The 57,671-nt window shown below is 48.3% G+C and carries 53 protein-coding genes and 1 other annotated feature (2 of these 54 only partly in view); of the genes, 22 read left to right on the top strand and 31 right to left on the bottom strand.

The window, feature by feature from the left end:
- On the bottom strand, positions 1-633 hold the 5' portion of the coding sequence (gene tal, locus HGT71_RS03715) for a transaldolase (RefSeq protein WP_048911469.1). The gene continues 321 nt to the left of window position 1, outside the view; 633 of the gene's 954 nt are visible here — the first part of the coding sequence; its start codon is at positions 631-633; its stop codon lies off the left edge, out of view.
- A gap of 263 nt (positions 634-896) precedes the next feature.
- Between tal and yaaA the strand changes: the two genes are divergently transcribed.
- The gene (gene yaaA, locus HGT71_RS03720) at positions 897-1,670 is read left to right on the top strand and encodes a peroxide stress protein YaaA (RefSeq protein WP_214216667.1); all 774 of its coding nucleotides are present in this window, start codon (positions 897-899) and stop codon (positions 1,668-1,670) included.
- Between the two features lie 32 nt (positions 1,671-1,702).
- On the opposite strand, the gene thrC is transcribed toward yaaA, so the two are convergent.
- The 4 genes from thrC to HGT71_RS03740 all read right to left on the bottom strand — a co-directional run bounded on the left by thrC (position 1,703) and on the right by HGT71_RS03740 (position 7,444).
- A complete protein-coding gene (gene thrC, locus HGT71_RS03725; RefSeq protein ID WP_214216668.1) occupies positions 1,703-3,001 on the bottom strand; it encodes a threonine synthase in 1,299 nt (432 codons plus the stop codon).
- Between the two features lie 3 nt (positions 3,002-3,004).
- Positions 3,005-3,934 (bottom strand): homoserine kinase, encoded by a 930-nt coding sequence (gene thrB, locus HGT71_RS03730; protein WP_214216669.1) that lies wholly within the window; start codon positions 3,932-3,934, stop codon positions 3,005-3,007.
- Positions 3,935-3,936: 2 nt separating this feature from the next.
- Positions 3,937-6,399, bottom strand: coding sequence for a bifunctional aspartate kinase/homoserine dehydrogenase I (gene thrA / locus HGT71_RS03735; RefSeq protein ID WP_214216670.1), 2,463 nt, complete (start codon positions 6,397-6,399; stop codon positions 3,937-3,939).
- Between the two features lie 26 nt (positions 6,400-6,425).
- Positions 6,426-6,547 (bottom strand) — a sequence feature (Thr leader region).
- A gap of 210 nt (positions 6,548-6,757) precedes the next feature.
- Positions 6,758-7,444 carry a tRNA/rRNA methyltransferase gene (locus HGT71_RS03740; RefSeq protein ID WP_214216671.1) on the bottom strand — a complete coding sequence of 229 codons (687 nt, stop codon included), beginning with the start codon at positions 7,442-7,444 and terminating at the stop codon, positions 6,758-6,760.
- A 554-nt stretch (positions 7,445-7,998) separates the two neighbouring features.
- On the opposite strand from HGT71_RS03740, the gene arcA reads away from it, so the two are divergent.
- Positions 7,999-8,715: a two-component system response regulator ArcA gene (gene arcA, locus HGT71_RS03745; protein WP_048911465.1), complete on the top strand. Its 717-nt coding sequence runs from the start codon at positions 7,999-8,001 to the stop codon at positions 8,713-8,715.
- A 43-nt stretch (positions 8,716-8,758) separates the two neighbouring features.
- On the opposite strand, the gene creA is transcribed toward arcA, so the two are convergent.
- Entirely contained in the window at positions 8,759-9,256 is a 498-nt protein-coding gene (gene creA, locus HGT71_RS03750) for a protein CreA (RefSeq protein WP_214216672.1), read from the bottom strand.
- Positions 9,257-9,462: 206 nt separating this feature from the next.
- On the opposite strand from creA, the gene robA reads away from it, so the two are divergent.
- Entirely contained in the window at positions 9,463-10,329 is an 867-nt protein-coding gene (gene robA / locus HGT71_RS03755; RefSeq protein WP_214216673.1) for an MDR efflux pump AcrAB transcriptional activator RobA, read from the top strand.
- Between the two features lie 33 nt (positions 10,330-10,362).
- Here robA and gpmB read toward each other — a convergent pair whose 3' ends face one another.
- Positions 10,363-11,010, bottom strand: a complete 648-nt coding sequence (gene gpmB, locus HGT71_RS03760; protein WP_214216674.1) for a 2,3-diphosphoglycerate-dependent phosphoglycerate mutase GpmB — start codon at positions 11,008-11,010, stop codon at positions 10,363-10,365.
- Positions 11,011-11,063: 53 nt separating this feature from the next.
- Here gpmB and yjjX point away from each other — a divergent pair, with 53 nt between their 5' ends.
- Positions 11,064-11,591 carry an inosine/xanthosine triphosphatase gene (yjjX, locus tag HGT71_RS03765; RefSeq protein WP_214216675.1) on the top strand — a complete coding sequence of 176 codons (528 nt, stop codon included), beginning with the start codon at positions 11,064-11,066 and terminating at the stop codon, positions 11,589-11,591.
- Here the strand turns inward: yjjX and trpR are convergent.
- Positions 11,536-11,880 (bottom strand): trp operon repressor, encoded by a 345-nt coding sequence (gene trpR, locus HGT71_RS03770; RefSeq protein ID WP_241595219.1) that lies wholly within the window; start codon positions 11,878-11,880, stop codon positions 11,536-11,538. The genes yjjX and trpR overlap by 56 nt on opposite strands.
- A 40-nt stretch (positions 11,881-11,920) precedes the next feature.
- Positions 11,921-13,840 (bottom strand): murein transglycosylase, encoded by a 1,920-nt coding sequence (gene sltY / locus HGT71_RS03775; protein WP_214216677.1) that lies wholly within the window; start codon positions 13,838-13,840, stop codon positions 11,921-11,923.
- 189 nt (positions 13,841-14,029) lie between these two features.
- Between sltY and ettA the strand changes: the two genes are divergently transcribed.
- Positions 14,030-15,697, top strand: a complete 1,668-nt coding sequence (gene ettA, locus HGT71_RS03780) for an energy-dependent translational throttle protein EttA (RefSeq protein WP_214216678.1) — start codon at positions 14,030-14,032, stop codon at positions 15,695-15,697.
- 46 nt (positions 15,698-15,743) lie between these two features.
- On the opposite strand, the gene nadR is transcribed toward ettA, so the two are convergent.
- The 3 genes from nadR to serB are packed head-to-tail and all read right to left on the bottom strand — an operon-like array spanning position 15,744 to position 19,429.
- Complete coding sequence (gene nadR, locus HGT71_RS03785) at positions 15,744-17,009, bottom strand: multifunctional transcriptional regulator/nicotinamide-nucleotide adenylyltransferase/ribosylnicotinamide kinase NadR (RefSeq protein WP_214216679.1); 1,266 nt, start codon at positions 17,007-17,009, stop codon at positions 15,744-15,746.
- A 43-nt stretch (positions 17,010-17,052) separates the two neighbouring features.
- Complete coding sequence (radA, locus tag HGT71_RS03790; RefSeq protein ID WP_214216680.1) at positions 17,053-18,438, bottom strand: DNA repair protein RadA; 1,386 nt, start codon at positions 18,436-18,438, stop codon at positions 17,053-17,055.
- A 13-nt stretch (positions 18,439-18,451) separates the two neighbouring features.
- Entirely contained in the window at positions 18,452-19,429 is a 978-nt protein-coding gene (gene serB, locus HGT71_RS03795) for a phosphoserine phosphatase (RefSeq protein WP_214216681.1), read from the bottom strand.
- A gap of 118 nt (positions 19,430-19,547) precedes the next feature.
- On the opposite strand from serB, the gene HGT71_RS03800 reads away from it, so the two are divergent.
- Positions 19,548-20,195 carry a YtjB family periplasmic protein gene (locus tag HGT71_RS03800; RefSeq protein WP_214216682.1) on the top strand — a complete coding sequence of 216 codons (648 nt, stop codon included), beginning with the start codon at positions 19,548-19,550 and terminating at the stop codon, positions 20,193-20,195.
- A 7-nt stretch (positions 20,196-20,202) separates the two neighbouring features.
- On the opposite strand, the gene yjjG is transcribed toward HGT71_RS03800, so the two are convergent.
- Genes yjjG through HGT71_RS03815 form a run of 3 tightly spaced genes read right to left on the bottom strand, consistent with a single transcriptional unit; the run spans position 20,203 to position 21,724 of the window.
- Complete coding sequence (gene yjjG, locus HGT71_RS03805) at positions 20,203-20,883, bottom strand: pyrimidine 5'-nucleotidase (protein WP_214216683.1); 681 nt, start codon at positions 20,881-20,883, stop codon at positions 20,203-20,205.
- An 18-nt stretch (positions 20,884-20,901) separates the two neighbouring features.
- The gene (gene rimI / locus HGT71_RS03810) at positions 20,902-21,342 is read right to left on the bottom strand and encodes a ribosomal protein S18-alanine N-acetyltransferase (protein ID WP_048911452.1); all 441 of its coding nucleotides are present in this window, start codon (positions 21,340-21,342) and stop codon (positions 20,902-20,904) included.
- Positions 21,326-21,724 carry a DNA polymerase III subunit psi gene (locus HGT71_RS03815; protein ID WP_214216684.1) on the bottom strand — a complete coding sequence of 133 codons (399 nt, stop codon included), beginning with the start codon at positions 21,722-21,724 and terminating at the stop codon, positions 21,326-21,328. The genes rimI and HGT71_RS03815 overlap by 17 nt, the downstream gene beginning before the upstream one ends.
- Before the next feature lie 102 nt (positions 21,725-21,826).
- Between HGT71_RS03815 and rsmC the strand changes: the two genes are divergently transcribed.
- Both rsmC and HGT71_RS03825 read left to right on the top strand, forming a co-directional pair.
- Complete coding sequence (gene rsmC, locus HGT71_RS03820) at positions 21,827-22,855, top strand: 16S rRNA (guanine(1207)-N(2))-methyltransferase RsmC (RefSeq protein ID WP_214216685.1); 1,029 nt, start codon at positions 21,827-21,829, stop codon at positions 22,853-22,855.
- A gap of 184 nt (positions 22,856-23,039) precedes the next feature.
- Complete coding sequence (locus tag HGT71_RS03825) at positions 23,040-23,498, top strand: YbaK/EbsC family protein (protein ID WP_214216686.1); 459 nt, start codon at positions 23,040-23,042, stop codon at positions 23,496-23,498.
- Between the two features lie 2 nt (positions 23,499-23,500).
- On the opposite strand, the gene HGT71_RS03830 is transcribed toward HGT71_RS03825, so the two are convergent.
- The 4 genes from HGT71_RS03830 to gabT all read right to left on the bottom strand — a co-directional run bounded on the left by HGT71_RS03830 (position 23,501) and on the right by gabT (position 28,495).
- Positions 23,501-24,721: an MFS transporter gene (locus HGT71_RS03830; RefSeq protein WP_048911448.1), complete on the bottom strand. Its 1,221-nt coding sequence runs from the start codon at positions 24,719-24,721 to the stop codon at positions 23,501-23,503.
- Positions 24,722-25,085: 364 nt separating this feature from the next.
- Positions 25,086-25,415 (bottom strand): RcnB family protein, encoded by a 330-nt coding sequence (locus HGT71_RS15990; RefSeq protein ID WP_425328666.1) that lies wholly within the window; start codon positions 25,413-25,415, stop codon positions 25,086-25,088.
- Positions 25,416-25,751: 336 nt separating this feature from the next.
- Positions 25,752-27,152, bottom strand: a complete 1,401-nt coding sequence (gene gabP, locus HGT71_RS03840; protein WP_214216688.1) for a GABA permease — start codon at positions 27,150-27,152, stop codon at positions 25,752-25,754.
- An 86-nt stretch (positions 27,153-27,238) separates the two neighbouring features.
- The gene (gabT, locus tag HGT71_RS03845; RefSeq protein WP_214216689.1) at positions 27,239-28,495 is read right to left on the bottom strand and encodes a 4-aminobutyrate--2-oxoglutarate transaminase; all 1,257 of its coding nucleotides are present in this window, start codon (positions 28,493-28,495) and stop codon (positions 27,239-27,241) included.
- Between the two features lie 98 nt (positions 28,496-28,593).
- On the opposite strand from gabT, the gene pdxR reads away from it, so the two are divergent.
- Positions 28,594-30,081, top strand: coding sequence for a MocR-like pyridoxine biosynthesis transcription factor PdxR (pdxR, locus tag HGT71_RS03850; protein WP_214216690.1), 1,488 nt, complete (start codon positions 28,594-28,596; stop codon positions 30,079-30,081).
- Positions 30,082-30,126: 45 nt separating this feature from the next.
- Here pdxR and HGT71_RS03855 read toward each other — a convergent pair whose 3' ends face one another.
- The 3 genes from HGT71_RS03855 to HGT71_RS03865 all read right to left on the bottom strand — a co-directional run bounded on the left by HGT71_RS03855 (position 30,127) and on the right by HGT71_RS03865 (position 35,044).
- The gene (locus HGT71_RS03855; RefSeq protein WP_214216691.1) at positions 30,127-31,500 is read right to left on the bottom strand and encodes an aldehyde dehydrogenase family protein; all 1,374 of its coding nucleotides are present in this window, start codon (positions 31,498-31,500) and stop codon (positions 30,127-30,129) included.
- 116 nt (positions 31,501-31,616) lie between these two features.
- Positions 31,617-32,927 (bottom strand): MFS transporter, encoded by a 1,311-nt coding sequence (locus HGT71_RS03860; protein ID WP_214216692.1) that lies wholly within the window; start codon positions 32,925-32,927, stop codon positions 31,617-31,619.
- An 86-nt stretch (positions 32,928-33,013) separates the two neighbouring features.
- A complete protein-coding gene (locus HGT71_RS03865; RefSeq protein ID WP_048913917.1) occupies positions 33,014-35,044 on the bottom strand; it encodes a choline transporter in 2,031 nt (676 codons plus the stop codon).
- 200 nt (positions 35,045-35,244) lie between these two features.
- On the opposite strand from HGT71_RS03865, the gene betI reads away from it, so the two are divergent.
- The 6 genes from betI to ddlA all read left to right on the top strand — a co-directional run bounded on the left by betI (position 35,245) and on the right by ddlA (position 43,520).
- Entirely contained in the window at positions 35,245-35,838 is a 594-nt protein-coding gene (gene betI, locus HGT71_RS03870; protein ID WP_214216918.1) for a transcriptional regulator BetI, read from the top strand.
- Positions 35,839-35,853: 15 nt separating this feature from the next.
- On the top strand, positions 35,854-37,326 hold the full coding sequence (betB, locus tag HGT71_RS03875) for a betaine-aldehyde dehydrogenase (protein ID WP_048912103.1): 1,473 nt from the start codon (positions 35,854-35,856) through the stop codon (positions 37,324-37,326).
- Positions 37,327-37,349: 23 nt separating this feature from the next.
- Complete coding sequence (gene betA / locus HGT71_RS03880; RefSeq protein WP_214216693.1) at positions 37,350-39,035, top strand: choline dehydrogenase; 1,686 nt, start codon at positions 37,350-37,352, stop codon at positions 39,033-39,035.
- A 234-nt stretch (positions 39,036-39,269) separates the two neighbouring features.
- Positions 39,270-41,594, top strand: a complete 2,325-nt coding sequence (locus tag HGT71_RS03885; protein WP_342355443.1) for a catecholate siderophore receptor Fiu — start codon at positions 39,270-39,272, stop codon at positions 41,592-41,594.
- Positions 41,595-41,651: 57 nt separating this feature from the next.
- Entirely contained in the window at positions 41,652-42,326 is a 675-nt protein-coding gene (locus HGT71_RS03890; RefSeq protein WP_214216694.1) for a Fe2+-dependent dioxygenase, read from the top strand.
- Positions 42,327-42,428: 102 nt separating this feature from the next.
- Positions 42,429-43,520 (top strand): D-alanine--D-alanine ligase, encoded by a 1,092-nt coding sequence (gene ddlA, locus HGT71_RS03895; RefSeq protein ID WP_214216695.1) that lies wholly within the window; start codon positions 42,429-42,431, stop codon positions 43,518-43,520.
- Here ddlA and HGT71_RS03900 read toward each other — a convergent pair.
- From HGT71_RS03900 to HGT71_RS03915, 4 genes are all read right to left on the bottom strand, one after another.
- Positions 43,498-44,928, bottom strand: a complete 1,431-nt coding sequence (locus HGT71_RS03900; RefSeq protein ID WP_214216696.1) for a GGDEF domain-containing protein — start codon at positions 44,926-44,928, stop codon at positions 43,498-43,500. The genes ddlA and HGT71_RS03900 overlap by 23 nt on opposite strands.
- A gap of 131 nt (positions 44,929-45,059) precedes the next feature.
- Positions 45,060-45,869: a 5'-nucleotidase, lipoprotein e(P4) family gene (locus HGT71_RS03905; protein ID WP_214216697.1), complete on the bottom strand. Its 810-nt coding sequence runs from the start codon at positions 45,867-45,869 to the stop codon at positions 45,060-45,062.
- A 28-nt stretch (positions 45,870-45,897) separates the two neighbouring features.
- Positions 45,898-47,013: a 23S rRNA (guanine(1835)-N(2))-methyltransferase RlmG gene (gene rlmG / locus HGT71_RS03910; RefSeq protein ID WP_214216698.1), complete on the bottom strand. Its 1,116-nt coding sequence runs from the start codon at positions 47,011-47,013 to the stop codon at positions 45,898-45,900.
- A gap of 90 nt (positions 47,014-47,103) precedes the next feature.
- Positions 47,104-48,792: a chloride channel protein gene (locus tag HGT71_RS03915; protein ID WP_241595146.1), complete on the bottom strand. Its 1,689-nt coding sequence runs from the start codon at positions 48,790-48,792 to the stop codon at positions 47,104-47,106.
- A 331-nt stretch (positions 48,793-49,123) separates the two neighbouring features.
- Here HGT71_RS03915 and HGT71_RS03920 point away from each other — a divergent pair, with 331 nt between their 5' ends.
- From HGT71_RS03920 to HGT71_RS03950, 7 genes are all read left to right on the top strand, one after another.
- Positions 49,124-50,077 carry a TerC family protein gene (locus HGT71_RS03920; protein WP_214216699.1) on the top strand — a complete coding sequence of 318 codons (954 nt, stop codon included), beginning with the start codon at positions 49,124-49,126 and terminating at the stop codon, positions 50,075-50,077.
- Positions 50,078-50,318: 241 nt separating this feature from the next.
- Positions 50,319-51,548 (top strand): serine/threonine transporter SstT, encoded by a 1,230-nt coding sequence (gene sstT, locus HGT71_RS03925; protein WP_214216700.1) that lies wholly within the window; start codon positions 50,319-50,321, stop codon positions 51,546-51,548.
- A 300-nt stretch (positions 51,549-51,848) separates the two neighbouring features.
- Positions 51,849-52,517 carry a DedA family protein gene (locus tag HGT71_RS03930; RefSeq protein WP_214216701.1) on the top strand — a complete coding sequence of 223 codons (669 nt, stop codon included), beginning with the start codon at positions 51,849-51,851 and terminating at the stop codon, positions 52,515-52,517.
- Complete coding sequence (gene mzrA / locus HGT71_RS03935; protein ID WP_214216702.1) at positions 52,517-52,840, top strand: EnvZ/OmpR regulon moderator MzrA; 324 nt, start codon at positions 52,517-52,519, stop codon at positions 52,838-52,840. Before HGT71_RS03930 ends, mzrA begins: the two co-directional genes overlap by 1 nt.
- A 145-nt stretch (positions 52,841-52,985) precedes the next feature.
- Positions 52,986-53,291, top strand: coding sequence for an ElaB/YgaM/YqjD family protein (locus HGT71_RS03940; RefSeq protein ID WP_048912756.1), 306 nt, complete (start codon positions 52,986-52,988; stop codon positions 53,289-53,291).
- Position 53,292: 1 nt separating this feature from the next.
- On the top strand, positions 53,293-53,691 hold the full coding sequence (locus HGT71_RS03945; protein ID WP_092671852.1) for a phage holin family protein: 399 nt from the start codon (positions 53,293-53,295) through the stop codon (positions 53,689-53,691).
- Positions 53,688-53,969 (top strand): YqjK-like family protein, encoded by a 282-nt coding sequence (locus HGT71_RS03950; protein WP_214216703.1) that lies wholly within the window; start codon positions 53,688-53,690, stop codon positions 53,967-53,969. Before HGT71_RS03945 ends, HGT71_RS03950 begins: the two co-directional genes overlap by 4 nt.
- 20 nt (positions 53,970-53,989) lie before the next feature.
- On the opposite strand, the gene HGT71_RS03955 is transcribed toward HGT71_RS03950, so the two are convergent.
- The 5 genes in view from HGT71_RS03955 to HGT71_RS03975 are tightly spaced (at most 23 nt apart) and all read right to left on the bottom strand, a layout consistent with a single transcriptional unit that may run on beyond the window.
- The gene (locus tag HGT71_RS03955; RefSeq protein ID WP_048912759.1) at positions 53,990-54,898 is read right to left on the bottom strand and encodes a LysR family transcriptional regulator; all 909 of its coding nucleotides are present in this window, start codon (positions 54,896-54,898) and stop codon (positions 53,990-53,992) included.
- Positions 54,899-54,902: 4 nt separating this feature from the next.
- The gene (dolP, locus tag HGT71_RS03960) at positions 54,903-55,475 is read right to left on the bottom strand and encodes a division/outer membrane stress-associated lipid-binding lipoprotein (RefSeq protein ID WP_214216704.1); all 573 of its coding nucleotides are present in this window, start codon (positions 55,473-55,475) and stop codon (positions 54,903-54,905) included.
- A gap of 11 nt (positions 55,476-55,486) precedes the next feature.
- Entirely contained in the window at positions 55,487-56,077 is a 591-nt protein-coding gene (gene diaA / locus HGT71_RS03965; RefSeq protein WP_048912761.1) for a DnaA initiator-associating protein DiaA, read from the bottom strand.
- Positions 56,078-56,100: 23 nt separating this feature from the next.
- On the bottom strand, positions 56,101-56,487 hold the full coding sequence (locus tag HGT71_RS03970) for a YraN family protein (RefSeq protein WP_214216705.1): 387 nt from the start codon (positions 56,485-56,487) through the stop codon (positions 56,101-56,103).
- On the bottom strand, positions 56,445-57,671 hold the 3' portion of the coding sequence (locus tag HGT71_RS03975) for a penicillin-binding protein activator (RefSeq protein WP_214216706.1). 801 nt of this gene lie beyond the right edge of the window; 1,227 of the gene's 2,028 nt are visible here — the last part of the coding sequence; its start codon lies off the right edge, out of view — the gene reads right to left on this strand; the stop codon is at positions 56,445-56,447. The genes HGT71_RS03970 and HGT71_RS03975 overlap by 43 nt, the downstream gene beginning before the upstream one ends.

Genomic DNA, 57,671 nt, shown 5'->3' on the forward strand with positions numbered 1-57,671 from the left:
GTTATAGATCTCAGTAACAGAGACTACACCTGGATCTTCTTGCGGTGCGTACTCTTTCTTATCAGTATTCGCTTTGTACCAGTCTAGGATACGGCCAACGAATGGAGAGATAAGGTAGGCACCCGCTTCAGCACAGGCACGTGCTTGCGCGAAGGAGAATAACAGGGTCAGGTTACAGTTGATGCCTTCTTTTTCTAACTGCTCAGCAGCGCGGATGCCCTGCCAAGTTGACGCCAGCTTAATCAGTACGCGATCATTGCTGATGCCTGCATCGTTGTATAACTTGATCAGGCTACGAGCTTTCGCCAGGCTGGCTTCGGTATCGTAAGAAAGACGTGCATCAACTTCAGTTGAGATACGGCCTGGAACTAATTTGAGGATTTCAAGACCGATGTTCACATTCAGACGGTCTGAAGTCAGAGCAATTTGCTCTTCGCGATCATTACTTTGTTTACGAGCCCACTCGATCGCTTCGTCAATCAGGCGGCGGTACTCAGGAATTTTCGCTGCGTTCAGAATCAATGAAGGGTTAGTCGTTGCATCTTGTGGCTTGTAAAGCTTCATCGCTTCAATATCGCCAGTATCGGCTACAACGGTTGTCAATTTACGCAGTGATGTGAGTTTGTCGGTCATATTTTGCTTCTCTTCTGTTTGACAGTAAGTGTTAAAAGCCTGTTTCGATAATATCACGCGCGCTCAGACACGCAAGCGCAGGGAGAAAGTAAGTCTCGTTATCCGCAGGAATAAACAAGAATGCTCGTTTTGTGAAATAAAATAGTACTCATAATACTTACCATAGCTTGTTCGTATCAGAGCCATTTGTCGATTTGTGCAACTTATTTGTTACACTTGCAGAATATTGTCACCTGACACCGATACAGACTGAGGATCTCATTATGCTAATGCTTATTTCTCCGGCTAAAACCCTGGACTATGAATCGCCGGTTCCGGTTTCAAATTATACCCAGCCAGAGTTGCTTAACGCTTCTCAGCAATTAATCGATATTGCGAAAAAGCTTTCACCCGCTGAGATTGCTTCTCTGATGAAGATTAGCGATAAACTTTCACACTTAAATGCCGACCGCTTTAATCAATGGTCAACCCCCTTTTCCCCCGATAATGCGCGCCAAGCATTATTTGCCTTTAAAGGCGATGTTTATACAGGCCTGCAAGCGGATCAACTCTCGCCTGACGCCATCGATTTTGCACAGCAACATTTAAGAATGCTGTCAGGACTGTACGGGGTATTACGTCCTTTGGATTTGATGCAACCCTATCGATTAGAGATGGGGATAAAACTCGCTAATCCAGCGGGGAAAGACCTCTACGCATTTTGGGGGGAAACCATTACCCAGCAACTCAATCAACATATCGAAGCTCAAAACGAGAAGTGGGTGATCAACTTAGCCTCCGATGAGTATTTCAAAGCGGTTGACCCAACAAAGTTGAAAGCGAAGCTGATTAAGCCTGTTTTCCTTGACGAAAAGAACGGGAAATTTAAGGTGATCAGTTTCTACGCTAAGAAAGCGCGGGGAATGATGTGCCGATTTATTATCGAAAATAAGATTACTCAGCCAGAAAAATTAACTGAATTTGATAAGGAAGGCTATTTTTACGATGCCCAGCGTAGCACGGAAAATGAATGGGTATTTTGCCGTCACGAAGTCTAGTAAAAAGGCGGACTCTCGTCCGCCTTGACCTGTTATGCCTTACTGACGCTCTCTAATAAGATACGACGCAATTCAAGGAATTCCGATCCGATAGTCTTGGATAATAATGGTAAATCCGCACGCTCTGCCAGAGGCTGTGGAAGAGGCAAGGTTTCACCTAAGATTTCTTCGACGCTTTCTTTGAATTTCGCAGGATGTGCCGTACCGAGGAATAAGCCGTACTCCCCTTCCTGAAGCTGTTCGGTCAGCACTTGCCACGCGATAGCGGCATGTGGCTCAGACACATAGCCTTGGCTGGCAAGTGAGCGAACTGCTGCGCGCGTTTGCTCGTCGTTCAGTGCGCCGTAGCCGAGAGAGTTAAGCTGCCAATTTTTACGGCGGAACAGTTCTTCAACCCGTGGCCAGTTATTCGGTTGGCTAACATCCATTGCGTTCGACAAGGTGGCAACCGTTTTATTCGGCGTCCACTGTCCCGATGCTAAGAAGCGCGGCACGGTATCATTGGCATTCGTCGCCGCAATGAAACGTTTAATCGGTAGGCCCATGGCTTTAGCGATTAAGCCCGCCGTTAAGTCACCGAAGTTACCACTTGGCACGGAAATAACGAGTTGGTTACGTTTCTCTTGCGGTAACTGAGCAACGGCTTCGAAGTAATAACACACTTGCGCAAGCAGACGGCTTATATTGATAGAGTTAGCCGAGTTAAGACCAATCGCGTTTTTCAGTTCGACATCGTCAAACGCTTGTTTTACTAAGCTTTGACAAGCATCGAAATCATCTGCCACGGCCAGGGTGGTAATATTCCCACCAAGCGTACAGAACAGTTTCTCTTGCAGAGGACTGATCTTACCTTCTGGGTAAAGGATCACGACATTAATATTTTCCATACCGTAAAAAGCATGGGCCACTGCCGCACCAGTATCACCTGAGGTTGCCGTAAGGATAGTAATTTTTTCCTCAGGCTTTTTCGATAACGCCAAAACCTGTGCCATAAAACGGCCACCGAAGTCTTTAAACGCTAAGGTTGGGCCATGGAATAATTCTAGGCTAGCGACGTTATCAGAAACAGCTTTAACGGGCGCAGGAAAAGCAAAGGCGGCACCTACACGTTGCAACAGTTCTTCTTCAGAAATTTCTTCTCCGATGAGTGCCGATAAAATCTTACTACTACGGGTCACAAAGTCGAGTGTTAGCCACTCTTCGATAACGGTGGAGTCAATTTCAGGCAGTTCATGCGGAAAAAAGAGCCCTTGTTGCGATCCCAATCCCTGCTTGACTGCCTGAGTGAAACTAACCTGCTCATTGTGATCTTTTAGATTGTAGAGTTTCATCATTTATCCCAGTTTACGTGCGCCGGCAGTATCCAGTCGGCAAATATGGACAAAACCTTCATCATTTTGCAGATAATGGTTAACGAGTTGTTCTTTGACTTGCTCTGCTGCCGTTAAGGTATCACAGATAGCGAAAAGTGTTGGTCCCGAACCTGAAATACCACAAGCCAATGCTCCGGCGGCTAATGAGCGTTCACGTGCCTGCGCGAATCCAGGGAGTAGTTGAGTTCTGTAAGGTTCTGCGACGATATCTTGCATCATGGCAATCGCCAGCGTCGCTTGTCGAGAGTGGCAAGCATGAATAAAGCCCCCCAGTAAACGACCATGACGAACGATATCGGCTTTCGCGTAATGCGATGGCAGAATGGCACGAGCCTCTGCGGTAGACACCTTGATACCAGGATAGGCCATGACCCAATACCATTCGTCGAAGGCAGGTACAGATTGTGAAATAATCCCCTGCTCTTCCAACATCAGTTGTAGGCCACCTAAATAGCAAGGGGCAACATTGTCATAATGTACGCTACCGGAGATGCGCCCTTCGAGCTCACCCATCAATAATAATAACTGATGCTCAGAGAGGGGATTCCCGGCAAACTCATTCATGGCGACCAGCGCGGCAACCACTGAGCAGGCGCTAGAACCTAGACCAGAGCCGACTGGCATATTTTTCTCTAAGGTCATCGCTACCGGAATCGTTTTACCCACCGTTTCACAGAAAAGTTTCCAGCACTGGTAAACGATATTTTGCTCAGGATCGCTAGGCAGCTTATTCACAAAGCGTCCTAACGTCGTCAAGGAATAGGTGTCTGCCTGTTCAACCGTCACGCAATCGCCGAGTAACGAACCATCAATCGGTGAAACTGCCGCCCCGAGCACATCAAAGCCGACACTTACGTTACCAATTGAGGCTGGTGCGTAGATTTTTACCATGCTCATACTCCCAACTTCCATGATAGGGTTCTTAATAGATCAGCAAAGACACCAGCCGCCGTAACATCATTTCCTGCACCATAGCCACGAAGAACTAATGGGATTGGCTGATAGTAACGCGTGTAAAAGGCTAAGGCATTTTCGCCATTCTTCACTTTATATAATGGATCGTTGGCATCGACTTCGCTCAAAGCGACTCGGCATTTGCCTGACTCATTAATTGACCCGATAAAACGTAACACTTTTCCATTAGCCTGCGCTTGGGTGTAGCGCGTAATGAAGTGGTCATCGAGCTCAGGTAACTGCTGCATAAAGCTGTCTGCATCCGGCAGATCGAGGAAAGGCTGCGGCAGTACAGGCTCAATCTCGATATCAGAGAGCTCTAAGGATAATCCTGCCTCACGGGCCAAGATGAGTAGTTTACGCGCGACATCCATTCCAGACAGATCATCGCGTGGGTCCGGTTCGGTATAACCTAACTCGCGGGCCAGCCCGGTCGCTTCTGAAAGGCTCATCCCTTCGTCGAGCTTCCCAAAAATAAAGGAGAGCGAACCAGAGAGAATACCATTAAATGCGACAAGTTCATCGCCCGCATTTAACAGGTTTTGTAAGTTCTCAATAACCGGTAATCCCGCACCAACGTTAGTATCGTAAAGGAATTTACGGCGCGATTTCTCTGCAGCCGTACGTAATTCTTGATAGTACTTCCAACTGGACGTGTTGGCTTTCTTATTCGGGGTGACGACGTGGAAACCTTGCTTTAAGAAATCGGCGTAAAGGTCGGCCATCGTCTGGCTCGACGTACAGTCAATAATGACTGGGTTAAGTAAGTAGTACTCTTTCGCCAGTTCAGTCAGATACTCTAGCGAGAAGTGCTGTTCAGCCTCTGGAAGATCTGCCTGCCAAGTGGTCAAGTCAATACCATTAACTTTGGTTAACATTTTACTGGAATTGGCGATACCGCAAACCCGAAGATCGATATGCTTCTTCTTCAACCAGCTTTGTTGGCGTTCTAATTGTTCCAATAATGCTGTCCCTACCCCACCAACACCAATCACGAAGACTTCGAGTACTTGGTCTGTCGCAAATAGCATCTGGTGAACCGCCCGCACACCGGTGGTAGCACTATCATTACTCACGACGGCTGAGATAGAACGTTCCGAAGAGCCTTGCGCTATGGCGACAATATTGATGTTGGCCCGTGCAAGCGCGGAGAAGAATTTAGCAGAGATCCCGCGCAGGGTACGCATGCCATCACCGACAACAGAGATAATGGCTAATTTCTCGGTGACATCGATAGGATCAAGTAACCCTTCTTTGAGCTCCAGCACAAATTCTTCTTCTAAAGCACGACGCGCATGCAACATTTCGGCTTGAGGTACGCAAAAACTAATACTGTATTCGGAAGACGATTGAGTAATAAGCACTACAGAGATGAATTTACGCGACATCACGGCAAACACTCGTGCCGCCATACCCACCATGCCTTTCATACCCGGACCGGATACACTGAACATCGCCATATTATTAAGGTTAGTAATTCCCTTAACTGGGGTTTTATCTTCTCCCCCTTGGGCAGAAATACGGGTGCCAGGCGCTTGAGGGTTAGCCGTGTTCTTGATCACGCAAGGAATTTGGAATTGGGCGATAGGTGAAATGGTGCGTGGGTGGAGAACTTTAGCACCGAAATAGCTAAGCTCCATCGCCTCTTGATAAGACATCGATTTTAATAAACGCGCATCGGGAACTTGGCGAGGATCACAGGTATACACACCGTCCACATCTGTCCAAATTTCACAACAATCGGCACGTAAACAAGCTGCAAGCACTGCCGCCGAGTAATCAGAGCCATTACGCCCCAGCACCACAAGCTCACCCGCTTCATTGCCTGCGGTAAACCCAGCCATCAGGATATAATGAGTCTGAGGGATTTCACGTGCGGCAATACGGCGCGTGGACTCGGCAATATCGACGGTAGATTCTAAATAATGTCCTTGGGCGAGAAGGTTTTCAACCGGGTTGATAACACTCACTGCATGACCGCGCGCGACCAAAAGGGCCTGCATAATAGCGATCGAGAGTTTCTCTCCACGACAAATGATCCCAGCATTAATACTGTCTGGACACTGTTGTAAAAGACTAATCCCTAACAAAACTTGTTCAAGTTGCGCGAACTCTTGTTGCACAACAAACTGCATGACCGCTAAATCAAAAGAAGGTTCTGCGGCAGCCAGCCCATTTAATAATTCGTCAAAAATACGGCGTGCATCCGCGAGGTTTTCACGGGTCTCTTGACCAACAATCGTTTTTTCAATGAGGGCAACTAAGTGATTAGTAATTTTTGCCGGGGCAGACAGAACAGTCGCAACTTGTTCCTGTTGTCCATTACTCTCGATGATCTCAGCTACACGAAGAAAACGTTCAGCATTGGCAACTGAGGTTCCACCAAATTTCAGTACACGCATGGGGCTCTAGCTCCTGAATATAGTTCAAAAAAAAAGCCCGCACCTGAATAGGGTGCGGGCTTTTCTATCTTTCCTGTTATGCGTCAGCCCGCACCATTACCTGTAGTAATGGTGGTAATTGTAATAATGGTGATGTTCAGGCTGGTTGTACGCATTTTTTCTCTATTTGTCTGTCTGTCTTAAAATCTGTCGCTAACAGAAGTAAAGCAAACCGCACGCCAAGTCAACGTATTTATTCCCGAAAGGATACCCTGCGTTTAAGCAGAGATGCTTCAAAATTGCATAGGGTTTAGCTGATGCATGGCAACAGGGGCGAATAACAAGATCAGTCCCTACGATATAGACCATAGACAGAATTTTATTTTGCGAGCTTTTTTTCGATATCTTGGACTAATCGATGCAACATCGCGGTATCTCGCTTTTGAGCAAATCCTAAGCGTTGCTCGATCCACTCCACCATTTTTTGGTCATCACTCACCTCAAGGCTATCCAATAATTGCGAAATTCGTTGGCGCAACGCCAATAACTGCTGTGAGGGCTCGCTCGATGGGCTAACCTGAGGTTCCAGATTCAACGCGGAAAGTTGATAACAAAATACCATTACCGCTTGCCCTAAATTCAGAGAAGGATAATCGACGGCCATAGGGATGCCTGTCAGCAAATCAACACAATCGAGGTCGGCATTACTCAGACCACTCTCTTCACAGCCGAACACCAGCGCAAAACGGCTCATCCATTCACGCTTCTCGCGTAACTGTTCCAAAACCTCTGTCGGCGTGGCGTAATAACGGAATTTAGCGCGGCTACGGGCCGTTGTCGCGATAGAAAAATCAATATCCGCTAAAGCGTCTTGTAACGTTGCAAACGTTTCAGCGTTATCCAAAATCTCTGTCGCCCCATGCGCCGTCCAATGAGCCGCAGGCTCGCGGTGAACTTGGCTATTCACTATTCTTAGTTGCGTGAACCCCATGGTTTTCATGGCGCGAGCGGCTGCTCCTACGTTCTCTGCACGCGCAGGCGCCACTAAAATAATCGGAAAAAACATGCATACACCTTCGGTTCTAAGCGAGCCGCTATCATAGACTGCCCGATTTACCTTGGCTAGTCGCGATGTATTGCCACGGCAAGACGGGAGAATGTTAATTTTTTTCACAAATATCGCCTATGGCGCTAACGCAACAGGAATCGGTACCATGTAAGCAACATCAAGAAATGTGAGGTTTTTTTTAATAACATTTATCAGAAGTGACTGATTCTAATGGTAAAGGAAAACGAAATAGTCATTTTTCATACAACTGTTAACGTGCTACACTTAGGTTTGATATAAGTCAACGAAGCACATTTATTTGCTTCCTGAATGTTATTGACGCTGTTAGCTGAGTGTTAAAGGCGTTAGGATAGGTTAATACCCTATTGGCTGACTAAGCATAAAACTCGAAGATCCAAGTTATTAGCTTATTAATGTAATCGTCCGTGCTAAAAATCAAAATATCGAACCCAGTACGTCATCGCCCAGCATTAATTGATTTAACTTACTCTACACAACATCAGCGCTGTGGCCTTGTATCAATTTCGTTGGCAAATTTTAGGTAGCAAAACATGCAGATCCCACAAATTCTTATCGTCGAAGATGAGTTAGTCACCCGTAATACCCTCAAGAGTATCTTTGAGGCGGAGGGTTATACCGTTTACGAAGCAACCGATGGTGCTGAAATGCATCACGCCTTGACTGAGCACACTGTTAACTTGGTGATTATGGATATCAATCTACCAGGTAAGAACGGTCTACTTCTCGCTCGTGAACTTCGCGAACAACAAAGTGTTGCACTCATGTTCCTGACCGGACGTGATAACGAAGTCGATAAAATTCTTGGGCTAGAGATCGGTGCCGATGATTACATCACCAAACCGTTCAACCCTCGTGAACTGACTATCCGTGCACGGAACCTGTTATCCCGGACAATGAATCTTGCACCAAGCCAAGAAGAACAAAAGCACGTTGAAAACTATCGCTTCAACGGCTGGGTGTTAGATATCAATAGTCGTTCACTGGTTAGCCCTCAAGGCGAGCAATATAAATTGCCACGCAGTGAATTCAGAGCCATGCTTCATTTCTGTGAAAATCCGGGAAAAATTCAGCCACGTGCGGAATTACTTAAGAAAATGACCGGCCGTGATCTGAAACCTCACGACCGCACCGTCGACGTTACGATTCGTCGTATTCGTAAGCATTTCGAATCGACACCGGGTACGCCAGAAATTATCGCGACCATTCACGGTGAAGGCTATCGTTTCTGCGGTGATATCGAAGAGTAACCCCTAGATTAATTAAGCCCAGAGTTTCTGGGCTTTTTTTCGATTAGTGCCAAGGCATAATCGGCACAGCGCTTAGCGCGTTTTTCGGTGAACCTTCGACTACCTTGTCTGAATAGGCGAGGTAGACCAAAGCATTCCTTTTCTGATCATAAAAACGGGTGACCTGTAATTTCTTAAAAATTAACGAGGTTCTTTGTTTAAATACTGTTTCCCCATCGGTCTTACCGGCTTTGATATTTTCTGGAACGTCAATTGGCCCAACTTGATGACAGGAAATGGCGGCATCCGCCGTGTCCTCCGCCAACCCTAGGCTTCCTTTAACCCCCCCAGTCTTAGCTCGGCTTAAGTAACAAGTAACGTTACTGATTTCAGGATCATCAAAGGCCTCAATCACTATTTTATGATTGGCTCCAATTATTTTAAACTTTGTATCCACCGAACCAATTTCCTCACTGTGAGCGAGGTGCGGTATTGCAGCGGCTAATAAAAGTGTAAACGCGCTGAGACGTTTAAAAAAAGAAGCTGAATGATGAATTTTCATAAACCTAAAATACCTCGAATCCCGTTTAATTAAGTAACTTAAAGTGATAATACCCTAAGGTTATTTTTTATAAGTTAAAAATTTTATATGTAAATATTGATATTAATAGGACCAATAATCATAGGCAATAGATTCAGAAAATTGAAATCTAGCGTATAATAGTCCGCCTAAAAGGCTTAACCTGCCAATGGATAAGGGGATTTAATATGGACCAAGCTGGAATTATCAGAGATTTATTGGTGTGGTTAGAAAGTCATTTAGACCAACCTTTATCACTCGATAATGTTGCCCACAAAGCTGGCTATTCAAAATGGCATTTACAGCGGATGTTCAAAAATATTACGGGTCACGCAATCGGTGCTTATATTCGTTCACGACGCCTTTCTAAAGCCGCGGTGGCATTAAGGTTAACGGGTAGGCCTATTTTAGATATTGCCCTGCAGTATCGTTTTGATTCGCAACAAACTTTTACGCGTGCATTTAAAAAGCAATTTAATCAGACCCCTGCAAGCTATCGTAGGGCATTAGATTGGTCATCGTTCGGACTACGCCCTCCCATTCGTATGGGTGCCTTTTCGATGCCGCAACCCACTATGGTGACTCTGCCAGAGACAACTCTTTACGGTCATACGCAAAGTTATACCTGTACGCTTGAGCAGATCTCAAACTTTCGGGCAGAAATGCGTAAACATTTCTGGCAGCTCTTTCTACGAAATGCCAAAGATACTATTCCCGAAATGGTCTATGGCCTGCATCAAGTGCGTAGCAGTACAGAAAAAGAGGATGAGCAAGAAATTCTTTACACCACTGCTATTGCTGACGGCCATTTCGCCAAAAGCCTCGAATCAGTTGAAGAGATTACGTTGGAAGGTGGCGATTATGTGCAATTTAGTTACGATGGGCTAAAAGAAGGGTTACAAGATTTCATTTTAGTGCTGTATAGCACTTGTATGCCAACCTTGAACTTAACGCGTCGTTCAGGGCAGGACATTGAACGTTTTTACACACCACAGGGCTTAACCACCGCAGATATCCGCTGTGATTACCTGATTCCGATTCGAAAAAATGCGTAATCTATATTCTCCCGGCCTACACCGGGAGATGTTCTACGCTTTGAGTTCGTCTAATGCTGGGGCGCTAAGATGAGCAATGTCTCCAGTACTCTCGACAATCCACCCCTCTGCAAGCCAGGAACTCGACTGATAGTCAACTCGAGACACTGAACAGTTACGCAACCGTAGGCGTCTTTCCGCCCATGCGGGTAACCCCAATAATGTGCCGAGCAAGCATCCTAGCGCAATACCGTGGCTAATTAATAGAGGCTTACTACCCGCTGGCAGCGAACGCGTCGCATCAAGCGCGTCTCGCATACGTTGGGCGAGCTCTTCCATACTCTCCCCTTGCGGGATTCGCCCACTTGGGTCGCCATTAAGTAACGATTTTCGCCACTGTTCTTCATCCTGATCGAGACTCGTGAGCACTCTTCCTTCCAGCGTCCCCATGTTGATTTCGCGTAATCGCGAATCGGTCACTACCGGACAACCACAATACTCAGCAATGATAGCGGCGGTATGCTGTGTTCGCCCCAAATCGCTTGCGATAATATGGGTTATGCCAGCATGTTGAAGCCGTAATCCCGTTTGTTTAGCTTGTTGTATCCCCTGCTCAGTGAGCGCGCTATCACTTTGTCCTTGAATACGTTGTTCGGTGTTCCACAACGTTTCTCCATGACGAACCAGCAAAACTTGTTGCATAACCCTTTCCATTATATGATCGAAAACAAATCTATTACCTTTGAGCTACCATTATGTATCATGTTGTCGTAGCAACCCGCAACCCAGCTAAAATCTTAGCCGTCACTGAAGCCTGTAAAGCCGTTTTCCACGATAAACTTATTGACGTTGAAGGCATCGATGTCGCCAGCGGCGTTTCAGCGCAACCGTTGACCGATCGAGAAACCTGGCAAGGCGCAGACAATCGGTTATCCGCCGCGAAGCAAGCCTATCCTAACGCAATGTTATGGGTATCGATTGAAGCGGGTATCGAAAAAAATCAGGCTTTTGCTTGGATCATTGCTGAAAGCCCCACTCAACGCAGCGAATCGCGTTCCGCAAGCTTTATGTTGCCCGACTCCCTCGTCACGGCGTTACAGGAAGGTGCCGAACTCGGCCCGCTCATGTCAACGTTGACCGGTATTGATAATATCAAACATAAAGGAGGCGCGATTGGAGCCATCACTTCAGGCCTGTTAACGCGCTCGTCAGTCTATCAACAAGCGATTATTTTGGCGCTGAGTCCTCTGGTTCACCCTTTCTATGCAGAAGCTGCTCAGTAAGCCAGTGGCGTAATTCAGGAGAGGCCGATTTTAATCCGTTAGATCCACGGGTGATTGTCGCAATCCCAACGCCTAACTGCTCTTTAAGCTGCCGTTGGCTTAACTGGCTTCGAAGCAACTCTTCAATGATACAAAGGCGTGTTGCGTAAGCTTGCCGCTCATCTGACGTAAGCATCAGATTAAGAAGCGCTTCCCCCTGCCCTGAAGAGAAGGCTTTCGCCAGTAATTCGATAAAGCGAGTCCAGTCTAGCTCTGCAAGCGGGGTCTCTTGGTGAATAGTCATCAGCATGGCTTCCGTACTCATTAACGAGTACGAAAGCATAGCATACTCAGTAACGTCGATTCCACTCACTGTCTGCGAAGATTTTATCGGGTGAACCCAATAAATAGTGATAATAAGCGTCGTATGACAGGACGTTTTTTACGTAATTTCTGGTTTCGGAGAAAGGAATCGTTTCAATAAAGGCAACAGGATCCAATCGCCCTTGGCTCGCCGATAACCAACGATTTATCCTACCTGGTCCCGCGTTATAGGCGCCTGCCGCTAAGATTCGATTGTTATCAAATTGGCGGTAAACATAATCTAAATATTGCATACCAATCTGAATATTCATCTCAGGATCAAGCAGTTGACTACTGTTACTGTAGTCGGAGATTTCATACATTTTTACCGTATGAGTAGCCGTTCCCGGCATAATCTGCATTAAACCTGTGGCACCCACTGGCGATTGGATTTTAGGATTCCACGCACTCTCCTGCCTAGAAATTGCCATCGCGAAGGTGGTTGGAATCGCTTTACCGGAAGCATAGCGTTTGAAATAAGTCTGCCAAGCAATCGGGAAGCGCTCTTTAAGACTGTTCCACATTTTCGCCGTAATTGTTGCTTGTACGCTAAGATCCCACCAATCTTGAGAATTCGCATAGCTCGCCAGCATCTGCTGTTGGCTCACACTTTTGCTACGGATTAAACTTGCCCACTCGCTACGCGCGAGGTTATCAAGATTCCAATACATCAGCTCGCGGATCCTCGCTATTTCAGGCCCCTCAGTCACTGAGCTATCGGCTTCGGGCGCTTTATCCACTTGCAATGAATAATCTTCCCCTAAACGCTGTGCCGAGACCATGGCATAAAAGCCGCGTTGGCGCATCAGCTGATGCAGTATCTCGTCGGCCTCGGATTTCCGTCCTCTTTCGAGAAGTAAATCAGCCTGCCAATATTGCCATTCATCTTTCTGTTTCGCTTCGACCGGCAAACGGGCAATCCACGTATTCAAGCCACGGCGATCGTTTTGACTGAGGGCGAGTCGAATGCGTCTTTCAAGTAAGGTTTCGGACTCACTGTCCATCACCACTTCATCACGCCAGCTTTGCTGCTGTGACGTTGTATCGGTCGACATCAATTGCCAGGCGATTGCCTCTTTCAACGCTTGGGTATCAGCCTCGTCCATTTTTTGTGCCGAGGCCAACTGCGGAATCATCGACTGTGCTTGGTCGGTGTTATCACGAGCCAAGCGGTTAAATGCAAGGAGAGTAATTTTGCGGCTAAAATCGGTCGGCGAAACACTTTGAGCAAAAGTTAGAACGCCTTGCGAAGAGCTCTGGAGCGCCCTTAACGCTGTACTCAGCGTATCGTAGTCTGAAGGTAACTGAGCGATAAGCTGATTAGTGAGACGATCATTCCCAGCTTTAAAAGAGAGCAATAGACGCGTGAGAATCTGGTCGGCACTAAAGTCACCACTGTTTTGCCATGCGGTGAAAAGGCGATCACAGCCCGCAGGCAATGAACGGCCCGTCATCCAGATGGATCGCGCCCCTTGCCAAGCAAGACGTTGATGACCCGTAGCATAGTTGGCGTAGTACCAATTACACTTAGCTTGTGCAGTCGGCGGCTCTTGCGGGCTAAAACTGAGTAAACCTTGCCAATCATCACGTCGAGCAAGCTCACTGACAAATTGATTTTTCAGACTCTTGGCCGCCGGTAAGGTAGGATAACGATTAACAAAATTGTTGATGCCCAGCGCCGTATCTTGGCTGAGATCTTGGGAAAGCTGGCGATATTCAAGATAGGGGTAAAGTGGATAATCTTGTAGCGTTGGCATCAATTGTGCCACCACATCCATTTGCTTAGCATCCCAAGCTTGACGTATTTGGCTATAGCGCTGGCGCTGCTCTTGTAATGAGTCGGCAAACGCCGCGCAACTCACGGTGGTAAGACATACTCCTGCTACCCAATGCTTCCAATCTGCCACGTGTTACCCCTTATCGACGCTATAGTGAAGAGTTCATTACGCTAACATGTTTCCAATACTTCGTTTAGCTTTCCTGTTAGTCCCTCCGATTATAGACCTTTCCTCTGAGCTGTTACTGTGAATATGACGTGAAAACAGATACACTTCTCAGCAAATAATAGGTTTAACGATCACTAAGAGGCTTATCTCGTGGCGCAATTCGTATACAGTATGCACCGTGTGGGGAAAGTTGTTCCTCCCAAACGACATATTTTAAAAAATATTTCTCTTAGCTTCTTCCCAGGGGCAAAAATTGGCGTTCTCGGTCTTAATGGCGCGGGTAAATCAACCCTGCTACGCATCATGGCCGGTATCGATAAAGATATTGAGGGTGAAGCAAGACCACAACCCGGTATTAAAATCGGTTATCTGCCGCAAGAGCCGCAATTGAATCCTGAGCATACCGTACGGGAATCCATTGAAGAGGCACTCTCCGAGGTTGTCGGTGCATTAAAGCGTCTGGACGAAGTCTATGCTCTTTACGCCGAGCCTGAGGCCGATTTCGATAAACTGGCTGCAGAACAAGGCCGTTTGGAAGAGATTATTCAAGCGCACGATGGTCACAACCTCAATACTCAACTAGAACGTGCCGCCGATGCATTACGCTTACCCGAATGGGACGCGAAAGTGGCCAATCTTTCTGGAGGGGAACGTCGTCGTGTTGCGCTATGTCGGCTATTGCTTGAAAAGCCAGATATGTTGCTGCTCGATGAGCCAACGAACCACCTAGATGCAGAATCCGTTGCTTGGCTTGAACGCTTCCTGCATGACTTTGAGGGCACTGTCGTCGCGATCACCCACGACCGTTACTTCCTCGATAATGTTGCTGGCTGGATCTTAGAGCTGGACCGCGGCGAAGGTATCCCATGGGAAGGCAACTACTCTTCTTGGTTGGAGCAGAAAGATCAACGCTTAGCACAGGAAGCCTCTGCTGAAGCGGCTCGCCGTAAATCGATCGAAAAAGAGCTGGAATGGGTACGCCAAGGCACTAAAGGCCGCCAATCAAAAGGTAAAGCACGTCTGGCCCGCTTTGACGAGCTGAACAGCGTCGAGTATCAAAAGCGTAATGAAACCAGCGAACTCTTTATCCCGCCTGGAGCACGTTTAGGCGATAAAGTGGTAGAAGTGAATAATCTTACCAAGTCCTATGGTGATCGCGTTCTGATCGATAACCTCTCTTTCTCCATTCCGAAAGGGGCCATTGTCGGGATTATCGGTGCCAACGGTGCAGGTAAATCAACGCTGTTCCGTATGCTATCAGGTCAAGAACAACCAGATTCCGGCGAAATCACCCTAGGTGAAACGGTGAAACTGGCTTCGGTCGAACAATTCCGTGACGCGATGGATAACAGTAAAACCGTTTGGGAAGAAGTGTCCGGTGGTCAAGATATCATGCGTATCGGCAACTTCGAGATGCCAAGCCGCGCATACGTCGGTCGCTTTAACTTTAAAGGAACCGATCAAGGCAAACGCGTCGGTGAGCTGTCTGGTGGTGAACGCGGTCGTTTACATTTAGCAAAATTACTGCAAGTTGGCGGTAACTTATTACTGCTCGATGAACCGACCAATGACCTGGATATCGAGACGCTGCGCGCCTTAGAGAATGCCCTGTTAGAGTTCCCTGGCTGCGCCATGGTGATCTCGCACGACCGTTGGTTCCTCGACCGAATCGCAACCCATATCCTTGATTATCAAGATGAAGGAAATGTGACGTTCTTTGAAGGAAACTTCAGTGAGTACGAAGATTACCGTAAACGCACACTAGGCCATGAAGCGCTTGAACCGAAGCGAATGAAATATAAGAAAATGAGCAAATAATGTTCAATAAAAGAGAGCCGCAGGTCGGCTCTCTTTATTTTAACCGCTATTCGGATAAAAGCCGATCACCGTTCAGTGTCGAAGAGGATTTTAATAAGACTTTTTCGACAAGCTCGATACAGCGTAAAAAACGACTGTCATAATCATCTTCTTTAACCTGTACAAAGGGGATCCCATTCTGCTGCAACAGATCGATCAGCAATAATTGAAACTCTTTTCGATCGACGGAACTGCCTAGACTACGTAGCCCATCGGCAACCCAAGGGACGTTGTTTTCTAACAGAATCACAAGATCGAACCGATACTCTGCGATCAGCGCCTGTACAAAGGGATGAGCCTTACCTTCATACTTGATACAAAATGCTTGAGTTGTCACGAAATCGGTATCGATAAACGCAACTTTGTTAGCATATTTTACTGCAAAATCAATGTACTGCGCTTGGCCTAAAGCAATCTTATCGTAATCAGAATATTGCAACGCTATCTCATCTCCCCCTAATTGCGAGAAGACATAATCACGTCCATATTCCCAAGCACTGGTGGTATTAAAAATATTGGCGAGCTTGTTGACCAAGGTCGACTTACCGCTCGACTCACCGCCGAGTAAAGCAACTTTACGCACAAAGAACGGTTTAACTTCGGTCGGAATATAGTCCCAGTAACGGAACGGATCTTGTCGGATTTGATGACCGCTGATGTTAATAAACGAACGCTTCGCATCCACCACAATCGTTTCGATATTAAGATAGCGTTCGAACATTGCGGCATCGTCTTGCTCACTGGTATAAACCCGTTGCGCATTGATCTGTTTTTCCGCCATAAAGGCGCTGATCTCTTGGCTCCAGATATCCCATCCGTGAGGATAGGGTTCGACGCCTTCCTCATTGAAGGAGTGAATACGAATATTCTTTTGATACTTAAAGGTCTGTAATAGCCAACGGAGTCGATCAGCCGTCGTCGGTTGTTCCGACATGGCACTCTCTTCAAACAATTGCCGGTCACGCGGCTCATCGTGGCCCATAATGATATGCAGTTCATCAACTTGGCTACAGGCGCGCTGAATAAGGTAAATATGGCCGGTATGTAAGGGATAGAACTTACCGAAAATAACGCCAACCACTTTTTGTCGATAGGGGTAGTCTAGCGCCAGAAAATGGTGCAGCGCCTGGAGTTTCGAGGCACTGGGACTTTTTATTTTCTGATTCAATAATTGACTGAGGTAGCCCTTAGTCATGTCACAGGCTTCAGCCACCTGCTGCAGTGTGACACCTTGTTGCTGTATCGCGAGTTTCAAATAATCATAATTTTGCATCACGCCAGTTCCTAAGAGCTTACTACCCTGACTCAGTTAAACGTTAGGTTAATTCATCAAATACCGCTAACGCATCCGCTAATTTTTTGACTGGATAAACCTTCATGCCGCTTGGTGGGTTTTTTGGTGCATTCGCGGCTGGGACAATAGCCCGCGTAAAGCCATGTTTACTGGCTTCCGAGATACGCTCCTGGCCACTGGGTACTGGGCGTATCTCACCTGCCAGCCCCACTTCGCCGAAGATAACTAAGTCTTGCGGCAACGCGCGATCGCGTAAGCTAGATACCATCGCTAAGAGAAGGGCTAAATCGGCACTGGTCTCCGTGACTTTTACCCCACCGACCACATTCACGAATACGTCTTGATCCGCCATCTGTAAACCACCATGGCGGTGCAGCACAGCTAGCAAGATCGCCAGTCGGTTTTGTTCGAGTCCTACCGCCACACGACGAGGGTTGCCCATTAAGGAATGATCGACGAGGGCCTGAATCTCCACCAGCAGAGGGCGGGTACCTTCCCATACCACCATGACAGAGCTCCCCGGTGTTACCTCATCTCCCCGCGAGAGAAAAATAGCTGAGGGATTACTCACTTCCCGCATCCCCTGTTCGGTCATCGCGAACACACCCAGCTCGTTTACCGCCCCAAAGCGGTTTTTATGGCTGCGTAAGGTCCGAAAACGCGAGTCGGTGTCGCCATCCAGGAGCACAGAGCAGTCGATACAGTGTTCCAACACTTTTGGACCGGCCAAGGAACCGTCTTTCGTTACATGACCTACCATCACTATCGCCACATTACGGGTTTTAGCAAAACGCGTTAGATAGGCTGCTGTTTCACGAACTTGCGCAACACTTCCCGGCGACGATTGGACATCCGCCATATGCATTACTTGAATGGAGTCAATCACCATTAATTGCGGCGTTTCGCTTTCAGCAATTTGGCAGATCTCTTCGATACTGGTTTCGGACAGCATGTTCAGATGCGTCGTCGGTAAACCCAGCCGATGCGCGCGCATCGCCACTTGTTGTAACGACTCTTCACCTGTTACATACAGCGTTTTCATCTGTTCAGACAACTTACAGAGCGTCTGCAGCAAGAGTGTCGATTTACCGGCACCTGGACTTCCGCCAATCAGGATGGCACTGCCGGGAACGACACCCCCACCCAGTACCCGATCGAATTCTTTAAAACCCGTTGAAAAACGCGGTAAGGCTTCGAGGCTGATGTCGGAGAGCTTTTGGACCTTACTGCCGCCCGTACTGCCCGCATAACCAGATAAGCGCTCATTTCTCGCGACAGTAGGCGAGGCGGCGAGCCGTACTTCAGTAATCGTATTCCACGCATGGCAGGCACTACACTGCCCCTGCCAACGAGGATAGTCTGCGCCACACTCGTTACAGACAAAGGCGCGTTTTGCTGCTTTAGCCAAGATAACTCCTTAATTAACGCGACTCATGGTTTAGGCTTCCTGTCAGAATACACAAGACTCCCGTCAGGTCGGCAAAACGAATCGCAACTTCACTCTTCTCATTAACTTTCGGCTTCGCATGGTAAGCAATCCCTAAACCCGCCGCTTGGATCATCACTAAATCGTTGGCACCATCACCAATCGCCACCGTCTGTGACCGAGGGAGCTCATAGCGAGCGGCTAATTTTTCGAGGAAAGTGGCTTTATATTTCGCATCGACAATATCGCCTAACACCTGCCCCGTCAGTTTACCGTCAACTATCTCTAGCTGATTCGCCGCAACAGCGCTCAATTTTAATTTTTGTTGTAAGTAATCAGCAAAGAAAGTAAAGCCACCGGAAGCGATAGCAACTTGCCATCCCCGTGACTGTAAGGTGTCTACCATCAACTCTAGACCTGGCATAAGCGGTAAGCGGTCCAAGACCTGTTGTAAAATCGCCTCATCGGCTCCGGCTAACTGCGCCACACGCTCCCGTAAGCTTTGTTGGAAATCCAGTTCCCCACGCATCGCTTTTTCCGTGACTTCCGCCACTTGTTCGCCGCAACCGGCCAATACCGCAATTTCATCGATACACTCAATCTCAATTGCCGTAGAATCCATATCCATCACCAGCAGACCTGGCTGCTGTAATTCAGGCAGTTGGCCAAGCGCCGCCACATCAAGCTCGAACTGATAAGCTAACTTGCGGGCTTCGGTCGTGAGTGAACCCGCTAGCCTGAGCACTGTATACTCGCCCACGCACCATGCACTGACTAATACCAACGCGCCGTCGAGTTGCTGCTGGAAATCGGTCAGGCACTGTTTATCCAGAGAGCGACCAAAGAGTAACCAGCCACTACGGCCTGCACGGTAATCGAGGGGCATAACTTCATCCCCATTTAACGAAAGCGGCAATCCTGGCCATGCTGTAACATCCGTAGGTAAATCAGACCAACTTAATCGGTTTGGCATTGGTGCTCCTGAACAAACATTAAAACCCGGCAAAAGGCTACCCCGATCGGCCCAGCCATGGCAACATAAACCCTCATCTGAGCCGATGATTTATGAAAAAAAATGAGAAGCTATTCACATGCAGAAGCCAAAAATTAACATTCAACTTCATAGAACGGTGATTGTTTTAGCCTGTCTAGCCTTAATGGTGCTATTAATGCAGGGGGCATCATGGTTCAGTTCGAGCCGGCAAAAGGTCGAAACATCGCAAGCTGCAGAGCTCTCTCAGGGCTTAGCGAATCAAGTGGCCTTCAGTTTACTGCCCTACTTCACGCAGAGTGAGATTGATCTGCCAGCGGTCACCGGAATACTCCACCATTTAGCGCAACAACCGCGGGTAATCGACGTGTCACTTTATGATGTGGATGGATCGCGGCTGGCGCACAGTGGTCAATCGATGAGCGTTAGGGATCGCTTAGGTCTAGCCGGCGATCACGCAGGTAGCTATTCCACTCGACAAATTGTGGTCCCCCTACAAACCCGCGAGGGGCCGCAAGGCTACTTAAGGCTAACGTTGGATACTCACACTTTAGCCAGCGAAGCACGGCATGTGGATAACACCACCAACTTACTTCGCTTAATGCTGTTGCTGTCCCTCGCCATCGGTATTATTTTGGCAAGGACACTGCTACGCGACCAACGAACGCATTGGCAACAATCCCCCTATTTACTGACTGCACATCGCCCCATCCCGCCAAAGCGTGATGAGGAGAGAAACAAGCAGTAAATGCACGCTAGACTAATAATGCCTGTAACGCGCTAAGGGTAGAAACTTGCCAGTCGGGCTTGATGGTTTCGGGAAGGATTTTATCACCATGATCCAACCAGCAGGTTTTCATTCCCGCATTGATGCCCCCGGCGATATCCGACTCTGGCGTGTCGCCGACCATTAGCGTGCGTTCAGGCTGGCACCCTTCCAGTTGTTCCAAGGTATGCTGGAAAATTTCAGGTGCGGGTTTCGCTAGCCCGAATTGCTCGGAAATAGTCAGAACCTGAAAATAGTCTCCAAAGCCAGTGCTGGCTAAACGTGCATGCAATAAGTCGGTAAAACCATTAGTAATGATACCAATACGAACATGTGGAGCAATCGCCTCTAACAGCGCTTTCGCGCCAGGCAGGGGCTGACAAATCTCAGCCATCGAGGCTAGAAATTGTTGATTCAGCGTGCTCGCCGGAAGATTAAGGACCTTCGCCCAAGGATCGAAGCGTCGTGTTTTAAGTTGCTCCGCATCAATTTCATGTTGCTGGTACGCCGTCCATAGCGGCTTATTTAACGCCTGATAATTTTGGTAGTCTTCAAGGCTAAACGTAACACCGTGCTGCGCAAACATCTTGTTTAGCCCTTTATAGGCATCGAATTCAAACAGTGTCTCATCAGCATCAAATAAGATGCAGTCGAATTGTTTTATCAACATAGTGCCTCAGAAATGGGATTATAGGGTTAACGCCATGATTAGCGCATCCTCACGCCCGGTCGCGCTCGGATAATAATTAGGCCGCCGTGACACTTCATTGAAGTCCAGCGATTCATATAGCGCTATCGCCGCGAGGTTTGAGGCGCGAACTTCAAGCCACAGCATCATCACGCCGCGTTCCAACAATTGCTCGCTTAGCGCGGTGATAAGCTGGCGCGCGATACCGCGACGTTGGAAAGTGGGAGAAACCGCAATATTGAATAATGAGGCCTCGTCGAGGACGACTTGGCAAATGGCGAAACCGGCGAGTTCGCCCTCGTCGTCAGCGCGTAAATTTAGAAACCGTTCACCTTGGTTGGCTTGGAAGGTCGCTGCGCTCCAAGGATGTGAATGGCATTGAGTTTCAATGGCAAAAGCAGACTGCCAATCCTCGGGGAGAAGCTCAGAGATTATCGTCATAGTCACAAAATTGCTGCCATAAGGTACGTTTAGCCTCAGCCGTATTAACTAAGGTAGTGAAAGACGGAGAGTGGAGTTGCTGAGCAGCATAACGATGTTGCGGTTCATGACCCACAAACCAAAGTAAACACGATAAGGATTGAGGGAGTAAAGGCAATTGCTCTAGCGTCAGATAGAGTACGTAAGCCGTTTCAATCGCGACACTCCGCAGCACATCATGAATAAAAGGATGGTGGATCTCGTCACGCTGTAACCCGACGATCACTAATTGAGTCGTCGGTTTGATAGCCAGCGCGACCTCGCCATGTAAGACTTCGGGCCGCCGTAAACGGTACTGGTCGATCCCCATTTGCGCTAATAACCCGTCTCGTCTCTCTGTCATTTTTATCCACTCAACAAATGCTTACGTTGCTATGCTAGCAAAACCATCGAACCCACGCCAATAAACCTCTATAATCGCCCCACTTATGAAAGAGGAGTTACCATGTCTGCTTATATGCCGGCCAGCGAAGTACTGTTGCGCCACGAGGAAGAGTTCGAACATCGCCATATTATTTTTGCGGGTGATCTGCAGGATATGTTGCCAGCACAATTAACCACGGCCTCTACCCGTGTTTTTACACAGCAATTCCACCACTGGCAAGCATTAAGCCAGCAATTGGGTGAACGCGCGCAATTTGGACTTTATGCGACCGCTGAGCACTTATCAGGCTGCGATACCCTCGTTTATTACTGGCCTAAAAATAAGCCAGAAGCCGCTTTCCAGCTTGCCAACCTACTCGCACTATTGCCCGTTAGCAGCGATCTTTTCGTGGTCGGTGAGAACCGCAGTGGGGTTCGTAGCGCCGAAAATGTTATCGAACAGTTTAGCTCTCTTGAGAAAATCGATAGCGCTCGACGTTGCGGCTTATACCACGGGCGTCTTGACCAGCAAGCCACCTTCGATATCGACAGTTACTACGATGCGTATCAACTCGATCAGCTGACCATTAAAACCCTTCCAGGGGTCTTTAGTCGTGATGGTCTGGATAACGGTAGTGCACTGTTACTCTCGACATTGATGCCTCATACCAAAGGTAAGGTGCTGGATCTAGGCTGTGGGGCAGGCGTGCTGGCAGCAAGTTTGAAACAGCACTCGCCTAAAGTGCGTTTATGGTTATCTGATGTCAATGCGGCAGCGGTTGCAGCCAGCCAAGCAACATTGGCGTGTAACGATATTGAAGGGGAAGTCTTCGCCAGTAATGTCTTTTCTGACGTTCAAGGTCGATTCGATATGATCCTCTCTAACCCACCGTTCCATGACGGGCTACAAACCAGCTTAGACGCGGCCCATGCGCTTATTCGTGGCGCGGCAAACCATTTGAACAGTGGCGGTGAACTGAGAATTGTCGCCAATGCCTTTTTACCGTACCCACAGGTCTTGGAAGAGACGTTCGGGCATTACGAAATTCTGGCGCAAACCGGAAAATTCCGCGTATACCGCAGTGTTTGGGGAAGAACTAAGCGCGCGTAACCTTGCCAGTCTCTTCGCGAAAGCGAAGAGACTTTACTTTCCTTCCAGCCAAAGACGCGATCCCGCCATCCTACATTACCTCAGCCACTAGACTCTTTATTTCTGCGATACATTTAGCGAAATTGGTTTATACTTTGCCACCTAATAGTGAAGTTAGGCATCTGCATGATAAGGGAGATAACCGATGAGCCTGCAATCCGTTCGAGCGTTTTTTGCGGAGCATGCCCCCGATATTGAAGTGATCGAGATGAATCAAAGCACCGCGACTGTCGAAATGGCCGTCCGTGCGCATGGCGTTGCACCTGGGCAAATCGCTAAGACCTTATCACTCAAAATAAAAAATAATATCGTATTGATCGTGATGCGCGGTGATACACGGTTAGATAATAAAAAGTTGAAAGATACCTTTGGCGCAAAGGCCAGAATGTTGACCGTTGACGAAGTGATCATGGCGACCGGCCACCCAGTTGGCGGTGTCTGTCCTTTTGGTCTCGAAAATCCGTTGCAGATTTATTGTGACCGCAGCCTAGAAGCATTCGATGAAGTCTTACCGGCTGCTGGGGCGATTCATAGCGCCGTCCGTCTCTCTCCTCAGCGTATGGCTGAGTTAACAGACGCCAAATGGATTGACGTCTGCCAATAAACTTACTGGCGCTCTACCCCTTCTGCGCCAGAAATTTTCATTCCTCGGGTTTCACGTCCAAACGCTGCCAAGATAAAAATTAGTACCGCGACCGTTCCGGCAACAATAGCCATGCCTATACCATAATTACCGCCATTAACCGCAGCAATTTTCGACTGTAGCGTGGCGTTAACCGACGCAATCAGGTTACCGAGTTGGTATACGAATCCAGGAAGTACCGCGCGCGCATTAGCAGGAACCAATTCAGTCAGCCAGCTTGGAATGACGCCCCACGCCCCTTGCACCATGAATTGCATTAGGAAGGCACCGACACCAATCATAACGGAACCACTGGCGAACGCCCAAAGCGGCAGAACCGGTAGGGCAAGAAACGCGGCAATCATAATCGCTTTTTTACGACCAATTTTTTCTGATAACACCCCGAAGAATACCCCGCCCAACATTGCGGCAATATTGTAGCATATCGCAATAATACTCACTGTGTGCGCATCAAATTGGTGCTGAACCTTCAAAAAGGTTGGATAGAGATCTTGGGTTCCGTGGCTAAAGAAATTGAAGCAAGCCATTAACAGCACAAGGTAGCCACAGACACGAAGATTACTTTTGATAATCGGCAGTAAAGCATGGCTCTCTTTGCGCGCTTTCGAGGCAAGCCACACCGGTGATTCTGGCACTTTGAAATAGATAAAGGGCAGCAATAGCACCGGCAGAGCGCCTATTAAGAACATGCCACGCCAACCGACATGCTCATAAAACAGGCCGAAAATGATTGAGGCTAGCAAATAGCCGCAAGGATATCCGGCTTGAAAAATCCCCGACATCAGTCCGCGTGAGCGATCGGGTATTGTCTCCATCGCCAATGACGAAGCGACACCCCAGATTCCCCCCATCGCCACGCCATACACTACGCGTAGCGCGAGGAAAATAGTGAATGTGGGAGACCAAGCGGACAACAACTCAAACACCGAAAAAAGTGCGACGTTAAACATAAGAATAGGACGTCGACCATATTTCTCTGCGAGGCGGCCAAAAATCAATGCGCCGATAGGACGAACGGCCAGCGTTAACATAATAGCGACTGAAATATCAGTGACTGAGGTATTGAAATACCCTGCGAGATCACTCAATACAAATACTAAAATAAAAAAGTCGAATGCATCGAGCATCCAACTTAGAAAACTTGCCGTCGCAACATTACGCTGCGTTGATGTCCAACCAAACATAGTTCTATCCTAGCCAGTAAAAGAAAAAATACCCCACCGCTACGCGCGGTAAGAAGGGAAAACCTTATAATTTTGTTTACCCTTTATAGCATCTTTTACACCCTGAAAAAGCGCCTGCCACATCACAAAAAACTAAATGTAACAATAAACTAGCGACTCTCAGCACTTCAGAACTTGTCACTGTCGCCATCAAAATCATTAGCATAATTATATTATAAGCTCGTGCTATATCAGCGACATCATTGGTGACTCGACGGAAGCAGTCTTATATTTTCGGTTAAAAAACCGAGGAAAGGAGGAAATAAGGGGGGAACGGGAGGTGGATATTAGATAAGGGGCATCATCATAGATACCCCTCGTAATCTTAACGGTAAATGATTTCGCCTGAGAACATACGCAAAATTTTACCTTCCGCATCGGTAATCAGCACATAACTGCCACCGAAGTAGGTCCAATGGCTCCCCGCACTCGGTGCCGGAAGTTTACGCAACTGCCATTTACTGATGGTGTACTGCGCGGTGCGGTACATTGCAGGAACAACATCGCCTGCTTGATATTGTTTGAAATCACCCGTGAAGCTCGCAAGTTCGAGAGGATCGTTGAATTTTTTCGCTTCAGGCTCGCTCGGTGCTGCGGGGGCAGGTTGCTCGACCGCGGGTTGTTGTACGTCAGGCACGCTAGCGGGCTGATTCACGGTAGTTTCACTGTCATCCGTCTCATGATGATCAGCACAACTCACGGTTAAGAATGAAACAGTTAGCCCCACCACTAACGCCTTAGCAGTGGAAGATAATGAATTAAACATACTGACTCCTGATGACCTGAAAACCGTACAACAACGGACGTGATGGCTAAGGCCTCTATCATAGCATTAGTTAGGAATTTAACGATCAGTTATTGCTGAAAGTTGGTGCTGGACAGAAAGGGCCGAAGGGTCGTTAAAAATTGAACGCTCCCCGGCAAAGACGACAAATGACGCCCATAAAAAAAGAGCGCGACTTGCGCGCTCTTCTTCATTGATCACTTCACACTAATTATTGCGCGCGAGTACCGAGGACGACATCTTACGCGTTTGACGACGATGGACGATACAGCCTGCAGCCACGACCACCAGTGTTAAAACACCGGTTGAGATAACCTCCGACTGATGGCCCGGGATAAACAACATGCTACCAAGAATACCGATAATCACGGCAATGATGGCATAGGTCAGGCCTGGGAATAGCCACATTTTATAATCCAATACCTTACCTTTTTGCTCACAACGCTTACGCATAACTAATTGTGAGAAGGCGATGACAAGATAAACCAGTAAGGCTATCGCACCAGAACTTGCCAGTAAGAAATCAAATACCGCCGCAGGAGCTAAGTAGTTAGCGACAACGGCGAGGAAGGCTACGGCCGTTGAAAAGATAACCGCCATATAAGGCGTGCCCTTAGCGTTAGTTTTCGCGATAGCCGCTGGCGCATCCTTACGTTTCGCCAATGAGAATAACATCCGAGAGGAAGTATAAAGCGCCGAGTTAAGGCAGCTACATACCGCCGTTAAGACGATCACATCAACAATCAAACGAGCATGCGGGATGCCCATCATCTCAAGAACGGTTTGGTAAGATCCCTTCGCCGCTAAGTCTGGAAAGTTCCACGGCACCAACGCGACGATAAAGAAAATGGATAATAGATAGAATAATGCAATTCGCCAAATAACCGAGTTGGTGGCACGGGATATCTCTTTACCCGGATTACGCGATTCTGCGGCAGCAATGGTCACAATTTCCGTCCCCATAAAGGAGAACATTGTGGTTAAAATGGCTGAGAGCACTGCGCCGATACCGTGAGGCATGAATCCACCCCGATCGTAGAGATGACTGACTCCGCTGACTTGGCTATTCGGTAACAGACCAAAGATTGCCGCTGCGCCCAATGCAAGGAAGGCAACGATGGCACAGACTTTAATTAAGGCTAACCAGAACTCGAATTCGCCGTAATTTTTCACGCTGAATAAGTTGGTGACAGTTAATATTAGGGTAATGAATAAGGTAAATTGCCAGATAGCGACGCTTGGGACCCACGCATTAAGAATGGTAGCCGCGGCATTAGCCTCTAACGGGATCACTAATACCCAGAACCACCAATAAAGCCAACCGATAGTAAATCCAGCCCAGCGTCCTAACGCTTGCGAGGCATAGGTAGAAAATGAGCCAGAATCCGGGGTATTCACCGCCATTTCCGCCAACATGCGCATTATAAAAACGACCAACGCGCCAGCCACTATGTAAGCAAACAGTACCGCTGGGCCTGCCGCCGCGATTGCATGTCCTGATCCGACAAATAATCCGGCACCGATAACACCGCCGATGGATAACATACGAATATGTCGGGACTTAAGTCCTTGAGAGAGGGTGTCGCTACTAGCTGGTAATTCATTCATACTTATTCCCCGAAACGGGATAGTCGTAGACTACCCCGTTACATACAGACTAATGTTCAAGGCTACCCTGTCGAGTGCCCGGTGAATTAAGTGGCATGCTGCATTAACGCTCCGCTTAAGATCTTAACGCCTTTGCGGAATTGATCAGTTGGGATAGTTAACGGATAGAGAAAACGTATCACATTGCCTTTCTGACCACAGGTTAACAACAGTAAGCCTTGTGACATCGCGGTGTCCTGAATAGCCTTGGCTGTGTGTGCATCCTTAAGTTCTACCGCAATCATCGAGCCTAGCCCTCTGACTTCCTCAATCGCCGAATACTGTTCGGATAGTTGGGTCAGAGTCTCGACCAGTTCATTGCCCAAATTGTTCGCTTTGGCACAGAGATCTTCTTCTTCGATAATCTCAAGTACCGTGTTAGCCGCGGCGATCGCTAACGGGTTACCTGCATAGGTTCCCCCCAAGCCACCCGGATTAGGGGCATCCATGATCTCCGCACGTCCACTCACCGCTGAGAGGGGATATCCCCCTGCTAAACTTTTCGCCATGGTGATGATGTCAGCCTTAGCGGTGAAGTGTTCCATTGCAAAAAGCTTGCCAGTTCGTGCAAAACCGCTTTGCACCTCATCGGCGATCAACAAAATACCGTGTTGGTCTGCGATATCACGCAGGGCTTGCATAAACGCTTGCGGCACGACGCGAAAGCCACCCTCGCCTTGGATTGGCTCGATAACTAGCGCTGCAACGTTGTGTGGTGCGATGTCACAGCTAAAGATATCGTGCAAACTTTCCAACGCTTGCTCAGTGCTCACCTTTTTCCCGTCAGGGAAGCGAGCATGGAACACAGATGGCACCATAGGACCAAAATCTTGCTTATAAGGTGCAACCTTTCCGGTCATTGCCATGGTCATCATGGTTCGGCCGTGGAAAGAACCGGTAAAAGTGATCACCCCATGACGCCCGGTTGCACTCCGTGCAATTTTCACTGCGTTTTCTAGGGCTTCTGCACCCGTTGAGAAGAACGCTGTCTTGGCTGGCCCCTGCACAGGAACACGTTGATTAATGCGTTCGGCTAACGTGATATAACTTTCGTAAGGAACGATCTGAAACGCAGTATGCGTAAATTTCTGAAGTTGTTCCGTGACGGCCTGCGTAATTTTAGGATGTCGATGACCGGTATTTAATACCGCGATGCCCCCGGCAAAGTCGATGAACTCACGACCATCCGTGCTCCAAATTGTGGCATTCTCTGCACGATCGACGTACCACTCACACATTACTGCACTACCACGGGGCAAAGCCTGCGCTTTACGTTGATTAAGGCTCTCGTTAGTTCCGCTCATCTCTTTCTTCACTCAGCATTAAAGTTAGTAGACTTAATTATTTATCCTTGATACAGATCGATAGCGAGAGCCATTTACGACTAAAAAGAAGGTACCAATTGCGATCCCTGTATGCTGATCACTTACTGGCAAGGTTACAAAAAACGCCCGATGGACGATTGCACCAGCGCGTATTGCAGGTGTTGCAACAAGCCATCACGGAAGGTATTTTTCCACCGGAAACGCGATTGCCTGCCAGTCGCGATCTGGCAAAAGAGCTGAATGTGTCGAGAAATACCGTGCTTAATGCTTACGAATCGTTGCTAGCTGAAGGCTATGTTACCGCCCGTACCGGAAGTGGTACTTGGGTGGCTAAGATGCTGCCGGAATTTTCCCCTGAACCGGTGCAACCCTACGCATTAAAAAATCAGCGGGCGCTACCCGCCCACAGTCTTTCTACTCGCGGTTCGGAACTTCTCGGCTATGCGAATGCTTCGCCCTACCAGTGGGGAGCTTTCGTACCCGGTGCCCCCGACGTAACCGCCTTTCCCCATCAGCTATTACGTAAGATAGAGAACCGTCTACAAAAATCACCGCAGATCGACCAGCTTATTTACAGTAACGGTGGCGGCTGCCCCCACCTTCGCCAAGCATTAAGTGAATATTTACGAGTGACTCGCGCTGTAAAAGCCGATGCGGAGCAGATCATTATTACTGAGGGGATTCATCAGACAGTCGATTTAATCTCTAGGGTTCTCGCGGATGTGAACGATCCGGTTTGGGTTGAAGATCCGGGGTACTGGGGGACCCGAAATATCCTGAGGTGTAATGGTCTGCAACTGCATGCTCTCCCCGTCGATGCGGACGGCATGATCCCAGAGCCTCGTCATGCCCCTCTTCCGAAAATGGTCTTTGTCACGCCTTCACACCAGTACCCACTTGGTGGACTCATGTCATTGGCGAGACGTCAGCAATTACTTGATATGGCGCGTCGTCAGCGTTTTTGGATTATTGAAGATGATTACGATAGCGAGTTTCGCTTCTCCAGCCCCCCCCACCCTGCGCTGCAAGGGCTCGAAGACAATGCCCCCGTTCTCTACATGGGGACCTTTAGTAAAACGCTCTATCCCGCATTACGGATGGGATATCTGGTGGTACCGAAGAGTTTAAGTCATCCGTTGCGGACCGCGGCGGCAGAGCTATATCGTGGAGGGCATCTGATCAAGCAGCGGGCGATTGCTGAATTTATTCGTGAAGGGCATTTCGCCGCGCACATCCGTCGAATGCGGCTGCTTTATCATCAACGTCGGCAATTTCTTTTAGGATTAATTTCACGCTACTTAGGGGACGCATTTTTACCACGCTACAGTCACGATGCGGGGCTGCACTTAGTGTTATCGTTACCTGACGGCTGCGATGACGTGGCTATCGCCAGTCGAGCATTACATCAAGGAGTGGTGGTTCGAGCGTTGTCGCAATATTATTTTACGCCACAGCAGGAGAGAGGACTTTTGCTGGGCTATGCCTGCGTCGACGAGCCGACGCTGTTTACAGCCTTCACTGCGCTGCGTCAGTGTTTATGCCAAGCAGGGGTTATCGAGCCATAACGTTTAAAGCCGGACAGCTCTCGAACTCGCTGTCCGGCTTGGCAATTAACGGCGGTCTACCCACACCGTCTGAATATTACAGAACTCATGCAGACCGAAGTGGTTCAGCTCGCGCCCATAACCACTCTTCTTCACCCCACCAATCGTGACTCTAGGGTCCGATGCGCCATAGCCATTGACGAAGACGGCACCGGTCTCTAGCTGACGTGTGATCTGATCAGCGACCGCGTTATCAGCCGTCCATACCGTTGCCGCTAGGCCAAAGTCGCTGTTATTGGCCAGTTCAAGGGCATGCTGCGCATCGCGCGCTACGGTTAAGGTCGCAACCGGGCCAAATACCTCCTCACGGAAAGCGGTCATCGTTTCACCCACCTCCGCGAGAATGGTTGGCGCGTAATAGTTCCCCTCTCCCGCGACTTTCTCGCCGCCACAGACCAAACGGGCACCCTCGGCTAAGGTTTTTTCGACTTGTTGATGCAACTCGTCACGAAGATCGTAGCGTGCCATAGGTCCTAAATAAGTCGTGTCGAGCGTGGGATCCCCCATCGATAAGTCGGCGACCGCTTGCGTCAATTTTTGCTCAAATTGTTGAGCTATGCTCTCTTCAATAATGAAGCGCTTTGCCGCCATACAGACTTGTCCTGTATTTTGGTAACGACCAATCACCGCCGCTTTTACCGCTTCATCAAGATCTGCATCGGCTAACACAATAAACGGGTCAGAGCCGCCTAATTCTAGGACGGTTTTCTTCAATGCAGCCCCAGCTTGTGCCGCAATGGCTGAGCCTGCGCGGACACTGCCCGTCACGGCGACCGCAGCAACGCGTGAATCGGCAATTAAGGCAGAAACACCGTCATTATCGATATTCACGATATCGAAAATACCTGCCGGTGCATCAAGCTTATCGAAGATATCTTTCATTAAATAGGCACAGCCCATCACGTTCGGGGCATGTTTCAGCAAATAGGTATTACCTGCTAATAACATTCCCGCCGCTCCCCGTAGGATTTGCCAGTAGGGGAAGTTCCATGGCATGACGGCAAGGATTGTCCCCAGCGGTCGGAATTCCTGCCACGCTTTCTTATCTTCAACCAGTGTTGGCTGAGGGGCTAACGCTGCAGGGCCGTGCTCGGCATACCATTCACAGACTTGCGCACATTTGTTCACCTCGGCACGAGATTGGGTGATAGGTTTACCCATTTCACGCGTAGCCATTGCTGCTAACTCTTCATTACGCTCCCGCAGTGCCGCAGCAAGCTGTAACAGGACCTTACGACGATCCTCTAACGAAACCTCACGCCAAGCTTTCTGTGCTTCTGCCGTACGGCGGACAATTGCCTCGCACTCATTTTGATTAATGAATGGATACTCTTTGATCAGTTGACCATTAGCAGGATTACGAGAATGTGGATGTGACATAGCGACCTCATAACAAATGAATTTATGATGACAACAACATTACGTGTTTTTAATAACCAATAAAAATGAATAATTAAAACAAAGTTATTCTCTAGAAAAGAACAACTCCCCCCCTATCACGACGGCGTGGTGGGATTATCGTTCGATTGGCTAGGTTCTTCGTCGCCGGTATTCACCATCGTATTGATGATATCCGCCTCATCGATCACTGGATTTAACGCCGCAGTTAATGGCGAGCTCACCAAGCCATCGGTCAGCGGTACGTGTGCAACCGCTTCTTCTTGCAAGCGCTTAGGTACAGGCAGGGTTTTCCAACTCAGTGCGAAAATCGACCCACCGCACACCACAAAAAACAGGTAGAGCATGTTCCCGCCAAAAGATTCCATCAATACGCCGGTAAAGAGAGGACCGATACTGGCCCCAATTCCGTAGGACATCAGCAGACAAGCCGTTAACGACACACGGCGCTCTGGGGTGATTCGGTCATTGGCGATGGCTACCGCCAAAGGGTAGAGCGCGAACTGCACCATACTGGCTAAAAAAGCGATCGTCATCAGTACCGCAAAAGAGGTGTGTACCAGAAAAACCAGCGGTAACGATGCTAAGACATAGAGCGATGAGGTCGCTAATAACAGCCGTTGTCGTTCATAACGGTCAGACAGCCAACTCAGTGGAAACTGGGTCACCAGTCCGGCAAAAATCGTTAAGGCCATAAACAACCCGACCTGTGACGTATCGAACGATAAGGTGCTGGCATAGACCGGCGCCATGCCATAGAAAGCACCGATAATCATCCCCGTTACCAAGGTAATGACCAGTATTCGCGGAATATTTTTAAAAAAGTAGCCAAGCTCTAAGGGCGCAGGTGACATCGGTTGAACTTTGGTACGAGTTGTCAACGCTATCGGTACCAAGCAGAGCGAGAAGCAAAGCCCAACGATTAATAAAGGAATGAGTTGATTGCTAAAGTGCAGCGTTAATATCACCTGCCCTGCCGACAGCCCTAAATAGGTGGCGACCATATACAGACCGAAAATGACGCCACGTTGCTGAGGTTCAGCTTGGTCATTTAACCAGCTCTCCAACACCATATATTGGCACATCATCGCTAAACCGATGATGAAGCGTAAGGCAATCCATACAGGTACCCAGTCGGTCATCCCATGGCCGATAACCGAAGCGGTAATGATGCCAGCACAGGCGACATAAGCGCGGATATGGCCGACACGGGCGATAAGGTTATGACCAACTTTGCCACCAATCACTAGCCCGATATAGTTGGCCGCTGTAATGGCACCAATCATCGCACCTGAAACGTGTTGCAAACTCAAGCGTAACGAGACCCAAGTGGTCAATAAGCCGGAACCCAGCAGTAAAAGAAGCGTAGCAAAATAAAGAGGCAGAAAGGTATTAACAATTTTGTGCATAGCAGTATTCCAAAGAGTAATTACGATGGTGCCGACACGGTTAAAGACAATGAAGGGCTGGAGAGGATCCAGCCCTGATTGTGTCTTTATAGATTAGGGAAATTAATATGATTCCCCGGTGCTTCGCGATGAAGATGGATAAAGTTAAGGTGTCGCTCATACTGGTCCAGCATGTCGATAATCACCTGCTCCTTACTGTAGCCAATTAAATCATTACCTTGGCTACCTTCGACCAAGAAGGTTTCAAGACGATAGTAGGTCGATTTACCGCTTCGCGCACGGTAAGTAAAGCCCGGAATCGCATATTTCTGTGGCCAAATTTCATACAAGAAGTTCTGTTCATCACCGAGATTCACCATCAGAGAAAGGTGACCCAAGCCGCCCTCTTCTTCTGGTGGCAGGCGCTGCAGTTCGACATTCGCTCCTCTCACCTCAAGCTCTTTGGCAACATCTTGCATCGCCGGATAACATATCGTGTCCATCATCTGTTCTGTATAACGACTGCCTGGATAGGTCATTAATCGTGTCAGACGCTTCTTCCATGAAAGACGATCATTCGCATTTGCCAGATACGGCGCGGTATCTCTGTTTGCGCTAGCACGGCGGAAGTCTTCAACGCGTAACGATTTGAATAACCCGGCCATCACAAAGAAGATCACGAAACTAAAGGGCAGTCCCATTATCACCGTCGTATTTTGCAGTGCAGAAATACCGTTGGCCATCAACATCCCTAAGGTTAACACTCCGATCGTTACTGACCAGAAAATACGAACCCAGTTAGGGGAGTCAGAGTTGATATCCTTCAAGCGGGTAGTGAAGTTACCCAATACTAACGACCCAGAATCGGCAGACGTTACATAAAACAGTAAACCGGTAATCGTCGCGACTGACGCACTGAAAGTAAATCCTGGATAGTGCGCTAGCAGGCTATAAAAACCGCGTTCTGGGTGCGCAAGCACCTCTTGAGCAAAGGCATGATCGCCATGGATAATTTCATAAAGCGAAGCATTACCAAATACCGATAACCACAATAATGTGAAGGTAAAGGGAATAATTAACGTACCCAATACGAATTCACGGATTGTCCGCCCGCGGCTAATGCGCGCCAAGAACAGTCCAACGAACGGTGACCAAGCGACCCACCATGCCCAGAAAAAGAGTGTCCAGTTATTCATCCATTGTGTTGGACGGTCAAAAGCGAAGGTATCCAGTGCCATGCCCATAAAGCGGTTAACATAGTCACCAATATTGAGCACGATAGCGTTAAGCAGGAAGCTGGTATCGCCGACACATAAGACGAAAATAATCAGTCCCAGCGCGAGCAAGACATTAAGCTCAGAGAGTAATCGAATCCCTTTATCCACCCCAGAGGTGACAGAGATGGTGGCAATCACTACAGATAGCACGATCAGGGCCGCTTTGGCCGCTAAGCTATCAGGCACGTGGAAGAGAACGTTTAAACCGTAGTTTAACTGCACAACCCCTATGCCGAGGGTAGTGGCAATACCAAAAATTGTTCCGATGACCGCAGCAATATCGACGGTGTGGCCAATTGCCCCATTCACGCGCTTACCGAAAATCGGGTAGAGCGCCGAACGAATGGTGAGCGGTAAATTATAGCGGTAACTAAAGTATCCGAGCGCGATCCCCATTAAGGCATACATCGACCAGCCGGTAATCCCGTAGTGGAATAACGTCCAGACCATCGATTGGCGTGCGGCTTCAATGGTTTCGCCAGCACCTTGAGGTGGCTGCATATACTGTGTCACAGGCTCAGCCACAGAGAAGAACATTAAGTCGATACCGATCCCTGCTGCGAAGAGCATGGCAGCCCAACTCGAGAGACTAAATTCGGGTTTCGATTGTTCTGGCCCCAGTTTGATAGACCCGTAACGCGAGGCAGCAATATACACGACAAAAACCATGTAGATCACAGCCGCCAGCATGTAGTACCAGCCAAACGTTGCCGATACCCAGTTTACGGTTTTCAAAATCCAAGCCGCGGAGAGGTCACTATAGAGAATAGTGGTCAGCGCAAATAATAAAATCAGTCCGGCTGATGTATAAAAAACAACCGGATTAATTTTATTATTTCCGGTAGCAGGTGGTGTTGTCATTCTTTACCTCAATCCTCTTTCCAAGGGTAAGTAAAATCATTAGGCCGATGCTTAACCGAGTAAGTATTACATCGATTAGCATTTTTGAAAGGCCCACTCCTTTTTTATCTCCCCCAGCATAACAATTTATTTTTTTATATTGAACAATCAATCAAAAAAAGTTTTAATAAAGGGGATTTGATAATTCAGGAGTAACGGTGATGCCTAAAGTAGGTATGCAACCCATTCGGCAGCGACAATTGATTGATGCCACCCTTGCAACCATTAATGAAGTGGGGCTGCATTACGCCACCATTTCACAGATTGCAAAACGGGCGGGCGTCTCAACCGGCATCATCAGTCACTACTTCGGTGATAAAAATGGGCTACTTGAAGCCACGATGCGCGATATTACGTCTAAACTACAACTAGCCATTTTGGGAAGGTTGAAAACGTTAGCGGGCGCCTCGGCGGAAGAGCGGCTGAGCGCTATCGTCGATGCGAACTTCGATGAAACACAGGTTCATCCTGCCGTTGCGAAAGCTTGGTTAGATTTTTGGGCCAGCAGCCTACACCAACCTGGGTTACACCGATTACAAAAAATTAGCAGCCGCCGGTTATTTTCTACGCTTACGGCTGAGTTTCATAAAGAATTAGATAAAGCGCCCGCGCGCGTCGCGGGTTATGGGCTCGCCGCACTCATTGACGGACTCTGGTTACGTGCGGCACTCAGCGGAGATCCCTTTGATCCGCAAATGATTAAAACTATTACTCGACAATTTATTCGCCAACAATTGGCGAGTACTCACTCTTAAAGACGGAGAACAACGATGTCCCAATTCGCTGAACAGTTACTGTATATCGATGGTGCCTACGTCCCTGCACAGAGCGGTTCCACGTTTGAGACGGTTAACCCTGCAAACGGCCAGGTGTTAGCTAATGTCCACGCTGCGGGCAAAGCCGATGTTGATAACGCGGTAGCCGCTGCACGTAAAGGCCAAAAAATTTGGGCTGCCATGACGGCAATGGAACGCTCTCGTATTTTACGTAAGGCGGTTGATATTTTACGTGAACGTAACGACGAACTGGCCGCGCTGGAAACCCTTGATACAGGTAAACCTTTTAGTGAGACGTCCGCGGTAGATATCGTCACCGGTGCGGATGTGTTGGAATACTATGCGGGATTAATTCCGGCTATTGAAGGTCAACAAATTCCACTGCGTGATACCTCTTTCGTCTACACGCGCCGCGAACCGCTAGGCGTCGTCGCGGGGATTGGTGCGTGGAACTACCCTATTCAAATCGCATTATGGAAATCTGCGCCAGCGCTAGCAGCAGGTAATGCGATGATTTTCAAACCCAGTGAAGTGACGCCACTTACCGCGCTAAAACTGGCAGAAATCTACACCGAAGCCGGTGTGCCGAACGGTGTATTTAATGTCTTACCCGGTCTTGGCGCTGAAACCGGACAAGCCCTGACTGAACACCCAGGTATCGATAAAGTGTCCTTCACCGGTGGTGTGGTCAGCGGACGTAAAGTGATGGCGAATGCAGCAGGCTCTACGCTGAAAGATGTCACTATGGAACTGGGGGGTAAATCACCGCTGATTATCTGTGACGATGCCGACCTCGACCTCGCTGCCGATATTGCCATGATGGCTAACTTCTATAGCTCAGGCCAAGTGTGTACCAACGGTACACGTGTATTTATTCCGGCGCAGCATAAAGCTGAGTTTGAACAAAAAATCTTAGCCCGTGTGAAAAATATCCGCGCCGGCGATCTTAACGATGCTAACACTAACTTCGGTCCTCTCGTGAGCTTTGCTCACCGCGATAACGTTATGCGTTTTATTGAATCAGGTATCAAAGGCGGAGCAACGCTTCTAGCCGGTGGTAAGCGTATGACAGGCGAAGCTTTCGATAACGGCGCTTGGGTCGAGCCGACAGTCTTTACCGATTGCCGTGATGATATGGAGATCGTGCAAGAAGAGATTTTCGGACCGGTAATGTCTATCCTGAGCTACAACGACGAAGCAGAAGTGGTTCGTCGCGCAAATGATACCAATTTCGGCCTTGCAGCAGGGGTTGTCACCCAAGAATTGAATCGTGCACACCGCATTATTCACCAACTGGAAGCCGGGATTTGCTGGATTAATACTTGGGGCGAGTCAGCAGCAGAAATGCCTGTCGGCGGCTATAAGCACTCTGGCGTGGGCCGTGAGAACGGGTTAGTGACCTTAGAGCACTACACCCAAATCAAATCGGTACAAGTTGAACTGGAACGCTTCCAGTCAGTATTTTAATCCACCGAATTGAGGAATAAATAATGGAATACGATTATATCATTATTGGTGCCGGTTCTGCCGGTAACGTACTGGCGACGCGCCTTACTGAAGATAAAGACACCACAGTTCTCCTGCTTGAAGCAGGAGGTCCCGATTACCGTTTGGATTTCCGTACCCAAATGCCTGCGGCATTAGCCTTCCCTCTGCAAGGCCGCCGCTATAACTGGGCCTATGAAACCGAGCCAGAGCCTTATATGAATAACCGCCGCATGGAATGTGGTCGCGGTAAAGGCTTAGGGGGATCATCCCTTATCAATGGTATGTGTTATATCCGTGGTAATGCGATGGACCTCGATGGCTGGGCGAAACGCCCGGGCCTAGAGAACTGGAGCTATTTAGACTGCCTGCCTTACTACCGTAAAGCGGAAACTCGCGATATTGGCCCTAACGATTATCACGGTGGCGAAGGCCCGGTGAGCGTTGCCACCCCAAAAACCGGTAACAATCCGCTGTTCGCAGCCATGATTGAGGCAGGTGTTCAAGCAGGCTACCCGCGTACCGATGACCTTAACGGTTATCAGCAAGAAGGCTTCGGCCCAATGGACCGTACCGTCACGCCTAATGGACGTCGGGCGGCCACAGGTAGAGGCTATCTTGACCAAGCGAAGAGCCGCAGTAACCTGACGATTGTTACCCATGCAACGACCGATAAAATTGTCTTTAACGGCAAACGTGCGAGCGGTGTCGATTACCTCACTGGCGGCAGTAAAACGCCACAGCACGCCGATGCGCGTCGTGAAGTTCTACTCTGTGCTGGCGCAATTGCTTCACCTCAGATCCTACAACGCTCTGGCGTAGGCTCTGCTGAATTATTGAATAAGTTCAATATTCCAGTAGTACACGATCTGCCAGGCGTTGGCGAGAACCTGATGGACCACTTAGAGCTGTATTTACAGTATGAGTGTAAAGAGCCAGTGTCCCTGTACCCTGCACTGCAAATGCACAACCAGCCTAAGATCGGTGCCCAATGGCTATTCCAAGGCAAAGGGATTGGCGCGAGTAACCAGTTCGAAGCAGGTGGGTTTATCCGTAGCCGCGAAGAGTTCGAGTGGCCAAATATTCAGTACCACTTCTTACCGGTTGCGATTAACTACAACGGGACGAATGCTGTCGATGAGCATGGCTTCCAATGCCACGTAGGATCGATGCGCTCGCCAAGTCGTGGTCATGTTCGTATCAAGTCTACCGACCCTTACGAGCACCCAGCAATCCTGTTCAACTACATGTCTCACGATCAAGATTGGCAGGAATTCCGTGACTGTATTCGACTCACGCGTGAAATTATCAATCAACCTGCATTAGATAAATACCGTGGCCGCGAAATCAGCCCGGGTCTGGACTGCCAAACCGATGAGCAGCTGGATGAGTTCGTTCGTAACCATGGCGAGACCGCTTATCACCCATGCGGCACCTGTAAAATGGGTACCGACCCAATGGCTGTGGTCGATAACGAAGGTCGTGTACACGGTATGCAAGCACTGCGCGTAGTCGATGCCTCGATCATGCCAGAGATCATCACCGGTAACTTGAACGCCACTACCATCATGATTGGTGAAAAAATCGCGGATATGATCCGTGGTAAAGCTGCCCTCCCACGCAGTACCGCCAGTTACTATGTGGCAGGTGATGCACCTGCTCGCAAAGAGCCAATGAGAAAACCAGCCTAACACGCTGACTCAATTCAAGGGCGATACATAATGTATCGCCCTTTTTTTTACCTGAAATATCGCTTCCCCTTCCCCAGCAAAGCCATCAGATAAATTCATAATTTGAAATAATTCCTTATTAAAATCTAAAAATACCCTTAAGAATTGCTTACAACTCTTTACCTTTTGCTAAAAAATATGAATAATGCGAACGCTCCTGATAACCATTCTCATTGGTATTTACAAGGTAACCTCGTGAAAAAAAATAAAAATATCGCGCCTTCATTCATGGAATTAACAAAATTAGGTGTCTTTGCAGGATTATGTGTCGGATTGACTACGCCGGCCATCGCTGACACAGCAAGTAACACCTCTACACACACCAACAAATCGAGTGAAAGCCAAAAGAGTGATGACACCCTCATCATTAAAGCAACGCTTCCTTCGCTATATGTCCCGAAAACGTTATCGGACCCTAAGTTTACGCGTCCTCTCGCGGACACCACACGTACCGTAACAGTGGTACCTGAAAAAGTTATTCAAGAACAACACGCAACCACCCTTACCGATGCCATGAAAAACGTCGCCGGTGCGGGGGCATTTTTTGCCGGGGAGAATGGTAGTTCGACGACTGGCGATGCGATTTATATGCGTGGCGTCGATACCTCAAATAGCATCTATGTAGATGGTATTCGCGATATTGCTGCGGTAAGCCGTGACACATTTAATATCAGTAACGTCGAAGTCCTTAAAGGGCCTTCCGGTTCAGACTATGGGCGCAGCGCCCCGTCAGGCTCGATCAATATGATCACTAAAAAGCCCGAGTTATCGACCAACGTCGATGGTTCGTTAAGTTACGGTAGCGCCTCGACTCGCCGTGCAACCGTCGATTACAATCAGATGATCAACGATAATGCCGCTTTTCGAATCAATATGATGGGTGATAATGGTCACGATAAAACCCGTGATAAAGTCAGCCATGAAAAATATGGTTTTGCACCGTCTATCGCTTTTGGTTTAGAGACTGACACGCGCCTATTCCTCGATTATGTCCATGTTCACCAGAACAATACCCCTGATGGCGGTATTCCAACCATAGGGCTACCGGGCTACAGCGCGCCAAAGGGCTACTCAGCGCTGAACAGTGCCGGGAAAGTCAATCGCCATAACTTCTACGGCACCGACTCGGATTACGATAAGTCCAGCACAGACAGCGCAACAATGCGCTTCGAGCATAACTTCTCCGATGTAACGACCCTAAGAAATACCACTCGCTGGTCGCAAACTAGCCAAAAATATCTGATGACTGCTGTCATGGGCGGCGCGTCGAACATCCAAACCCATAATTCCCGTAATGTCGATGACTGGACCTGGAGTCGTTTAGCAAATACCCGTGACTCAGTGAATAAAATCCTGACCAACCAAACAAACTTAACCACTAAGTTCAGTACAGGAAGCGTTAAGCATGACGTAAGTACTGGGGTTGAATTCACTCATGAGAGCCAAACCATCCGCGGGCTCAATGCAATCTCACCACCTGCCGTCAATATCTATCATCCAGATAGTTCGATCTCGGTGGGTGGCCTGTCTCGCAATGGTGCAGATGCCCATGGTACCACTGATACTTTTGGCCTCTACGCATTCGATACGCTACAACTGACCGAGAAGTTCGAAATCAACGGCGGTGCCCGTTTAGATAGCTACCAAACCGATTATAAATCGGCAACCGCTTGTGGTGGCTCGGGCCGTGGTGCCGTTGCCTGTAGCGCTGGGGTGGCGAAAGGTACGCCGGTCAGAACCGTCGACACCAGCAAGAGTGGAAATCTGTTTAACTGGAAAGCGGGAGCCTTATACCACCTGACCGAGCAAGGCAACGTCTATGCTAACTACGGTGTTTCACAGCAACCGCCGGGCGGAAATAATTTCCAATTAACCGCGAGCTCCACCACGTCTAAAAATGCTAACAGCACAGACTTCCAGCCGCAAAAAGCAGCGACAGCCGAAGTCGGCACTAAGTGGAACTTAATGGATAGCCGCTTACTCCTGACCGCTGCCCTCTTCCGCACGGATATCAAGAATGAAGTTGAGCAAGATGCCAGCACTAAAGACTATTCACAAGTCGGTCGTAAACGCGTTGAAGGCTACGAGCTGACGATCAGTGGCGATATCACGGATAACTGGCATGCATTAGCGGGCTATACCTTACAGAATGCGAAAGTATCTGAAGGGAAAGCGGTGAATAACGATGGTTCTAAATACCTCAGTTATACACCTCGCCATGCATTCACTGCTTGGACAACCTACCAAATCACGCCTGATTGGGTAGCCGGAGCGGGTGCCCGTTATGTCGGCAGTATGCATCGCGGCACTGACGGCGCGGTAGGTACGCCAAATATCATCGATAACTACTGGGTTGCCGATGCGATGACAGGCTACCAAGTGAATCGTAACCTTGACCTTCAGTTAAATGTGTATAATTTGTTTGATAAGCACTATGTGCAATCTATCAACAAAAGTGGCTATCGTTACCACCCTGGCGCAGAGCGCAGCTGGATGCTAACGGCGAACGTACACTTTTAATCTTCAGCCAATGCTGTGGCACTTTGCCACAGCATGTTGTTATTGAGTTCGCAGACTATGATGCATCATATTAAAGGCGTACTAAATGCCGAGCAGCTATCCACCCTCACTGAGCACCTTGCGCAAGCGGAATGGGTCGATGGCAGAGTGACAACCGGCCAACAAGGGGCGGCAGTCAAAAGTAATGAGCAAGTGAATACCCATACCGCGCTGTATACTGAGCTACAACAGTTCGTTCTGCAGGCAATTAATCAACACCCACAATTTTTTAGTACCACACTCCCCGTTAATATCTCCTCACCTCTATTTAACCGCTACCAAGGCGGCGGGGCTTACGGCTTTCATGTCGACGGTGCGGTACGACGTGAAGAAAACCTCTGGTTACGTACTGATATCTCTGCCACGCTTTTTCTAAATGAGCCGGAAAGTTATGAAGGGGGCGAGCTCGTCATTCAAGACACCTTTGGACAACATAAGGTTAAACTGCCTGCGGGCGATATGGTGATCTACCCTTCCAGTAGTTTGCATTGTGTGACACCGGTTGTTGCTGGCCAACGCATCGCATCATTTATGTGGATCCAATCGATGGTGCGTGACGAGAAAAAACGCGCAATGCTTGGCCAACTCGATAACGATATTCAACAGCTGGCAGCGCTCGAAAGCGTTAACGAAACACGAATGAATTTATTAAACCTATACCACAACCTGTTACGCGAATGGAGCGAAATTTAGGCGTTAGACATTAACCCTTCTTATCGCTACTGCCGAGCATTGTCACTCCCATCACGACCTGTTATGTTGTCATCATACAGTTAAGTTACGGATAAAGAGTTTATGAAACAGCGGGTCGGTATCATTTTTGGCGGGAAGTCAGCAGAACATCAGGTTTCGTTACAATCAGCACGGAATATTTTAGAAGCGATTGATAAAACAAAATTTGATGTTGTTCTGTTGGGGATAACGAAACAAGGACAATGGTGCAGCTATCGTGTTGAACATTTCCTTGAGAATCCGACCGATCCTAAACGTATTGAACTGGCAGAAGCTGATGGGAAGCTACACTTGCAACCCGGCCAACCGCAAGCGATTGGCTCGTCTTCGGCGATCGATCTTTCCCAGATCGATATCATTTTCCCCATCGTTCACGGTACGCTGGGCGAAGATGGCACGCTGCAAGGACTCTTACGTATCCTGAATTTACCTTTTGTCGGCTCAGACGTACTGGGCTCAGCAATTAGCATGGATAAAGATGTCACCAAGCGTCTGTTACGCGATGCGGGCTTAAATATTGCGCCGTTCGTTACCCTAACGCCAAGCAATATTGAGAACATCAATCTTGATGATGTCGTATCACAATTAGGCTTACCATTATTCGTTAAGCCAGCAAACCAAGGCTCGTCAGTTGGTGTCAGTAAAGTGGAGACCTCAGATCAGTTAGGTCCAGCCATTGAAGAAGCCTTTCGTTTTGACCGCAAAGTCTTGGTTGAAACGGCAATTATTGGTCGTGAAGTCGAATGTGCGGTATTGGGTAACGAGCATCCGCAAGCGAGTCGTTGCGGAGAGATCGTCCTCTCGGATCAATTTTATTCCTACGAAACCAAGTACATTAATGAGCAAGGGGCCCAAGTGAAGGTTCCTGCCGATATCGATGACGCCACAGAGAATAATATTAGAGAGATAGCGCTTAAGGCTTACCAAGCTGTCGAATGCTTCGGTCTCGCGCGGGTGGATGTATTCCTTACCTCAAGCAATGAAGTGATTATCAATGAAATCAATACACTGCCTGGCTTCACCAATATCAGCATGTATCCAAAATTATGGCAGGCGAGCGGCTTAAGCTACCAAGATCTGATCACTAAACTGCTCCAGCTGGCGGTCGAGCGCCATCAGCAACAAAACAAAATCATGTCGGCGTTCGATCACTAAGCGCTGGACTACCCTCGGACCAATCGGGGGTAGTCAGATTTCGGCCTTCGGCTTTCGAAAGATAGAGACGTGAATCGGCTTTAGTGACCAACCGCGTAATTATCTGCGGCCACTTTTCATCGTGATTGACCGTCGCCACTTCCAACCCTAAGCTTATCGTAATTGAAAGCGAACGATCGCTTAATGAAAAATCATGTCGTGCCACCCGTAAACGTAGCGCTTCAGCCTGTTGATAGAGCTGCTCGCAGGAAATATCGAGTCCAATTAATGCAAACTCTTCTCCGCCAAAACGGGAGATATAAAACTGCTCTTTGCAATCACGTCGCAGAATGTAGCCCAATTCACTGAGTACTGCGTCTCCCGCCTGATGCCCAAAATTATCGTTAATCGCTTTAAAATAGTCGATATCAAATAGAATCATTCCCACCGACCGTCCAGACGGTAATGGGACGTCATTGAGCTTGTCGAAAAGCCCAGCGCGAGATAACAGTTGGGTTAAAAAATCAGTATTGGCTCGGATCTCTAAGCGCCTGTTTAACGTCTTTACCGCATCGATAGTGACTGACACCATAAAGGGTGTCAGTACCATAGCGGCAACATCCAGTCGGATGGAGACAAGAGTCATAATTTCGGGCGGAGTATCGACCAAGTGCTCACCAATTAAATTCTCATAAACCATCATGATTTCGAGAATACCGACCAAGAACGTCACGAATGCGGAGACAAATACGGGCAAGACTAATGCACACCAGATCAACACGGGTAGCGGAAAAGCGATACTGCCTGGCCCGCTGACCAGCGCCGCCCCCAGAAACAGAAGAGGCACCGATAATACTGCCAACACCGATGTTCGCTGCCAGACAAACTTTTGAGAACGTTTAAAACTGAGGATAAGGGGAAGGATCATTAATCCCGTCGAGAATTGTTCACTTACCCACAAGGCAACATTTAATAAAGTATCGGTAAGAGTTTTCCCCTCCACGCTCACGATCCCTCCCCACATCCCGGAAAGTAAGGAGGCCGCCAGACAGACAGGAAATAATATCGGCACTTGTTTGGGCGTAAGCTGATCAGTAGGGCTTTTCCACATACCTCTAAGCCCTATCGCAATCACCGCAATAAAGATGATGTTCGCCATATTGATTAAGATTGCTGAGGATAACCATCCGGAAAAAAGATAATCATTCAGGAACATTGCCAATGCACAGGCCAGATAATTGGTGGGCCGATGAGTCGATGGATAGCGAACAAAAATACCCGCCACCACCGCATTCACTATCCAGAACATCGACAGCACAAGGGGTAAGCGCAGATGGCTACTGACATAGCAAAGAAAGAAGGTGAGTAAAAACAGGGCAACGGTATCAGCAATACCACGAAATCTATCTAGAAAGGCTATCTTTTCCATATAAGTCAGTGCGCAACGCAGGTCCTTAAGCGGATTAGGTCGGGCTAGCGATACTTCCTAGCCCGATTGGCTGCCATTTAACCATAAATTTTATGAATGGGTCACAACAAACAGTGCCTAGTACAGTGTGGTTACGGTGTTTTTTTCCAAACACGTAACGCTTGCTCTCTGACTTGGAGCTTAGCTGAAGGACGCATTTTACCGTAATTTGGGCTTAACCCTGACTCCCAGTCACCATAGCTTGGATTGGGGAGTAAGAAGAATTCGGTCCCAAATTTATCGTGATTCTCTGTAACAAAACGACGACGCTGAACATTATCTTTATGCCAAGTGGCTTGGCCAAAATCGTTGAGGTTATCCCCAACATAGACCACTACCTGATAACCTTGATGCTTAATGCTGTCGAATCGCGCTTGTTTATTACTGCTGGATGTATTCAATAATAAGGTTTCTGACGAGATACCTGGGAAACCGAGTGCACGAAGGTTATCTGCGGTCGCTTGGCGATCTTGTTCCGCTCGGTTGGAGACATAGAAAATAGTCCCGCCATGGCTATCGATGTAGCGTGCAAAATCGACGGCCCCCGGAATGGCTAATGCTTGCTTGGCATGCGTCCACTGAGACCACGTGGCATCGGTAAAAGGCACTTGTTGTTGTGCCGCCCACGCCTGGTACGCACTGTTATCAATCATCGTTTCATCAAGATCGACAATCACCGCTGGGGAATGTATGCCCTTAGCGGCGGCTTGTTGGAAAGCTGACGTCGCGAATTTGAAGGTCTGAAGCGCAATTGCTTGGTATTCGCCCGATTGCTGCATCCAGTTAACTGCCATGGTGGATTGATCGGCCAAACGTTGATCCGCGAGTTTCTCCTGTGAGGTACAGGCACAGAGCGCGCTGATTAGCGTGACGCAAGACATGAATTTAACCGCATTCATCATAGCAATTACCCAGTTATCATAAGGAAAATTAGAGTTTCACTGAGCGTAAAACAACAAAGCGCGCATCGGAAGCAATTAATTGGCAATTACCAAATAATTTTTTTAATTTTCGGTGATAATCGAGATGGCGGTTTCCTATAACACGTAACTCTCCGCCATAGCCCAAGCATCTTTTGGCATCTCTGAACATTTGCCAAGCAATATGATCAGTGATCGCGCTTTGCTGATGGAACGGCGGGTTACACAAGACAGCGTGTAAACTGCCACCGGTAAAGCCACTCAAACTATTATTGACGGTGAACTCACAACGGGAGCGATCGTCTGGTAAATTTTTCTCAACATTAAGCTGACTTGATGCAACGGCCATCCACGATTCGTCAACAAAATGCACCTTCGCTTCCGGGTTTTGTTCTAGCGCCAGTAATCCAACGACCCCATTGCCACACCCCAAGTCAACGATAGTGCCTTCGAGTTGCGAGGGTAAGTGTTGTAGGAACAGGCGCGCGCCGATATCCAAAGATTGCCGTGCAAAAACATTGGCATGGTTATGCAATGTGTAAGGCGTCCCCTCTAACGGCCAACTCAATATTCCACTCGTGGCAGCAGGTTGTGTAGCGGTCAATTTGGCAAAAACGAGACGCGATTTTTTCCAAGCAAGGGAAGTGTGTGTCTCACCCAACCATTTTTCAAAAAGCTCAAGGGTGGAGCGATGGATATCTTTTGCTTTAGCGGCTGCAATGATCACCGTCTCGGCCGTCACGACTTGGCGTAATGCTTGCAGTTGTTGTTCAAGTAACGCTAAGGTTTTGGGGATTTTTATCACTACCGCAGCCATGCCTTCAGGTAATGCGGCAAGGCTATCTAAAAACCTGACGTTATTCACCGACAATTCGTTGGTCGCTAGATTGTGCAGGGTGGCTTGCTGGCTGATAAACGAATCGCTAACTTGCCAAACTTCGCGAGGGTGAAGTCCACAGGTTAGCGCCCCAAAATTATCATTAAAGACGAGGACAGGGCCGTCGGGTAATGACTGCTGGAGTAAATATTCATCTGCGGAATCCCACGCTTGTAAGTTGGGATCTGCCGCATTGGTTGGGAATCGGTTAAGGGTAAGCGATTGCCCACTTACTTGCAGTTCATTCATCGAGGTCTTCTCTGTCTAGTCGGATAATCATTAACGTGGCGAAGTATACGCAGTTTCTGTGTTAAACCCAACAATGCTCAGTATTTGGCCCTATAAGAAACTCTCTGCCTGCTGGATCAAACTCGTTTTCGTTAAGGCTCCAACAAATTGTCGCTGCTGAGGGTTGTTTAATACGGGTAATCTTTCGAGAGTCACTCGGCTGAAAGCTTCCCACCCCTGTTTTAAGGTTTGATCTTGAAAAACATAGGGGAAATCCGTTTCCATCACCTGTTCGATCGGAGAAGTTAACGTGATGTCCTCAGCTAATACCTTTTCAACGATTTTATGAATAGAGACCACGCCCAAAAACCGCTGCTCTGCGTCGATGATATAAACATAGCGCTCGCGCTTATACCCACTGGCATTAAGGGCTTGTTGCACCGAATCTTGAGGGGAAAGACAGGCTCCAGGAATAATCACTTCGCTGATACGGGTTTGGTCGAAAGTAAATTTCGCGTTCGCCCGAGATAAATGCGTACCAATTAAAGGATACGTGGTCGGTGAGTGGCACTGATAAGTCACCATAGTCGCCACAACACAAGCAATCATTAAGGGAAATAACAGGCTACTGTTCAGTGTCATCTCCATCACCATTAAGATCGCCATCAAGGGTGCCTGCGAAATTGCCGAGAGCACGGCGGCCATACCAATCGCCGCAAATAGCCACGGACTAAGCTGCGTAATACCCAGTTGTTGGCTCACTAGGCCACAGATACCCCCTAGCGTTGCACCGATCATTAATGCTGGGGTAAACATTCCGCCAACCGCCCCAGAGCCCACGGAACAGCTTGTAGCGATGATTTTGAGTACCAGTAAGGTGAGCAGCATCGGCATGAGATAGTGACCAGCGAACAGGTTGATAATGACCTCATAGCCATTGCCCAGTATGGCTGGAGAGATAATCGCTAAACTGCCTACGGCGGCGCCCCCACACGCCAGTCGAAGCGGGAGCGAAGGAATATGGTTGAACCACTGGCGGGTTTTCTGCGTGAGGGTAATAAACCCAAACCCAATCAGTCCACTGACAAGCGCCAGAACAACGGTAATCAGTAACGGCCCGGTTTGGATTGAGAAGTGCAGATCCATCAAGGGATATAATGGCGAACGAAAGCCCAATAGCCACATCGTGAGAACGGCTGTCACGGCCGACAACATAATGGGCATGGTTCGTTGCAAAGCAGAAATCCCAAAAGCGATCTCTGCCACAAAAATCGTCGACGCCAACGGAGCATGATAGACCGAGGCTAACCCTGCGGCAGCAGCCATCGCCACCATATCGGTATTCGCTAAGGCAAATCTTTTAGGCACAAAGCGGGCTAACCAGCTACCACAGAGTGCGGCAAGTTGCACCATGGGCCCTTCTTTACCGATCGATGCCCCACTACTGATACTCATCATTGAGGAGCACGCCCGAAGGACAGAAGACCCCGTCGGGACGGCATTAAGCCGTGCATTGATGACATCAAGGTAATCGGATTTGATCGCCGTTTGTTTCTCGAGCTTTACGGCAAAATGCAATAATCCCCCCGCAATAGCTCCGCCGATCCCGACGATCAACGGCCAGTAAACCCACGGCCATACTTGCATTGCCTGAGTGATATCATCGCTGCGCCCAAAAACGGCAAGGTTAAACAGCGCAATCACCATACGAAAAAGAAGTGTGACGCAGGCTGCTACAATCCCCACAGGAATTGCTAAAAATAATCCATGCCAACTTAGCGAACTGTTTTGTATTTTCACGCACCCTCCCCCGCTTCTATTGGCAGTGTAAAGGCTGTCGCGCCGTTCAACAATTGTTATTGCCTCAGCCTCCCTTCAGCTTAGAGAAAGTAAAGTATTTAAAAATATTACAAACAATGATTGTTTCTCCCCTACAAATTTCCTATGCTGATGTCAGCAAAGGGGAGTAACTTCAACGCTGGCAGATCGTCATTACGTGTGAAAACACCGGTCGTCAGGCAGTACGATAAGTATTGTAAGTGAGACCTTGCCACTAGGTGAGGTTTGCAATAATTCCGCTTTGACTGCCGACACCACCCTTTTTGTTTTTTCATTAATAAGGAATTGTCTTATGCAGACTGTCGGCACTCCACTGATGTGGGGGATCTTCTCCGTTATCGTCATCATCATGCTTATCATCGATCTACGGCTACAAAGCTCTGGACGTTCAGGCAGCATGAGTGTGAAACATGCAGCCCTATGGTCACTGGTTTGGGTCGGCGTCTCGCTCGGCTTTGCCGCAGGTCTCTGGTTCTACTTACAGCATCTCTCAGGCCATGCGGTCGCATCGGAACAAACCTTAAACTTCCTGACCGGCTATTTATTAGAGAAAGCCTTGGCGGTCGATAACGTATTTGTTTGGTTAATGTTATTTAGCGCTTTCGCAGTTCCCCCCGCGCTACAACAACGCGTTCTCGTCTATGGCGTACTCGGGGCCATCGTACTAAGAACCCTAATGATTTTCGCAGGCAGTTGGCTAGTTAACGAATTTAGCTGGATCCTTTATATCTTCGGTGCGTTTCTGGTCATCACCGGTATTAAGATGTTTTTATCAAAGTCGGACAATGGGCATCAGGAAGAGGGCCGCTTGCTACAATGGTTAAAAAAACGTATGCGAGTGACCGACCAACTGGAAGGCGAGAAATTTTTCGTGGTCCGTCAAGGCGTGCGTTACGCCACGCCACTGCTACTGGTATTGATTATGGTTGAGTTAAGCGACGTGATCTTTGCCGTTGACAGTATTCCCGCTATTTTCGCCGTAACCACCGATCCTTTTATCGTCCTAACATCTAATTTATTTGCGATCTTAGGTCTACGGGCGATGTACTTCTTGTTATCAGGCGTGGCTGAAAAGTTCAGCTTATTGCAGTACGGACTTGCCGTCATTTTGACCTTCATCGGGGTGAAAATGTTGCTGATCGATATCTGGCACATTCCTACGGCTATCTCGTTGGGTGTGATCGCAACCATCTTGATTGTAACCTTGGGACTCAACCACTGGCTGAATACACGAAAAAAATCATAACGTGATAAAATACTGCAAGGGAAGTTAACCACCTTGCAGTATATCCACACGATTAAACCCCATCAGATATATCCTCTATATAAACGTCATTTCTCGATATTATCGTTCAAGTTAAAATAATCGCTCTAACAAGATTCGCCTTTAACTTAATTCTCGTTTTCTTATACTGCCGCAGCAAACACGCTTCACTCACGCGTTATCGTGCGAAGCCCTTTTTAAAAACAAAGAACAAGAAAGAATGATGACTTCAAAATCCACTGGGTTAGTAAACTGGATACGTTCGGGGAATCTAATCACTCAAATTATTATTGCGCTGATTGCAGGGATTGTACTGGCGCTCATTTCTAAACCTGCGGCGCAAAGTGTTTCGCTTCTTGGCGAATTGTTTGTTCATGCCTTAAAAGCCGTTGCACCGATTTTGGTTCTGTTGCTCGTCACGGCCTCTATTGCAAACCACCAACAAGGGCAAAAAGTTAATATTCGTCCGATTGTGACACTCTATCTACTGAGTACATTCTTTGCAGCCGTGGTCGCCGTCGTGGCCAGCTATCATTTCCCCCAAACCCTGATACTGACCGATGCCCACTCAGGGAGTGAAGCCCCCAAAGGTATCTTAGCAATTGCGCAAGGTATTTTACTAAGCATGGTCGTCAATCCTGTCGATGCACTGATGCATGCTAACTATATTGGTATTTTAGTCTGGGCAATCGCGCTAGGCTTAGCCTTTAGGCATAGCTCTGTCGCAACACGTAACCTTTTAAACGACTTTTCCGGGGCGATCACTTGGCTGGTCGCCAAGGTGATCCGCTTAGCCCCTATTGGTATTTTTGGGTTAGTTGCCTCAGTACTGGGTACCAATGGCTTTAGCGCGCTCTCCAGTTACCTCAATCTACTATTCCTGCTGATTGGCTGCATGCTGACGATGGCGTTAGTGGTGAACCCAATACTGGTCTTCTGGAAAATAAGACGTAACCCCTACCCGTTAGTCTTCCTGTGTTTAAAAGAGAGTGGCGTTACCGCTTTCTTCACCCGCAGTTCTGCAGCAAATATTCCCGTCAATATGGCGATCGCAGAACGATTAGGCCTTGATGAAGACACCTATTCCGTCTCGATTCCGCTAGGGGCAAATATCAGTATGGCAGGGGCTTCAATCACTATCACAGTGTTAACCTTGGCAGCCGTCAATACCTTAAATATTAGTATCGATCTTCCCACTGCTATCATGCTCAGTCTTGTCGCGTCACTCTGTGCATGTGGGGCCTCGGGCGTAGCGGGAGGGTCATTGCTACTGATTCCGGTAGCCTGCAATATGTTTGGTATCCCCAATGAAGTCGCGATGCAGGTGGTCGCCATTGGTTTCTTGATTAGCGTCCTGCAAGATTCAGCAGAAACAGCATTGAACTCGTCGACCGATTTATTATTTACGGCGGCTGTCTGCCAAGCGCCCGACGCGCGTAAATCACAGTTATAAAGTCATTTCAGAGCCTCAGCATCCATGAGGCTCTTATTTTTCTTATCCCCTTTCCTAGGTCAACGAAAAACGAAAAATGTCAGCCTATGTAAAAAGGGTTGGGATTCGTGACTAACCTGCGTAAAACTCCCGCTCAAGGGACAATTAAAATGTTTATCACCCTAAATTTTTGTTACACTTGACGTCATTATGCTAGCAAGGAAGTTGATAAGCGTTTACTTTTCATATCGTTTTCACAGCGCATAATCTCAGTACTATTGGCGTAAAAATGCCAGATACCTTATTCATTAGGAATGTTAAATGGATACTTTGCAGGCCCTGCTCACCGCACTTTGGCATCAGGATTTCAATACGCTCTCCAACCCCTCGTTGGTTTGGATGCTTTACGGTATCTTGTTTATCATCATCAGTCTTGAAAACGGACTTTTACCCGCGGCATTTCTTCCTGGTGATAGCTTATTAATTCTTGTCGGCGTACTGATTGCGAAGGGAACCATGAGTTTCCCATTAACCCTATTCATTTTGACGACGGCTGCCAGCTTAGGCTGTTGGTTTAGTTATATTCAGGGGCGATGGTTAGGGAATACGCTATTAGTGAAGAAGTGGCTGTCGCATATTCCACAGAAATATCATGAACGCACCCACACCTTGTTTGAGCGCCATGGTCTTGCTGCGCTACTGATTGCGCGTTTTATCGCATTTGTTCGCACCTTACTGCCGACGTTAGCGGGCGTATCCGGCTTACGCAGTGCGCGTTTTCAAGTCTTTAACTGGCTGAGTGGTTTCCTCTGGGTGATGATCTTAACCTGTGCAGGCTATGCCTTAGGTAAAACGGCTCTCTTTCAAAAATACGAAGATAAACTGATGTTCTGCTTGATGTTACTGCCGGCAGTGTTGTTAGTCGGTGGACTTATCGGTTCATTAATTTTGCTGTGGCGTAAGCGTAAAGCATCAAGGCCTCAACATTAATGCGTCCTTTATTTATTAAGTCTCCGCGACAATACCTTGTTGCAGCGATACTCCTTCTGGTTGTGCTTGCCGTAGGGGTATTCGCCTACCAGCACACATGGCAATCGCCCGAAGCTGTTGTAAAAATCAATGTGACGAATCACGGTGTCTCGCTACCCGATGGTTTTTTCCTTTACCAGCACCTGAGTGCTGAGGGGATTACCATCAAGTCTATTACCTCTGGAAGCGATTCCTTGATCATTAGTTTTAATTCCATTGAAGAGAGTCATGCCGCGGAAAAGGTGCTTAAGAGAATTCTAGATAACGGTTATCGCATTGAATAGTGTTAAAAAATTATTACCGCCCTCACTTTGAACTTTCAAAAAGCCCATCTATACTTAATTGAGTATTTATTAAATGATCCCCTACCTTGAGTAGACGATCATAACGCCTATAAACTGGACTTTATCCCCCCAAAAGGAGTCTCTGATGTCGAAGAATAATGCATCTAACGATTTACGCGCAGAATTAGCTTCATTAGCAGACACGCTCGAAGAAGTGTTAAATCAAGGTAGCAGCAAATCTCGTACCGAACTTTCACGCTTACATCAGAAAGCACAGGACGCTTTACAAAATTCTCGCGATCGCCTGGGGGATTCAGGTGAGCGTATTGCCCAATCTACCCGTGATGCGGCCCAAAAAGCAGACTCTTACGTGCACGACAAACCTTGGCATGGTGTAGGCCTTGGTGCAGCCATCGGCCTGGTTGTCGGCATCCTTATCTCGCGGCGCTAAGATGAGTAGCTCAAGACCTGGCTCAGCACCAGGAGAAGGCATTCTAGGGGTGGGGCAACGTATACTGACCAGCCTAGTTAGCATTGCTGAAACTCGAATTCGTTTAGTGATCGTCGAGCTAGAGGAAGAAAAAGCCAACCTATTGCAAATGCTGCTTATGGTGGGCTTAACGATGATCTTTACTGCGTTTGGTCTAATGAGTTTGATGATTCTAGTCATCCTTGCAGTGCCACCCAGTGCAAGGCTTTACGCCATCGTTATTACGACAGCGGTTCTTTTCGGTCTAGCGATCATTTTTGGCGTCTGGGCGCTGGTGAAATCTCGCCGCTCTACTCTGCTGAAACATACTCGTAAGGAGTTGGATACTGACCGTAAGCAACTCGAGGAGAAACAGGCATGAGTCGTCGCGAACGTGAAGCACGCAAGCAAGAATTATTAACGACTATCCAGACTCAACGTATGGATCTCATCTCTTGTCAGCAGCAATGGCTCGTCGCCACTTCACGTTACGACCAGCTGTGGTCTGCCGCCTATGCCGCTCGCCGTTACTTCGCAATTGGTGGGGGTGTCTTAGCGTTGTGGGTAGCAAGAAAGCCCAAAATGCTGGGCCGTCTCGTTAAGAGAGGTTTCGGCCTGTGGAGCAGTTGGCGAATGATTAAAAAGATGATCCCACGCTAATCGCTCTGTCATGATTCCCGCTATTTCTGCGGGAATTTTTTTGCAAAAATTTTAGGTATCTCGCGTAAAGCCCAAGATTTCGCCTCGCCCATACTGTCTCGCCGCCAAGCCATAATCACATCGATATCGCGCTCATAGGTATTCGAAATCACTTTTAAACGCCCTTGGCGTAAGTCTTCTTCGATCATCGGATAAGGTAAGGTGCCTACCCCTAAACCGGCGACGATTGCACGGTATTTATTTTCAAGGTTACTCACCGTCAACCGACTCTGCCGATCCAGTACCTGTACGGTTATCGTCGGGCGCTTACGTGCCGAATCCGCTACCGCAATACCCCGGTATTTGAGGCGCACAGACTCCGCATCAGGATCGGGTTCGTTAAGGATAGGATGGTCAGCACTCGCCACATACAGGCTTTTCATGCTGTAGAGTTTACGGCTATTAATTTCCGTCGAGGTGCGAAAATGGAGCGTTGGGGCGATCACTATGTCGGCTCGCCCTTCTTCTAAGCTTTCCCATGCACCTGCCAATACCTCGGTCAGGAGATTTAGCTGGGTATGACTCTTCTCCTCAAGCTTATTGACCAAAGGATAAAGATATTCACAGCTCACCAGCGCTTCACAGACTATCGTCAGTTGCGGTTCCCAGCCCCGCGCCAAGGCTTCAGCATCTCCCGCTAGCTTATCTGCCGCATCGAGTAGAAAGCGCCCTCTTTCCAGCAGTAAGCGGCCGACATTGGTAAATTTAGTACGGTGACCCGAGCGGTCAAACAGCACAACATCAAGCTCGTCTTCTAATTTTTGCATGGTGTAGCTCAGTGCCGAGGGGACTTTTCCCAACTCCTCGGCTGCCGCGGCAAAACTGCCGCGGCGCTCTATCGCATCCATCACACGTAAGGCTTCTAAGGTTAATGCGCGCTCTTTAGGCATAGGATCACTTCAAAAACGTATAGACAGTGGTGACGTGTTTAACGCCATTCACCCGGCTGGCGAGATCGGCTGCGGCTTGACCTTCCGCTGCAGTGACGAGGCCCATTAAGAAGACTTCACCGTTCTCAGTCGTCACTTTAATACTTGAAGACTTCACTTGGTCACTTGCCAGCAGCTGCGAGCGAATCTTCGTTGTGATCCACGTATCAGAAGAAGAGGTACCTAAGCTAACATTATTGCCGATACGGATTTCGTTATAGACTTCAACCGTGCCATCGGTTTTCGCCGCGATTTCGCGGGCGGTATCCGCTAAGGCTTGAGTGGAAGCCTGACCCGTTAACAGGACTTTGCCTTGATATGCCGTCTCGTTGATATGGGTAGTGGTTTTGATCTCTTTGTTGGTCGCCAAGGCATTGGCTACACGCAGTTCCAAGGTGCCATCGTCAACCTGAGTCCCTACCGTACGCGCATCAGTGGCTGACTTGGTGGCTACGCCTGCCGAGCCAATCAATACCGCAGCACAGCCTTGTAGTGCGAATGTGCTACACAATACGACAGCCAAAAAGGGGAATCTCATTCTATTTCTCCTTAACCTTCCTGATGAGGAAAAAGTGAGTTATCAATTAGCTCACTTAAACAATTAACGGTCAGCATATGCATTTCTTGAATACGCGCATTGCGGTGCGACGGTATCCTAATTTCAACATCTTGGGGTCCCAGCAATCCCGCTAATACCCCACCATCAAAGCCCGTTAATGCCACGATAGTCATATCACGGGTGACGGCTGCTTCTACAGCCTTCACGATATCGGGGCTGTTCCCGCGTGTCGAGATCGCTAACAGGATATCTCCTGCCTGACCCAACGCACGCACTTGTTTAGCGTAGATTTCATCGTGCTGACGCTCATTACCAATTGCCGTCAGCATAATATTATCTGCGCTTAAACAAAATGCAGGAAGGCTTGGTCGTTCGTTCTCAAATTGATTGATCATCGTGGCGGTAAAATGCTGTGCATTGGCAGCGGAAGCGCCGTTACCGCAACTCAACACTTTATTGCCATTGAGTAGACACTGGACTATCACCAGGGTGGCACGTGAAATAGCGTCGGGTAGCGCCTCAGCCGCGGCGATTTGTGTTTGTATACTTTCAGTAAAACACGCTTTGATTCTATCCTGCACTGCATCACCTAACTTTGTTGATCTTAATAAAAAGCGTTTTTGATCCAGTTTACGCGAGACCCTGTCACCGCAACTACATCAAACCGGCAATTTGCGGTCGACAAACACTTATTATGGTTAGCTAACCAATAAGCCGCCGCGGCCTTAATGTTCTGTTGTTTACGCCACGTTATGCTGGCTGCCGCATCACCGTAGAGATCATTCTTACGATAACGGACTTCGACAAACACATAAGTTTGCTCGTCTAACATAATCAGATCAAGCTCGCCTTGTCGATATAAGACATTACTGGAAATCCAGCGTAATCCTGCTTGGCACAAATAGCGGCAGGCGAGCTTTTCCATTTGCTCGCCTCGCTGACGTCGAGTTACTTGACGGGAACAATCTCCCCGTGGGTATATTGGTTCCATGATAACGTCCTGTTAATCACGCAATTTTGTGTGGCTTTCAGCAGACCAGTATTCCCTTGTAGTTGGTAACCGGGTTGCTGACGCAACGGAGTAAAATGATTGGCCAACGTCCAAGCATCCACCCCCATCGCATAAAGACGAGTCAGAGTATAGTCTTGATTGTACTGGCCAGTGACCTGCTGTTTTAAGCTAGGGTTAGCGCCCGACAGCAGCGGGATATCACTAAACTGCAGCCCTTCCATTTCGAAGCGGAAATCCGGTCCAGCACCCGCTTGAGAACTCAGTGAATTCGCGTAAAACGCCACATGGCTCTGTGAACCAATCTTCATGGTGATGAGCGGCTTGATTAAATCTAGTGACGCTTGGTTCGCCACGATATAGACAGAATCGACGCCTCCGCTGTCGGCCACAGGCTGAGCGCTTGGCGCATCAAAGGTCATACCTGCGAAAGTCACGGCTCCGCTATCTGAACTTGGCGCAGCCGTCACCGGTGTCCCACTTAAGGCGATTCCTGCATTACTGTTAATCTTACTCCGTAAGTCGCTTTCCGAACCAATGGCTTGACGTAGTACCGTCCCCCCCCCTAAAGATTGCCACTGACGGGTGAAGGCTGTAGCAACCCGATCCCCTAAAGAATTACTTGGCAGTAATAGTACTGGAGAGCGTTTACCCTGTGCCCACATATGCTCAGCGGCATCACGGGCTTCGTTCTCTGGCGATAACGCAAAGTAACAAACGTTAGGGTGGTTCTGTAAATCAGAGGGTTCATTCAGTGCCAGGATGTTCAACGACGTCTGGGTCGTTACGGCTTTTGCCACATCCTCTTTTAATAACGGCCCAACGACTAAGGTCGCCCCCTCTTGCTGAACTTGCTGTAATAACTGGTCAATCGGATGGCCGTTGGTATCATAGACTTTTATTTGTGTAGCCGTATTGGCTGACGCCGTTCCTGGAACAGCTGCCGTTTGGTTCGACGCATCAGCTGTCGCGCTAGAGGTATCCGCTGCTGGCGTGGCTACGGCTGAAGGGCTAACCGCTGCATCACTGGTCGCCGACGCTGTGGTTTGTGGCGCGCGGATTACGGTATTCGCGTCAGGGGTTGCGGGCGCGCTCGAAGCTAAATGACCATTACGAGCATCTTCAAAACCTTGTTCAATCGCTTTCGAGAAGACGGCACCCGGTCC

Source organism: Rosenbergiella epipactidis (genome assembly GCF_018494055.1).
Classification (GTDB): Bacteria; Pseudomonadota; Gammaproteobacteria; order Enterobacterales; family Enterobacteriaceae; genus Rosenbergiella; species Rosenbergiella epipactidis.

Coding starts and splice junctions, on each gene's coding strand:
- yaaA (WP_214216667.1), top strand. CDS start 897: ATGCTAATGCTTATTTCTCCGGCTAAAACCCTGGACTATGAATCGCCG.
- thrC (WP_214216668.1), bottom strand. CDS start 3,001: ATGAAACTCTACAATCTAAAAGATCACAATGAGCAGGTTAGTTTCACT.
- thrB (WP_214216669.1), bottom strand. CDS start 3,934: ATGGTAAAAATCTACGCACCAGCCTCAATTGGTAACGTAAGTGTCGGC.
- thrA (WP_214216670.1), bottom strand. CDS start 6,399: ATGCGTGTACTGAAATTTGGTGGAACCTCAGTTGCCAATGCTGAACGT.
- HGT71_RS03740 (WP_214216671.1), bottom strand. CDS start 7,444: ATGTTTTTTCCGATTATTTTAGTGGCGCCTGCGCGTGCAGAGAACGTA.
- arcA (WP_048911465.1), top strand. CDS start 7,999: ATGCAGATCCCACAAATTCTTATCGTCGAAGATGAGTTAGTCACCCGT.
- creA (WP_214216672.1), bottom strand. CDS start 9,256: ATGAAAATTCATCATTCAGCTTCTTTTTTTAAACGTCTCAGCGCGTTT.
- robA (WP_214216673.1), top strand. CDS start 9,463: ATGGACCAAGCTGGAATTATCAGAGATTTATTGGTGTGGTTAGAAAGT.
- gpmB (WP_214216674.1), bottom strand. CDS start 11,010: ATGCAACAAGTTTTGCTGGTTCGTCATGGAGAAACGTTGTGGAACACC.
- yjjX (WP_214216675.1), top strand. CDS start 11,064: ATGTATCATGTTGTCGTAGCAACCCGCAACCCAGCTAAAATCTTAGCC.
- trpR (WP_241595219.1), bottom strand. CDS start 11,880: ATGCTGATGACTATTCACCAAGAGACCCCGCTTGCAGAGCTAGACTGG.
- nadR (WP_214216679.1), bottom strand. CDS start 17,009: ATGCAAAATTATGATTATTTGAAACTCGCGATACAGCAACAAGGTGTC.
- serB (WP_214216681.1), bottom strand. CDS start 19,429: ATGCCAAACCGATTAAGTTGGTCTGATTTACCTACGGATGTTACAGCA.
- HGT71_RS03800 (WP_214216682.1), top strand. CDS start 19,548: ATGCAGAAGCCAAAAATTAACATTCAACTTCATAGAACGGTGATTGTT.
- yjjG (WP_214216683.1), bottom strand. CDS start 20,883: ATGTTGATAAAACAATTCGACTGCATCTTATTTGATGCTGATGAGACA.
- rimI (WP_048911452.1), bottom strand. CDS start 21,342: ATGACGATAATCTCTGAGCTTCTCCCCGAGGATTGGCAGTCTGCTTTT.
- HGT71_RS03815 (WP_214216684.1), bottom strand. CDS start 21,724: ATGACAGAGAGACGAGACGGGTTATTAGCGCAAATGGGGATCGACCAG.
- rsmC (WP_214216685.1), top strand. CDS start 21,827: ATGTCTGCTTATATGCCGGCCAGCGAAGTACTGTTGCGCCACGAGGAA.
- HGT71_RS03825 (WP_214216686.1), top strand. CDS start 23,040: ATGAGCCTGCAATCCGTTCGAGCGTTTTTTGCGGAGCATGCCCCCGAT.
- HGT71_RS03830 (WP_048911448.1), bottom strand. CDS start 24,721: ATGTTTGGTTGGACATCAACGCAGCGTAATGTTGCGACGGCAAGTTTT.
- gabP (WP_214216688.1), bottom strand. CDS start 27,152: ATGAATGAATTACCAGCTAGTAGCGACACCCTCTCTCAAGGACTTAAG.
- gabT (WP_214216689.1), bottom strand. CDS start 28,495: ATGAGCGGAACTAACGAGAGCCTTAATCAACGTAAAGCGCAGGCTTTG.
- HGT71_RS03855 (WP_214216691.1), bottom strand. CDS start 31,500: ATGTCACATCCACATTCTCGTAATCCTGCTAATGGTCAACTGATCAAA.
- HGT71_RS03860 (WP_214216692.1), bottom strand. CDS start 32,927: ATGCACAAAATTGTTAATACCTTTCTGCCTCTTTATTTTGCTACGCTT.
- HGT71_RS03865 (WP_048913917.1), bottom strand. CDS start 35,044: ATGACAACACCACCTGCTACCGGAAATAATAAAATTAATCCGGTTGTT.
- betI (WP_214216918.1), top strand. CDS start 35,245: ATGCCTAAAGTAGGTATGCAACCCATTCGGCAGCGACAATTGATTGAT.
- betB (WP_048912103.1), top strand. CDS start 35,854: ATGTCCCAATTCGCTGAACAGTTACTGTATATCGATGGTGCCTACGTC.
- betA (WP_214216693.1), top strand. CDS start 37,350: ATGGAATACGATTATATCATTATTGGTGCCGGTTCTGCCGGTAACGTA.
- HGT71_RS03890 (WP_214216694.1), top strand. CDS start 41,652: ATGATGCATCATATTAAAGGCGTACTAAATGCCGAGCAGCTATCCACC.
- ddlA (WP_214216695.1), top strand. CDS start 42,429: ATGAAACAGCGGGTCGGTATCATTTTTGGCGGGAAGTCAGCAGAACAT.
- HGT71_RS03900 (WP_214216696.1), bottom strand. CDS start 44,928: ATGGAAAAGATAGCCTTTCTAGATAGATTTCGTGGTATTGCTGATACC.
- HGT71_RS03905 (WP_214216697.1), bottom strand. CDS start 45,869: ATGATGAATGCGGTTAAATTCATGTCTTGCGTCACGCTAATCAGCGCG.
- rlmG (WP_214216698.1), bottom strand. CDS start 47,013: ATGAATGAACTGCAAGTAAGTGGGCAATCGCTTACCCTTAACCGATTC.
- HGT71_RS03920 (WP_214216699.1), top strand. CDS start 49,124: ATGCAGACTGTCGGCACTCCACTGATGTGGGGGATCTTCTCCGTTATC.
- sstT (WP_214216700.1), top strand. CDS start 50,319: ATGACTTCAAAATCCACTGGGTTAGTAAACTGGATACGTTCGGGGAAT.
- HGT71_RS03930 (WP_214216701.1), top strand. CDS start 51,849: ATGGATACTTTGCAGGCCCTGCTCACCGCACTTTGGCATCAGGATTTC.
- mzrA (WP_214216702.1), top strand. CDS start 52,517: ATGCGTCCTTTATTTATTAAGTCTCCGCGACAATACCTTGTTGCAGCG.
- HGT71_RS03940 (WP_048912756.1), top strand. CDS start 52,986: ATGTCGAAGAATAATGCATCTAACGATTTACGCGCAGAATTAGCTTCA.
- HGT71_RS03945 (WP_092671852.1), top strand. CDS start 53,293: ATGAGTAGCTCAAGACCTGGCTCAGCACCAGGAGAAGGCATTCTAGGG.
- HGT71_RS03950 (WP_214216703.1), top strand. CDS start 53,688: ATGAGTCGTCGCGAACGTGAAGCACGCAAGCAAGAATTATTAACGACT.
- HGT71_RS03955 (WP_048912759.1), bottom strand. CDS start 54,898: ATGCCTAAAGAGCGCGCATTAACCTTAGAAGCCTTACGTGTGATGGAT.
- dolP (WP_214216704.1), bottom strand. CDS start 55,475: ATGAGATTCCCCTTTTTGGCTGTCGTATTGTGTAGCACATTCGCACTA.
- HGT71_RS03970 (WP_214216705.1), bottom strand. CDS start 56,487: ATGGAACCAATATACCCACGGGGAGATTGTTCCCGTCAAGTAACTCGA.